General features: G+C 43.0%; 56 protein-coding genes and 1 rRNA gene (1 of these 57 running past the window's edge). 36 read left to right on the top strand and 21 right to left on the bottom strand.

The annotated features are described in order from the left end of the window. Both FTU72_RS08770 and FTU72_RS08765 read left to right on the top strand, forming a co-directional pair. A protein-coding gene (locus FTU72_RS08770; RefSeq protein ID WP_180052697.1) for a hypothetical protein crosses the window boundary here: on the top strand, window positions 1–68 show its 3' end. It extends 325 nt beyond the left edge of the window; the window shows 68 of its 393 coding nt (coding positions 326–393); its start codon lies off the left edge, out of view; its stop codon occupies window positions 66–68. Between the two features lie 194 nt (window positions 69–262). Further along, complete coding sequence (locus FTU72_RS08765; RefSeq protein WP_166134737.1) at window positions 263–856, top strand: threonine transporter RhtB; 594 nt, start codon at window positions 263–265, stop codon at window positions 854–856. Window positions 857–881: 25 nt separating this feature from the next. Here FTU72_RS08765 and FTU72_RS08760 read toward each other — a convergent pair whose 3' ends face one another. Then, complete coding sequence (locus FTU72_RS08760; protein WP_034704672.1) at window positions 882–1520, bottom strand: DedA family protein; 639 nt, start codon at window positions 1518–1520, stop codon at window positions 882–884. A gap of 493 nt (window positions 1521–2013) precedes the next feature. On the opposite strand from FTU72_RS08760, the gene guaA reads away from it, so the two are divergent. Further along, complete coding sequence (gene guaA / locus FTU72_RS08755) at window positions 2014–3582, top strand: glutamine-hydrolyzing GMP synthase (RefSeq protein ID WP_104426908.1); 1569 nt, start codon at window positions 2014–2016, stop codon at window positions 3580–3582. Between the two features lie 136 nt (window positions 3583–3718). Here guaA and FTU72_RS08750 read toward each other — a convergent pair whose 3' ends face one another. Next, window positions 3719–4786: a GGDEF domain-containing protein gene (locus tag FTU72_RS08750; protein WP_368856408.1), complete on the bottom strand. Its 1068-nt coding sequence runs from the start codon at window positions 4784–4786 to the stop codon at window positions 3719–3721. Window positions 4787–5100: 314 nt separating this feature from the next. Continuing rightward, window positions 5101–6453, bottom strand: coding sequence for a GGDEF domain-containing protein (locus tag FTU72_RS08745; RefSeq protein ID WP_166138987.1), 1353 nt, complete (start codon window positions 6451–6453; stop codon window positions 5101–5103). Between the two features lie 495 nt (window positions 6454–6948). Here FTU72_RS08745 and FTU72_RS08740 point away from each other — a divergent pair, with 495 nt between their 5' ends. The 3 genes from FTU72_RS08740 to FTU72_RS08730 all read left to right on the top strand — a co-directional run bounded on the left by FTU72_RS08740 (window position 6949) and on the right by FTU72_RS08730 (window position 9100). Then, complete coding sequence (locus FTU72_RS08740; RefSeq protein WP_179992755.1) at window positions 6949–7896, top strand: pirin family protein; 948 nt, start codon at window positions 6949–6951, stop codon at window positions 7894–7896. A gap of 34 nt (window positions 7897–7930) precedes the next feature. Further along, a complete protein-coding gene (locus FTU72_RS08735) occupies window positions 7931–8329 on the top strand; it encodes an OsmC family protein (RefSeq protein WP_159124123.1) in 399 nt (132 codons plus the stop codon). A 120-nt stretch (window positions 8330–8449) separates the two neighbouring features. Beyond that, on the top strand, window positions 8450–9100 hold the full coding sequence (locus tag FTU72_RS08730; protein WP_180052698.1) for a glutathione S-transferase: 651 nt from the start codon (window positions 8450–8452) through the stop codon (window positions 9098–9100). Between the two features lie 52 nt (window positions 9101–9152). Here the strand turns inward: FTU72_RS08730 and phoR are convergent, their stop codons facing one another. The 3 genes from phoR to FTU72_RS08715 form a co-directional block, all read right to left on the bottom strand. Next, on the bottom strand, window positions 9153–10511 hold the full coding sequence (gene phoR / locus FTU72_RS08725; protein WP_159124125.1) for a phosphate regulon sensor histidine kinase PhoR: 1359 nt from the start codon (window positions 10509–10511) through the stop codon (window positions 9153–9155). A 25-nt stretch (window positions 10512–10536) separates the two neighbouring features. After that, window positions 10537–11247, bottom strand: coding sequence for a phosphate regulon transcriptional regulator PhoB (gene phoB, locus FTU72_RS08720; RefSeq protein ID WP_159124126.1), 711 nt, complete (start codon window positions 11245–11247; stop codon window positions 10537–10539). A 221-nt stretch (window positions 11248–11468) separates the two neighbouring features. Beyond that, window positions 11469–12161, bottom strand: a complete 693-nt coding sequence (locus FTU72_RS08715; RefSeq protein ID WP_179992733.1) for a TetR/AcrR family transcriptional regulator — start codon at window positions 12159–12161, stop codon at window positions 11469–11471. Between the two features lie 219 nt (window positions 12162–12380). Here FTU72_RS08715 and FTU72_RS08710 point away from each other — a divergent pair, with 219 nt between their 5' ends. The 10 genes from FTU72_RS08710 (at window position 12381) to FTU72_RS08665 (ending at window position 21729) form a co-directional block, all read left to right on the top strand. Continuing rightward, window positions 12381–13229 (top strand): SDR family oxidoreductase, encoded by an 849-nt coding sequence (locus tag FTU72_RS08710; RefSeq protein WP_180052699.1) that lies wholly within the window; start codon window positions 12381–12383, stop codon window positions 13227–13229. A 185-nt stretch (window positions 13230–13414) separates the two neighbouring features. Continuing rightward, window positions 13415–14356: a TauD/TfdA family dioxygenase gene (locus tag FTU72_RS08705; RefSeq protein WP_180052700.1), complete on the top strand. Its 942-nt coding sequence runs from the start codon at window positions 13415–13417 to the stop codon at window positions 14354–14356. A gap of 118 nt (window positions 14357–14474) precedes the next feature. Continuing rightward, window positions 14475–15179, top strand: a complete 705-nt coding sequence (locus FTU72_RS08700) for a Crp/Fnr family transcriptional regulator (RefSeq protein ID WP_180052701.1) — start codon at window positions 14475–14477, stop codon at window positions 15177–15179. A 110-nt stretch (window positions 15180–15289) separates the two neighbouring features. Then, entirely contained in the window at window positions 15290–15505 is a 216-nt protein-coding gene (locus tag FTU72_RS08695; protein ID WP_159124130.1) for a molybdopterin-binding protein, read from the top strand. A gap of 13 nt (window positions 15506–15518) precedes the next feature. Continuing rightward, entirely contained in the window at window positions 15519–17000 is a 1482-nt protein-coding gene (locus FTU72_RS08690; protein ID WP_180052702.1) for a hypothetical protein, read from the top strand. 24 nt (window positions 17001–17024) lie between these two features. After that, the gene (locus FTU72_RS08685; RefSeq protein ID WP_180052703.1) at window positions 17025–18092 is read left to right on the top strand and encodes an ABC transporter substrate-binding protein; all 1068 of its coding nucleotides are present in this window, start codon (window positions 17025–17027) and stop codon (window positions 18090–18092) included. A gap of 27 nt (window positions 18093–18119) precedes the next feature. Continuing rightward, a complete protein-coding gene (locus FTU72_RS08680) occupies window positions 18120–18974 on the top strand; it encodes an ABC transporter permease (protein WP_180052715.1) in 855 nt (284 codons plus the stop codon). A 10-nt stretch (window positions 18975–18984) separates the two neighbouring features. Continuing rightward, window positions 18985–19746, top strand: coding sequence for an ABC transporter permease (locus FTU72_RS08675; protein WP_180052704.1), 762 nt, complete (start codon window positions 18985–18987; stop codon window positions 19744–19746). Window positions 19747–19764: 18 nt separating this feature from the next. Beyond that, window positions 19765–20577, top strand: coding sequence for an ABC transporter ATP-binding protein (locus tag FTU72_RS08670; protein ID WP_179992725.1), 813 nt, complete (start codon window positions 19765–19767; stop codon window positions 20575–20577). A gap of 336 nt (window positions 20578–20913) precedes the next feature. Then, window positions 20914–21729, top strand: a complete 816-nt coding sequence (locus FTU72_RS08665) for an ABC transporter ATP-binding protein (RefSeq protein ID WP_180052705.1) — start codon at window positions 20914–20916, stop codon at window positions 21727–21729. 149 nt (window positions 21730–21878) lie between these two features. On the opposite strand, the gene FTU72_RS08660 is transcribed toward FTU72_RS08665, so the two are convergent. The 3 genes from FTU72_RS08660 to FTU72_RS08650 all read right to left on the bottom strand — a co-directional run bounded on the left by FTU72_RS08660 (window position 21879) and on the right by FTU72_RS08650 (window position 26031). Then, complete coding sequence (locus FTU72_RS08660; RefSeq protein WP_180052706.1) at window positions 21879–23246, bottom strand: LLM class flavin-dependent oxidoreductase; 1368 nt, start codon at window positions 23244–23246, stop codon at window positions 21879–21881. Between the two features lie 162 nt (window positions 23247–23408). Beyond that, a complete protein-coding gene (locus tag FTU72_RS08655; RefSeq protein ID WP_180011608.1) occupies window positions 23409–24773 on the bottom strand; it encodes an MATE family efflux transporter in 1365 nt (454 codons plus the stop codon). A 103-nt stretch (window positions 24774–24876) separates the two neighbouring features. Further along, on the bottom strand, window positions 24877–26031 hold the full coding sequence (locus FTU72_RS08650) for a methionine aminotransferase (RefSeq protein WP_180052707.1): 1155 nt from the start codon (window positions 26029–26031) through the stop codon (window positions 24877–24879). Between the two features lie 273 nt (window positions 26032–26304). Here FTU72_RS08650 and FTU72_RS08645 point away from each other — a divergent pair, with 273 nt between their 5' ends. The 3 genes from FTU72_RS08645 to FTU72_RS08635 are packed head-to-tail and all read left to right on the top strand — an operon-like array spanning window position 26305 to window position 32163. Further along, window positions 26305–29103, top strand: coding sequence for a type VI secretion system Vgr family protein (locus FTU72_RS08645; protein WP_180052708.1), 2799 nt, complete (start codon window positions 26305–26307; stop codon window positions 29101–29103). A gap of 15 nt (window positions 29104–29118) precedes the next feature. Then, window positions 29119–31287, top strand: a complete 2169-nt coding sequence (locus FTU72_RS08640) for a LysM peptidoglycan-binding domain-containing protein (RefSeq protein WP_004895314.1) — start codon at window positions 29119–29121, stop codon at window positions 31285–31287. A gap of 9 nt (window positions 31288–31296) precedes the next feature. Next, the gene (locus tag FTU72_RS08635) at window positions 31297–32163 is read left to right on the top strand and encodes a hypothetical protein (RefSeq protein WP_180052709.1); all 867 of its coding nucleotides are present in this window, start codon (window positions 31297–31299) and stop codon (window positions 32161–32163) included. Window positions 32164–32205: 42 nt separating this feature from the next. On the opposite strand, the gene FTU72_RS08630 is transcribed toward FTU72_RS08635, so the two are convergent. After that, complete coding sequence (locus FTU72_RS08630; protein ID WP_166139347.1) at window positions 32206–33126, bottom strand: Dyp-type peroxidase; 921 nt, start codon at window positions 33124–33126, stop codon at window positions 32206–32208. A gap of 160 nt (window positions 33127–33286) precedes the next feature. On the opposite strand from FTU72_RS08630, the gene FTU72_RS08625 reads away from it, so the two are divergent. Continuing rightward, complete coding sequence (locus tag FTU72_RS08625) at window positions 33287–33907, top strand: LysE family transporter (RefSeq protein WP_125279444.1); 621 nt, start codon at window positions 33287–33289, stop codon at window positions 33905–33907. A 39-nt stretch (window positions 33908–33946) separates the two neighbouring features. On the opposite strand, the gene FTU72_RS08620 is transcribed toward FTU72_RS08625, so the two are convergent. Genes FTU72_RS08620 through FTU72_RS08605 form a run of 4 tightly spaced genes read right to left on the bottom strand, consistent with a single transcriptional unit; the run spans window position 33947 to window position 36486 of the window. Continuing rightward, on the bottom strand, window positions 33947–34417 hold the full coding sequence (locus FTU72_RS08620) for a DUF523 domain-containing protein (RefSeq protein ID WP_180031868.1): 471 nt from the start codon (window positions 34415–34417) through the stop codon (window positions 33947–33949). Window positions 34418–34420: 3 nt separating this feature from the next. Next, window positions 34421–35221: a zinc ABC transporter permease subunit ZnuB gene (gene znuB / locus FTU72_RS08615; protein ID WP_004780694.1), complete on the bottom strand. Its 801-nt coding sequence runs from the start codon at window positions 35219–35221 to the stop codon at window positions 34421–34423. Window positions 35222–35224: 3 nt separating this feature from the next. Next, the gene (gene znuC / locus FTU72_RS08610) at window positions 35225–36007 is read right to left on the bottom strand and encodes a zinc ABC transporter ATP-binding protein ZnuC (protein WP_179992715.1); all 783 of its coding nucleotides are present in this window, start codon (window positions 36005–36007) and stop codon (window positions 35225–35227) included. Further along, entirely contained in the window at window positions 35989–36486 is a 498-nt protein-coding gene (locus FTU72_RS08605) for a transcriptional repressor (protein WP_005233384.1), read from the bottom strand. Before FTU72_RS08605 ends, znuC begins: the two co-directional genes overlap by 19 nt. Before the next feature lie 145 nt (window positions 36487–36631). Here FTU72_RS08605 and FTU72_RS08600 point away from each other — a divergent pair, with 145 nt between their 5' ends. From FTU72_RS08600 to FTU72_RS08550, 11 genes are all read left to right on the top strand, one after another. Next, on the top strand, window positions 36632–37471 hold the full coding sequence (locus tag FTU72_RS08600) for a metal ABC transporter solute-binding protein, Zn/Mn family (protein ID WP_180011622.1): 840 nt from the start codon (window positions 36632–36634) through the stop codon (window positions 37469–37471). 170 nt (window positions 37472–37641) lie between these two features. Continuing rightward, window positions 37642–38040 carry an ATP synthase subunit I gene (locus FTU72_RS08595; RefSeq protein ID WP_166139355.1) on the top strand — a complete coding sequence of 133 codons (399 nt, stop codon included), beginning with the start codon at window positions 37642–37644 and terminating at the stop codon, window positions 38038–38040. Between the two features lie 104 nt (window positions 38041–38144). Then, window positions 38145–39020: a F0F1 ATP synthase subunit A gene (gene atpB, locus FTU72_RS08590; RefSeq protein ID WP_004780701.1), complete on the top strand. Its 876-nt coding sequence runs from the start codon at window positions 38145–38147 to the stop codon at window positions 39018–39020. A gap of 82 nt (window positions 39021–39102) precedes the next feature. Next, window positions 39103–39348, top strand: coding sequence for a F0F1 ATP synthase subunit C (atpE, locus tag FTU72_RS08585; protein WP_000424060.1), 246 nt, complete (start codon window positions 39103–39105; stop codon window positions 39346–39348). A gap of 39 nt (window positions 39349–39387) precedes the next feature. Beyond that, the gene (locus tag FTU72_RS08580; protein ID WP_004780703.1) at window positions 39388–39858 is read left to right on the top strand and encodes a F0F1 ATP synthase subunit B; all 471 of its coding nucleotides are present in this window, start codon (window positions 39388–39390) and stop codon (window positions 39856–39858) included. 12 nt (window positions 39859–39870) lie between these two features. Further along, a complete protein-coding gene (locus FTU72_RS08575) occupies window positions 39871–40407 on the top strand; it encodes a F0F1 ATP synthase subunit delta (RefSeq protein WP_179992714.1) in 537 nt (178 codons plus the stop codon). Between the two features lie 46 nt (window positions 40408–40453). Then, window positions 40454–41998 carry a F0F1 ATP synthase subunit alpha gene (atpA, locus tag FTU72_RS08570; RefSeq protein WP_180025424.1) on the top strand — a complete coding sequence of 515 codons (1545 nt, stop codon included), beginning with the start codon at window positions 40454–40456 and terminating at the stop codon, window positions 41996–41998. A gap of 87 nt (window positions 41999–42085) precedes the next feature. Further along, complete coding sequence (atpG, locus tag FTU72_RS08565; RefSeq protein WP_004780708.1) at window positions 42086–42955, top strand: F0F1 ATP synthase subunit gamma; 870 nt, start codon at window positions 42086–42088, stop codon at window positions 42953–42955. Window positions 42956–42985: 30 nt separating this feature from the next. Beyond that, window positions 42986–44380 carry a F0F1 ATP synthase subunit beta gene (gene atpD / locus FTU72_RS08560; protein ID WP_004780710.1) on the top strand — a complete coding sequence of 465 codons (1395 nt, stop codon included), beginning with the start codon at window positions 42986–42988 and terminating at the stop codon, window positions 44378–44380. 26 nt (window positions 44381–44406) lie between these two features. Then, window positions 44407–44826 (top strand): F0F1 ATP synthase subunit epsilon, encoded by a 420-nt coding sequence (locus FTU72_RS08555; protein WP_004780711.1) that lies wholly within the window; start codon window positions 44407–44409, stop codon window positions 44824–44826. Window positions 44827–45172: 346 nt separating this feature from the next. Beyond that, window positions 45173–46555: an NAD-dependent succinate-semialdehyde dehydrogenase gene (locus FTU72_RS08550; protein WP_180052710.1), complete on the top strand. Its 1383-nt coding sequence runs from the start codon at window positions 45173–45175 to the stop codon at window positions 46553–46555. 61 nt (window positions 46556–46616) lie between these two features. Here the strand turns inward: FTU72_RS08550 and FTU72_RS08545 are convergent, their stop codons facing one another. From FTU72_RS08545 to FTU72_RS08530, 4 genes are all read right to left on the bottom strand, one after another. Then, window positions 46617–47222, bottom strand: coding sequence for a hypothetical protein (locus FTU72_RS08545; protein ID WP_159124343.1), 606 nt, complete (start codon window positions 47220–47222; stop codon window positions 46617–46619). Between the two features lie 163 nt (window positions 47223–47385). Continuing rightward, window positions 47386–47769, bottom strand: coding sequence for an RcnB family protein (locus FTU72_RS08540; RefSeq protein ID WP_034171538.1), 384 nt, complete (start codon window positions 47767–47769; stop codon window positions 47386–47388). A gap of 208 nt (window positions 47770–47977) precedes the next feature. Next, window positions 47978–48523 (bottom strand): glutathione peroxidase, encoded by a 546-nt coding sequence (locus tag FTU72_RS08535; protein WP_159124341.1) that lies wholly within the window; start codon window positions 48521–48523, stop codon window positions 47978–47980. 174 nt (window positions 48524–48697) lie between these two features. Next, window positions 48698–49243 (bottom strand): glutathione peroxidase, encoded by a 546-nt coding sequence (locus FTU72_RS08530; RefSeq protein ID WP_180052711.1) that lies wholly within the window; start codon window positions 49241–49243, stop codon window positions 48698–48700. Between the two features lie 191 nt (window positions 49244–49434). Between FTU72_RS08530 and FTU72_RS08525 the strand changes: the two genes are divergently transcribed. After that, window positions 49435–50346: a DMT family transporter gene (locus tag FTU72_RS08525; protein ID WP_180052712.1), complete on the top strand. Its 912-nt coding sequence runs from the start codon at window positions 49435–49437 to the stop codon at window positions 50344–50346. 395 nt (window positions 50347–50741) lie between these two features. Here FTU72_RS08525 and FTU72_RS08520 read toward each other — a convergent pair whose 3' ends face one another. Genes FTU72_RS08520 through FTU72_RS08510 form a run of 3 tightly spaced genes read right to left on the bottom strand, consistent with a single transcriptional unit; the run spans window position 50742 to window position 53703 of the window. Continuing rightward, window positions 50742–51311, bottom strand: a complete 570-nt coding sequence (locus FTU72_RS08520) for an L-threonylcarbamoyladenylate synthase (protein ID WP_159124339.1) — start codon at window positions 51309–51311, stop codon at window positions 50742–50744. Window positions 51312–51351: 40 nt separating this feature from the next. Further along, window positions 51352–52491 (bottom strand): DNA-processing protein DprA, encoded by a 1140-nt coding sequence (dprA, locus tag FTU72_RS08515; RefSeq protein ID WP_180052713.1) that lies wholly within the window; start codon window positions 52489–52491, stop codon window positions 51352–51354. A gap of 57 nt (window positions 52492–52548) precedes the next feature. Then, window positions 52549–53703 (bottom strand): LysM peptidoglycan-binding domain-containing protein, encoded by a 1155-nt coding sequence (locus FTU72_RS08510; RefSeq protein WP_180034228.1) that lies wholly within the window; start codon window positions 53701–53703, stop codon window positions 52549–52551. A gap of 120 nt (window positions 53704–53823) precedes the next feature. On the opposite strand from FTU72_RS08510, the gene def reads away from it, so the two are divergent. The 4 genes from def to FTU72_RS08490 all read left to right on the top strand — a co-directional run. Beyond that, on the top strand, window positions 53824–54354 hold the full coding sequence (def, locus tag FTU72_RS08505; protein ID WP_004780730.1) for a peptide deformylase: 531 nt from the start codon (window positions 53824–53826) through the stop codon (window positions 54352–54354). A 92-nt stretch (window positions 54355–54446) separates the two neighbouring features. Beyond that, on the top strand, window positions 54447–54860 hold the full coding sequence (locus FTU72_RS08500; protein WP_180018519.1) for a DUF2946 family protein: 414 nt from the start codon (window positions 54447–54449) through the stop codon (window positions 54858–54860). Window positions 54861–54931: 71 nt separating this feature from the next. Beyond that, window positions 54932–56962, top strand: a complete 2031-nt coding sequence (locus FTU72_RS08495; RefSeq protein WP_180052714.1) for a TonB-dependent copper receptor — start codon at window positions 54932–54934, stop codon at window positions 56960–56962. 594 nt (window positions 56963–57556) lie between these two features. Beyond that, window positions 57557–57671 (top strand): 16S ribosomal RNA (locus FTU72_RS08490); the annotation flags it as partial.

Here is a 57671-nt window from a genome sequence, read left to right as displayed (position 1 = left end):
AAGCTATTGTACAAGCTGCAAAATTTAAAGCTTGCCCGATTATTGTCCGTCAAAACACCAATAAATAGCCCTCTAAACATCAAAAAAATGCTGACTTTAGGTCGGCATTTTTTCTATCTTAAAAGTGATTGGTCAAGTGACAGAGTTCACAGTATTTGCCAGAAAAAATGACCGATGCGCATAAAATTTTGAAAGATCTCGTCTTGTGATCAGAACACGAGATTGGTTAAGGTAATCACCTTGTCTGATATGTCTAACCACCATGATTGAAAACTGGCTCTTTGTTTTTGCAACAATAGCAGTGCTGATGATCCCTGGACCTGCCAATGCATTGGTGGCCAGTTCTGCCTATCAGCAGGGAACAGCCAAAACCAGTCTGTATATTCCCGTCATTCTGGTGGGGTATTTATATGCGATCAATGGGTGGGCTCTGCTGGTTCATCTGTTTTCACCAATCTGGCCGAGTTTTCAGGAACTGGTGCATGTGCTGAGTGCAATCGGTGTGGGCTGGATGACCTTCCATTTATTCAAGGCTCGGCAACTGGAACAATATAATCAGAGTCATCCTCAAATCCGTCCCTGGCAGATGTTTAAGGGAACCTTGAAAAATCCCAAAGCAGCGCTTCTGGCAACCGGAATCTTACCGCTCTCTACTTGGGAAAGTCCGAGTAACTTTGTTCTGATCTTTGCCATTTTTACTGGGATTGCCTTGCTGGTTGCATTGTTCTGGATGATCTTTGGACAAGCGATTCTGGCGGGAGAGTCGGCAAAAAGAAAAGCCGACCTGATTTATAAAGGGTCGGCTCTGTTTTTACTGCTTTGTCTGGTGCCCTTGTTGATCAATTGGCTGGAGTAAATGTTCACTCAACTGCTCTAGGCTTTCAGGCAATTTTATTTTTCTTGAGTTTCTGCTGAATAAAGCCAATTACACCTGGCATAACACTTAAAATAATGATGCCAAAAATCAGATGAGTGAAATTATCTTTGACGATTGGCATATTGCCGAATAGATAACCCAGGATCACAAACGAACTGATCCAGAGAAAGCCACCGATCATATTGTAAGTCAGGAAATATTTGTAATTCATACTTCCCGCACCGGCAACAAAAGGTGCAAAGGTACGTGCGAAAGGAATGAAACGGGCAAAAATAATGGTTTTACCGCCGTGTTTAACAAAGAACTGCTGGGTAGCAAGCAAGTGCTTTTTATTGATAAAACGTGATTCGATCTCAAATACACGTGGCCCAATATATTTACCAATATGATAATTCAGGGTATCGCCCAGCACTGCCGCAGTGAACAGTAGTGGAATCAGTACCCAAGGATCCATTGCACCCGTTGAAGCCGCCAGCGCACCTGAAGCAAATAGCAGACTGTCTCCCGGCAGGAACGGCATCACCACTAGTCCCGTTTCAACAAAAATAATCAGGAAAAGAATGCCATAAATCCAGATGCCGTAATTGGTAATGAATTCGAGCAGGTGATCATCAACGTGGAGGATAAAATCAAGCAGTTCCATAGGGAAAAAACAAGCGAAAAGGTGATCAAATCCTAACAGTCTGGGGCATGAAAGTCAGTACCGAAAAGGAAAATAATTGCCCGCTCATCCCTGATGGGTGAATTAAAAATTTATCTTACAAATTGGCGGTGAATTCCTGCAAAAACCGGCTTGGCATGAAAACGTCATTAAAATAAAAATTAAAAGGTGGCTCCCATGTTTAACCCTTAACGCCATCCAAGTGAAGACCGTAATAGAGGATAGAGGTAAGCGAAATAAACTTTCAATAGCCACTTAACTGGCCGATCTTAAAATGGTTGAAATCCAGATAGGGTGATAAATACGCTGAATTCTGTGGAGAGAAGGGAAGACTCTTCTGTTGAATCGAAAGCGTTATTCCATCTAAAAAAATAAACTGCTTAATTATTATGCTGATGGGAATAGTGTGCTTAAGCCTAATAAAAATGCTAGAATACGGCGCTTATCTTTCGTTTGCCTTTCATAGTTGTTTGTCATGACTACCAATACTCAAATTACTGAAGATCGTATCCTGATTCTGGATTTCGGTTCTCAATATAGTCAGCTCATCGCACGTCGTGTCCGTGAAGCTGGTGTATATTCTGAAATGTATGCCTATGACATGTCTGAAGAAGACATTCGCGCATTTAATCCAAACGGTATCATCTTGTCTGGTGGACCTGAAAGTGTTCACCTGGAAGGCAGCCCGCGTGCGCCGCAAGTGGTATTTGAGTTAGGTGTACCTGTACTGGGTATCTGTTATGGCTTGCAAACCATGTGTGAACAGCTTGGCGGTAAAGTTGAGCCAGGTACTGTACATGAGTTCGGTTATGCAGAAGTGGATATCGTGGTACGTGACCAGCTGATTGGTCAGTTGCAAGACCGTGAGAACCAGCTGCATGTCTGGATGAGTCATGGTGACAAGGTTGCACGTATTCCAGAAGGCTTCCAGGTGACTGCAAGCACACCAAGCTGCCCGATTGCCATGGTGTCTGATGAAACCCGCCGTTTCTATGGGATCCAGTTCCACCCTGAAGTGACACATACTTCGAAAGGTGCAGAATTACTGTCTAACTTCGTACACCAGATTTGTGGGTGTCGTGGTCTGTGGACACCAGAACATATTATTGACCTGCGTGTAGAACAGCTTCGTGCACAGATTGGCAATGAAAAAGTATTGTTAGGTCTTTCAGGTGGTGTCGATTCATCGGTTGTAGCGGCACTTCTACACAAGGCAATTGGCGATCAGTTGACTTGTGTATTTGTAGACAACGGTCTGCTTCGTTTGAACGAAGGCGATCAAGTGATGCAGATGTTTGCAGACAACATGGGGATCCGCGTGATCCGTGCTGATGCTGAAGATCGTTTCCTTTCTGCATTGGCTGGAGAAGTTGATCCAGAGAAAAAACGTAAAATCATCGGTCGTGAATTCATCGAAGTCTTCGCTGAAGAAGCACGCAAGCTCGATGGCGTAACCTTCCTTGCACAAGGTACGATTTATCCAGACGTGATTGAATCTGCTGCTAGCAAACAAGGTAAGGCACATGTCATCAAGTCGCATCACAACGTAGGTGGCTTGCCAGAAGATTTGGCATTTGACCTGGTTGAACCATTGCGTGACCTGTTTAAAGATGAAGTACGTAAATTAGGTACGACTCTAGGCTTGCCACACAGCATGATCTACCGTCATCCGTTCCCAGGTCCAGGCCTTGGTGTTCGTATCTTAGGTGAAGTGAAAAAAGAATATGCTGATATTCTTCGCCTTGCTGATGACATCTTCATGCAAGAACTTCGCGCAAGCGGCTGGTACGACAAAACTGCTCAAGCTTTTGCCGTATTCCAACCAGTGAAATCTGTGGGTGTGGTCGGTGATGGCCGTCGTTATGCATGGGTAATTGCACTTCGTGCAGTTGAAACCATCGACTTTATGACAGCGCGTTTTGCACATCTTCCATATGACCTGGTAGACCGTATTTCTACACGTATCATGAACGAAATTGCTGAAGTTTCTCGTGTGGTATATGACGTTTCATCTAAGCCACCAGCAACAATTGAATGGGAGTAATTTAGGGATTTCAAGAAGCAACGCTTCTTGCCTAAATTATGCCAAGAGCTGTGCTCGCGGCAGTGTCTGACGGTTCAGATATATCCTTATAAAAAGAGCGCTTCGGCGCTCTTTTTTATTATCTTTCAAATGACATTTAAACCGGTTTAACCTGCCAGTTTTGAAGTTCTCCAAGCAAGCCCTGATCCAGTTCAGGGTCATAACATTCCACTCTGTTCCGACCATTGGCTTTAGCCTGATACAGGGCAATATCAGCCTGTTTAATCAGCGCCATTAAATCCGTTTCACTGCTTTCCAGAATGGCCGCACCAATTAAAACGGTGAAATCAAGACGATGCCCATGTTCCAGATTGACCACAATATTTTCGATTTTGTGTCTTAAACGCTCGGCAATTTTGAGTGCATCATCTAGTGAAGTTTCAGGAAGGCATGCGATAAATTCTTCACCCCCATACCGTGCCAGCACATCATGGCGCCGCATTTCATTACGTGTGGTCTTCGCAATCAACTGCAATACCTGATCTCCAACATCATGCCCATAACGGTCATTGATCTGCTTAAAATGATCGACATCAAAGACCAGCAAACTGATTGGAGCAGGCTGTTTAAGATTCTTTCGGATCAGCTGTTGCACCAGATATTTAAAACAGCGTCTATTATTCAGGCCTGGCAGCGAGTCAGTATGGGCGAGATTTTCAAAGGTCTGACGGTGATATTCATTCAGGGTGTGTTGCAGGAATACCAAACGGGATTTTAGTGTAGAGTTCCAGCTGATATATAAACTGAAAGTCAAAACCGGCATATAGATCAGGGAAAACAAGAACATCTGGTACAGGTTAGCTTGGGTATTGAAATACACACCGATATAAATCACCAGTGTAATCAGACCGGAATTAATCAGGCTAGGCCAGAAGCGGATCTGTACACATAAATTGGCCAGGACAATAAAGACCAGCGAAGCATATTGATAAATGAGCGTATGCGGACTTTCAGACTGGTTTAGATTAAAAAACCAGATTGCACTTGCTCCGATAATCGAGGTCGGCAACAGCAGGTCAAATACAGGCAAATTCCGGTAAAAATGATACATCCAGATGGTTATCAGCACGATCACCAAGGTATAGCCTAGTTTGGTCAGAATGAGCAAATTCATAATGTCATTCAGTACCAGAATATCGGCAAGGGTGTAGGAGGCATATGCCACCTGTGCAAATAGGTTTACCTACAACAAATATTTTAGAGTGAGCTGTTTCTGATGCCTAAAGTAGGCAGGTTTTAAAGACCCAGGAATACGAACAAGAGGATCGTGAAGGGCATCCTGAAGCAGGAGGCGAGCTTCTTCTTCATATTTATCTGGCATATCGCCTTCCCACATTAAATCCAAAGAAATGAATAAGATGAATATTTATATTTGTATGAAAATATTCTATTCTTTTAGGAATTATTTGAAAAGCATCACAAACAAATTTAGGCCTAATTCTTAAATTCTTGTCTAATAATCTTGATTTTGCTATCAGGTTACAAAGCAGACCAAGACTGTTTCGCTTTATGATGAGCGCCAGACTGCTCCTGTTTATTCAAAGGTTTAAATACATTCCAGGGATTTGGAGATAGGGGTTTAGTCGGTTGCAGCATATTAGGATGATAGACCCGAATCCGGTTTCTTCCCGCTTTCTTAGCTTCATAAAGCGCAATATCTGCATGCTTAATCAGGTCTTCAAGCTCCTGTTGCGGAGATTCAAGTTCAGCAATACCGATAGAAATCGTGAACTGGATTTTCTGGTCAGAATTGATGTGCATCACCTGCTTTTGAATCGAACAGCGAATCCGTTCTGCAATCATCAGGCAGTCCTGTAGCTGGGTATCTTCCAGCAAGGCAATAAATTCTTCTCCACCAAAACGTGCCAGTACATCGCTAGAGCGCATTTCTTTACGGGTAATTTCAGCAATCAGTTGTAGCACCCGGTCACCCACATCATGGCCATAATTGTCATTGATTCTCTTGAAATAATCGACATCAAACATCAAAAGACAGGTGCTGGCAGGCTTTGGCCATTGATGGATTGAACGTTCCGCCATATCCACAAAATGACGACGATTAAATAACTGCGTCAGATCATCAGTATGAGCAAGATTTTTTAAGGTTTGATAGTTCCATTCATCCAGCAAAGTGCGTAAAAAAGAGCGCCGTATGTTGATGATATTATTCCAGTTGATATAAATACTAAACGCCCAGAGAGGCGTGAAAACAACGGCGAAAATAAAGGCCTGCGATAGACTCATGAGATGGGTTACCCCAATCATGATAAACAGGGCGATAAAAATAGAACAATACAGCGCACCCTTAAACTCGGTCTGTACACAGAGATTGGTAATTAAAACAAAGATCGCAGAGGCATAGATATAAGTTGACACATGCGGGCTACTCGACAGCAGGAGCAGGCTAATCCAGGTCGCTGCAGCCACAGTCGTGCCCACAGGCAAAATCATGTCCAGAACCCGGATATTCTTTTGATGCTTAAACAGGTAATAGCAGCAAAACATGACAGCAATGACCAGTGATACCCGGATCAGGCCAGACAGGAAAAACATGTCAGGAATAATAAAAATATCGGCAAAGAAATACAGCAAAAAGGCGATCTGCGCCATGTAATTAATCTGGCGAAGATTTTGATGACGATGCACATAAAGATAGTTATAAAAGTACTGCTGGAATTGCGCAGGAATAGGTGCAGCGCGATGTACAAGCGCATCTTCAATTAACTGGCGATTTTGCAGATCACATTCGGCCAACTTTAATGATCTATCTGTGGTCGAGTTTTGAAAAGACATATTCGCCGTTGAATATATATTTTCATTCGAGGATGACATGTCCTGATCCAATCTTATTTTTATTGGGTCCTATTATGGACCAAATGAATAAAAAAAAATCTCCCTAGAATCAGGGGGTAGTACGAATTTTAAAAAGAAAACGTAACAAAATTTTTGTTTTGTAAATATGAAGCTATACGGATCACATTTTTATAGATTGCTGATTTTAATCATTTATATCAATAAAAATAGGCGTTTCACGTGAAACATGAGCATGATGAATAAGTTGATTTAAACGAGATAATGCTGGTTACTTGAATGATTATATGATTCATCACCAAGACCTTGATTACAGTCTTTGGAAGACTGAAGCCTTTAAGTATTTGAACTGTTCTGATGAGTAGCACATTTTATACGTATCGAAATATTTCCAAAGATAGATTTTGCGGGTAGACGCGGTACATTGTTCTATGAGGTAGACATCTTGTGATGATCAGGGAAAGATGTCTTGATTCAGCATACAGCCAGAATGAACTTGCCGAGGTCAGCTCAACCATGTCGAATAATAATGATATTGAACTGTCAAATTCAGATGATTGTGAAAAGTATATCAATCAGTTCATACAGGAAGTTCCTTTACGGCGTGCAGAAATCGGGCAGGGAACTGTCATTAAACGCGCCTTGCCGAGTCGGCATAAACGCATGATTGGCGCCTGGTGTTTTCTGGATCATGCCGGTCCTACTCAGTTTCCTCAGGGAGATGGTCTGGATATCGGACCGCATCCGCATATTGGCCTGCAAACTTTTACCTGGATGATTGAAGGCACCATGATGCACAGCGACAGTCTGGGTAACCGGCAATTGATCCGGCCGAAACAGGTCAATCTGATGACTTCAGGCTATGGCATTTCGCATACAGAGGTTTCACCGGAAACTGAAACCAAAATGCATGCAGCACAGCTCTGGATCGCCCTACCTGATGACAAGATCAATATGGCTCCCGCGTTTGATCATTATCCGCAATTACCCGTGATCGAAGAACAAGGCATTCAATGTACGGTCCTGGTCGGGGAATTCCTAAATACACAATCCCCGGTTAAAGTGCATACCGAACTTTTGGGGGTGGATCTATTTGCTGCTGAAAGTACCCGTGCCCATTTGAGTTTAGATCCAAGATTTGAATATGGCTTTATGGCCCTTGAGGGTCTGGCAAGTATTAATGGGCATGAACTGACTGAAGATAATATGGTGATTCTTGAGCCGGGATTACAGTATGTAGATGTCGAAATTCATGCGGGTGGGCGAATCTTGCTGATTGGTGGAGAGCCATTTGAAAGCCCTATTTTATTGTGGTGGAATCTGGTTGGTCGTGATGTGGAAGAACTGAAGCTGGCCCGTGAACAGTGGATGATGGGGCACCCGCGTTTTGGCACCATTCCAAGCTATGATGGGCCGCGTATGGAAGCACCAGCATTTCCGGAACATATGCGTGCTTCTCGATAAATCTTTCATATAACTATAAGAACAAAGGATCAGTATGGCCCGTATCGCACTTGCCAAAATACAGAGCTTAACCATACCGTGGCAGGGAGAAATCAGTCATGGTCAGCATCATTATCTAACCGATAAACCGGAATCCTTCGGTGGGCAGGATGCAGGTCCTGCACCTTATGATCTGCTTTTAGGCAGTCTGATCTCTTGCACCATGATTACTTTGCGCATGTATGCCAAACATAAGGACATTGAACTGGGCGACTTTCAGGTTGAAGCAGAATTCTTTGCCAATAAAGAAGGACAGGAATGGATTGAACGACGCTTAAGTTTCGATATTACTCATGATTCGGCTTTGCAGCAGAAAATTCTGGAGATTTGTGCCAAAACCCCAGTGACCAAAACCCTGTTACGCAGTTTGGAGATTCGGACCAGCCTGATTTAAGCTAAAAGAGGGTACGCAATATCCGGTAGGGAAAATGTAAGTAGACTGATAAACTCTTTAGTTAGAGCCAGACTTTTTGTTATGCTCACGCAGTAATAACAATAAAATCATGAGTCTAATATGCGTGTTTTACATCATCTCGAACAATCAAGATCATTTCGAATCATGTGGGCCTTGGAAGAGCTGGAACTTGATTATGAGATCAAGTATTACAAACGCCTGCCTAACTATTCTGCTCCGCCTGCTTTGAAACAGGTTCATCCTCTGGGTAAAGCCCCGATTCTGGAAGATCAGAATCTGGTACTGGCTGAGTCTGCCGCCATTCTGGAGTATCTCCAAGAAACCTATGATTCGACCCATCAGTTTCAGCCGATCAGTGCCGAGAACAAGGCGCAATACCGCTACTGGATGCATTATGCAGAAGGGTCTTTGATGCCTTTGCTGGTCATGCAACTGGTGATGACCAAAGTTCCTGAGCAAGTGCCATTTCTGGTTCGTCCCGTGGCTAAAACAATTTGTGAAGGGGTAAAAAAGCAGTTTGTACAAAGCCGTCTAAAAGACCATATCCAGTTTCTGGAAGATCATTTAAGCCAGCATGAATATTTTGCCGGTCGTTTCAGTTTTGCGGATATCCAGATGAGCTTCCCACTTGAAGCCATGCAAAGCCGTACCGGTAAAAGCTATCCGGCGATTCAAGCCTATCTGGAACGGATCTCGTATCGTGCGGCTTATTTCCGGGCCTTATCCAAGGAGCAGGCATTAAAGTCTTAAAGCCTTCGCTAAAAAAGAAAAGGTGCGATTTGCACCTTTTTTTATTTTTGAATCAGTCTGGGAAACTGAGACGTTCTTTAGGGAAAATCACCTTAAAGGTGGATCCCTGATTTTCACGGGAATCAATTTCGAGCTGGGCCTGATGTTGCATCAGTACATGCTTCACAATTGCCAGACCCAGGCCTGTGCCACCAGTACGGCGGCTACGGTCAGAATCTACCCGGTAGAAACGTTCTGTCAGACGTGGCAAGTGTTTAGGATCAATCCCAATCCCGGTATCTTCTACGACAAAATAGGCCGATTCACCATCATCATGCCAGCCCATGGTGACCGTTCCACCTTTAGGCGTGTACTTGATAGCATTGGTAATCAGGTTACTGAAGGCACTGGCAATTTCCATATCTGAGCCGATCAGGTCACAGTGACTGTCAATATCCAGATTTAGGGTATGGCCATAATCCACGTTATAGGCTTGCGCATCATCAAACAGCTGGTTCATCAGATTCGGCATATCAATAATCTGGTTCTTGGCAATATTCTTGTCATTTTCCAGACGGGATAGCAGCAACAGGTCATTCACTAGTGCATTCATGCGACGAGTCTGGGACTGCATCTGGTCAAAGGCGCGTTTCCAGCGCGGGCTAATATCTTCCTGATCGGTAAAGGTTTCGATATAACCGCTGAGCACAGTCAAAGGGGTACGCAGTTCATGCGAAATATTATCGACAAAGTCCTTACGCATCTGTTCCAGATTATGCATGCGGGTCACATCATAGGCGACCAGTAGGCGACTTTCACCACCAAAGCGGGTCATTTTGATTTGTACATAATGATCTTCAAATATCGAAGATTTCATCTTCAGGCCATCAGGCGCATCATCAATATGATGATAGTAATCAATGAAATTTGGCTGACGTAACAAACTCAGGATATTGCGGCCGCGATCTTCCTGACCAATCCCCAGTAAACGTTCTGCCGCCGGGTTCCACCATTCAATCTGCTGGTTTTCATCAATCAGTACCACAGCCTCTTGTAGGGCGACTAGCGAGGATTGAGCACGGTCAATCAGCTCGACCATTTCAGCCTGAACGACACGTTCCTGACGCTGGGCCCGATAGACATTGAACAGTAAAGCCCCCCAGATCCCGTTAATATTTGGCGGTACATCATAGGGACGGTTCGAGATCCATTCATTGACCAGGTAGAGTGAACGCAACTGTGTGCCAAAGAAGGCAACAAAGGCCAGAACGATACAGATCCAGAAATAACCGATGCCTAGACCAATACAACTGGCAATCACCAGGAAGAGAAGAAGGAGACGTAAATCTTGCTTGGCAAAATCCCATAGGCTGCTGTAACGGAGTCTTTTGTGCTCGTGTGACAGTTCGGGAACAGGATAGGGCTCATACATAAAACAAGATTTACCTAAAAAACAATTAACCCAGTGCAACATCGGCACGGGTCGAGAAACGGTAACCGGTGCCACGCACAGTTTGTACATAACGGTCAGCGCCATAAGGTTCAAGTACCTTACGCAGGCGACGGATATGCACATCAATGGTCCGGTCTTCAATATAGACGTTGCCACCCCAGACCTGATCCAGCAATTGCGCACGGGTATAAGCACGTTCCGGATGGGTCATGAAAAATGCCAAGAGACGATATTCAGTCGGTCCCATATCCAGAATAGTACTGCCAAAATTCACGCGCTGACTGACTGGGTCTAATACCAGTCCGTTAGCATCAATGGATTTTTCACCGCTGAGGGCATTAGAGCGACGCAAAACAGCTTTAATACGTGAAACCAGCTCACGGGTCGAAAATGGTTTAGTCATATAGTCATCGGCACCGGCATCCAGTCCCTGAACTTTATGATCTTCTTCACCACGCGCGGTCAACATGATGACTGGAATTTCGGACAGATTTTCATCACGTTTCAGACGACGGCACAGATCGACACCACTGACGCCACCTGGCATCATCCAGTCCAGCAAAATCAATGCTGGACGCTGGTCCACAATCATTTGATGAGCCTGCTTGGCATCTTCTGCCTGTAAACATTGAAAGCCTGCCATATCCAGAGCAGTATGGATCATTTCACGAATCGGCAGTTCATCATCAACAATTAGAATGTAGTCATCTTTCACAGCGCAATACCCTATTTCATGCAAACGGTGGACCGTTTTATATTTATGACAGGCTTATTACAAAGATTAATTATGACAGTATCATTGCAGAATAGGTAGTTCCGTGGTCTTCTGCAAAGATTTGTCACAATTTAAGCTGTTATTTTATAAGAGGGTCTTAATTCAAAATCTTGTAGATCACTGAGAGCTAGATCTACGTAGACCTTATCCTGATTTAAAAATTATCTAACCGGATCCGCCGGTTTTTCTGTACCCAAAGTATCTAGTAAAGCAAAGAACACCAGACTACAGGAAGACAGAATTTCTTCCAGTGACTGTTTAAAGCCGCTCATGACCCAGCGAATGGCAATCTGGGTAACATAACCATTGAGTCCGGTCGAGACCAGGGAAATCTCTCTTTCAGAACGATTAAGGTTCGGCATCATCAGCATGACAAAGGCCTGAATCATACGGTCGAAACGGCCCATGGTTTCATGAATCGTGGCCTGATTATGCAGTTCCTGAACCAGCATCGCATCGATATAAATAATTCGTGCCATACCCGGATTGTCACGTAAGGTCGTCAGCAAGGCAGTCAGACCGGCTTCGATCATTTTCTTTGGATCAGAAGAAGCCTGCATCATGGCTTGCATGACATTCTGCTGTAACTGGTCAATCAGCTTGAGGAAAATAGTCTGGAACAGATGTTCGCTTTTCTTAAAGGATTCATAAAAATAACGTTCAGTCAGTTTGGCTTCGTTACAGATATCCTTCACTGTGACTGAAAAGAAACCATGACGACCATACGCCTCGATCCCGGCCTCAATCAGCTTTTCACGACGCGCCTGCTGACGCTCAGCCATGGAAAGCCCTTTAAACTGGCGTTCCTTACTTTTACTTGCTAGTTTTTGTCCTGAATTTACTGCATCCGTCATAAAGACCATAGACTCATGTGCTTGAGATTTTAAGTATCTTATCAATAAATCCGGCTTTGACCTATGCTGAAATTCAAACCTGAAAATTGGCCCGTAGAGACATGCTGGAATTATTGACAATATGGATTGTCAAAACTATATTGAAACGGTGTGCTGTATCCCTATGTGACAGAAAAACAGGCTGTCATGGAAGGGCAGTGTTTTAATCAAGGAAATTCAATGAAAAATTTTAATAATAAAGTCGCGGCCATTACTGGCGCAGGTTCAGGTATCGGCCAGCAACTTGCGGTGCTTTTAGCAAAGCAGGGCTGTCATTTAGCTTTAAGCGATGTGAATGAACAGGGTCTGGCTAAAACCGTTGAGCTGTTGAAAGGTACTGATGTTCGTGTCACAACCAAAAAGGTCAATGTGGCTAATCTGGAAGAAATGCATGCTTGGGCCGCTGAGGTCGAGAAAGATCATGGCAGCGTGAATATGATTTTTAACAATGCTGGTGTGGCACTCGGTTCTACCGTAGAAGGCGCCAGCTATGAAGAGCTGGAATGGATCGTCGGCATTAACTTCTGGGGCGTGGTCTATGGCACCAAAGAGTTCCTGCCTTTAATCAAGAAAACCGGTGATGGTCATGTCATCAATATTTCCAGCCTGTTCGGTTTAACTGCCCAGCCGACCCAGTCTGCTTATAATGCCACTAAATTTGCCGTGCGTGGTTTTACCGAATCCTTGCGTCAGGAACTGGATATGGAAAACTGCGGGGTAAGCGCACTCTGTGTACACCCAGGCGGAATCCGTACCAATATCGCCATTGCAGCGAAAATGAATGACAGTATCCGTAGTCTGGGAATGCACCCGGAAAAATCTGCACAGAATTTCAATAAGCTGCTGCGTTGTCCACCGGAAGAAGCAGCGCGTCAAATTCTGGACGCGGTGCAAAAAGACAAACGCCGTCTGCTGATTGGGAATGATGCCAAAGCAATTGATTTAATCCAGCGCCTCATGCCAACTGGCTATCAGAAGGTCACGGCTTTAGCTACCCGCCTCGGCAAGCAGAAGAAAAAGTCAGCTTAAAACGATCTGATCAAAGCCCGCGTAAGCGGGTTTTTTTATGCCCGAAAACTTAAGCAGCTAAAGTATTTTATAAATCAAAAATGGTGCATAAGAATGTCAATAAATTGACAGCGTTAGATAAGCCGATTCGGCATGATGATTTCACAGACCGAAGGTCGACATAATTATAGATAGAGGAAATGATCATGGCTTATGAATACAAACACATCCAGGTACAACCAATTGGTGGCCGTATCGGCGCTGAAATCCAGGGCATAAAACTGTCAGCGGATTTGGCTGATGAAGTGGTAAATGAAATCAACCAGGCATTATTGCAGCATAAAGCGATCTTCTTTAAAGATCAGCAACATCTGGATGATGTCGCCCAAGAAGCCTTTGCAGCACGTTTAGGCACGCCGTTAAATCACCCGACTGTGCCGGTAAAAGATGGCTCTGCACATATTCTGGAAATTGATTCACGTGGTGCACGTGCAGACAGCTGGCATACGGACATCAGCTTTATTGATGCTTATCCAAAAGCTTCTATTCTTCGTAGCGTGGTTGCACCCGCAGTGGGTGGTAATACCGTATGGGCAAATACAACCGCTGCCTACAATGATTTACCTGAAGAATTAAAAACACTGGCAGATAGCTTGCGTGCGATTCACAGCAACAACTTTGACTATGCTGCAAAAGTCAGTGTTCCAAAAGAAGCTTTGGAAAAATATAAAAATTATTTCAATTCAACTGAATATGAAACTGAACATCCATTGGTACGCGTTCATCCTGAAACAGGTGAAAAAACCTTGTTATTGGGTCATTTCTTTAAGAGCTTGGTCGGTTATAGCTCAAGTGAATCACGCCGTTTATTCGACCTGTTCCAAAGTTATGTAGAGAAGCTGGAAAATATTGTGAGCTGGCGCTGGAGTGCAGGTGATGTGGCGATCTGGGATAACCGTGCAACGCAACACCGAGCGATTAATGACTATGGTGACCAGCACCGTGTAGTTCGCCGTGTGACTTTAGAGGGTGATGTGCCAGTCGGTGTGGATGGCCGTCCAAGCCGTGAACTGCGTAAAGACGTCAAGCAGGACATCAGCAACTTCCGCTATAACAGCGAAGACGGTATTTATGAAAAAGTTTCATAAGTAATTCTTATTCAATTGGAAACTTTGCATATAAATAGCTAAAGAATCAAGAATAAATGATTCGCCAGTCATTAATGATCCATCTAATATTTAAATAAAATATAGGGTGGATCATTTTATGAGAATTCATACTGCAAAAAATAATGTGGATTATGACATATTAAAAAATATATTTAAAAATATCTCTGAGGATAAGCTGGATTATATTTTAAAATATTCAACGATTCGAAAATATCAAAAAGGCGATTTGATATTAAATAAAGAAAATTGCCATACTGCTTTATATATATTGCTTGATGGGATTATCCAGATTGGATATTTAAGCCCATCAGGTCGTTTTCATGCCTTTAATTATTTCTCGGAAAAGCATCTGATTAACCTGCTTCCTTGCCTCAATACACAAGTGATTGATTATGATTATTATGCTTTTAATCAGGTCAAGGTCCTGCAAATTCCACAGCATATATTTATAGAAGAAATAAATGATAACAATTACTTAAAGCAGGATGCTTTAAATATTCTCAGCCATCGGATGCAATATCTGATCCAGCAGGTCAAATTCCTGCAAGTCGCTAATTTACATCAAAAAGTATGCAAGGTTTTGCATGACCTTTCGATTCAGTATGGTCGATCTCATCCTCTGGGAACTGAAATTAAACTCAAGATCTCCCAGCATGATTTAGCAGATTTACTCTCTGCTTCACGCCAAACCATTAATAAAGAAATAAAGAATCTGGCCAGTCAAAATATTCTAGATTGGCAATATGAAAATATCGTGATTAAAAACAAAGAATATTTAAATTATCAGATCAACTGGATTTAAAATAATATTTTTGGATTTTATAAAATAATATATCAAAATCTATTTATATTATTTTTCTGCATATTAAAAATCATGCATATTAATTCCAACCAAAACAACAGGAATTAATAATGACAATTCAATCTATTAATGTGCGTAACCAGTTAAAAGGTACTATTCAGGAAATTGTAAAAGGTGATGTGGTTTCTGAAGTCGATGTGGTGACTGCTTCAGGTATTTTCACTTCGGTAATTACGACACGTTCTGTAGAAGAGCTGGATTTGCAGATAGGAAGTCAGGTGATTGTACTGATCAAATCGACTGATGTTTCACTGGCAAAACTGTAGGTGTGTCGATTGTATGAAGCAATATTTTAAACAAGGGGCAACGGTACTGACTCTGCTAAGCGCGAGTATTGGCTTAACGCATGCAGATGCGGAGGTAGGTCAGTTACAACAACAGGTCAGTCAACTCGAGCAGTCATTAAAACAATTAAAAACCCAGTTAGCGCAGATTCAGAATCAGAACGAAGCCGTTACAGAAGCCACTACTGCTGATGAGATTGAGCTGGCTACAGAAGCTGAATCTGATGATGACCAAAGCTTTGTGACACGTGCCGAGTTGCAAGGTCTGCAAAGCGATCTGGAAAACTATAAATATCAGGTACAACGTGACCGCGATACCAAAACGGCATTATCAACACGTCAACTGCTGATTAATGGAGTCGTGCAGGCCAAAGCTTCTTATATCGATGAAGCACAGCGCACTCCACCTACGGGTACCAATACCGGGATGGCAGTTCAAGACCGCCACTCTTCGTTTGATTTAGGTGCAGTCCAAATTGGTTTTATTGGCAATCTGTATAAAGACTATGAAGAAGGCAAAAACCTGGATTTCAATCTGCGTTTTGGTACTTCTCCACAGACAGGAACCAATAACAGTTATCTGAACTTATTGGATGCGCAACTGACTTATCACGTATTGCCAACCTTAAGTGCCGACACGGGGCGCTTGAGCGTTACTTTAGGTCAGCAACTGTTACCATTTGGCCAGGAAGTTCAGGCCACTGAAGACCTAAAACCTACCATTAACAATGCCTTGTTCAGTTTGCCGGGCCTAGGTTATGGACTGGCACTGCGTGAAGTCGGTCTGATTGTGCGTGGGGATGCCTTACCAACCGTGGACTATGGATATAACTATCGCTCGCCAATGATTAGCTATGCCTTTGGCTTGGTGAATGGTAATGGAGCCAATAAATCGGATGACAATGATGACAAAAACTTTATTGGACGTTTGCGTTATACCTTGCCTGCGGAATATAACTCATGGCTGCGTGAACTGAGTTTTGGTCTGTCCTGGTATCAAGGCAAGAGCAATCTATTTGAAATTGATGGAACTAGTGCGGCCTTTGCTGGTAAAGGCGATGTGCTGCGTAAAGGCTTCGATATTTACTATAACCATCATCCATTCGGTGTGACCTATGAATATGTGCAAGGTGAAGATGACACCTACATTTCACAAACCGCACAGACCTATAAGCGTGAAAGTGAGTCGCATACAGGCACCTTGTTCTGGAACTTCGGTGAGCAGTTTGTCAAAGGCTTCCGTAATCAGGGCCGTTATGACGACTGGTGGCCAAAGTCTTACCAGGCCTTCTATCGCTACGACACCATTGATCGTGACAAAAATTTAGCCGATCAAACGGTTGATATTCACAGTCTGGGCCTGAATGCATTCTTTGCGGAAACCACCAAGTTTCAGATCAACCTGAACCATGTCAACAACGACATTACAAACAAGAGCTATAACGAACTGGTCGCACAATTCCAGTACGGATTCTAATTTTATATTTTGAGGAATTTTCACATGTTTAAATGGTCAAAAGTATTCTTTGCCGGCCTTCTCTCTACAACAACACTGCTGCCAGCGATTCAGACCTCTGCCGCAGAGGCGAAACCCAGCGTGATCCGTTTTGCTTCGCCGATGGTCGGTACAGGTAATCGCCCTGTAGGTTATGGTAATTACTATGCGACTGCACAGACCTTGGGTTTATTTGAAAAAGAATTCCAGAAAGATGGCATCAAAGTACAATGGAATAACTTTAAAGGAGCGGGTCCTGCGATTAATGAATCTTATGCGAATGGTCTGGTCGATATTACCTGGATTGGTGATTTGCCTGGACTGATTGGCAAAGCCAGTCGTCTGGACACTAAACTGGTCGCCATGGCTGGCTCACAGGATAATACTTATCTGGTGGTAGCACCGGGTTCTCCGGCTAAATCGATTGCTGATTTAAAAGGGAAACGAATAGGCTTCTTTAAAGGAACCAATCTGCATTTATCGATTATTAATGTGGTCAAAAAATACGGATTCAGTGAGAAAGACTTCCGTTTTGTCAACATGGATGGCCCAGTGGCGTATTCCGCTTTAGCCAGTGGTGATATTGATGCAATCTGGAGCAGTAGCTATATTTTTCCTGTAGTCGATCGCGGTATTGCCAAGATTATTTATAGTACCAAAAATGAACCTGATCTCTATAAAACCTCAGGCTATGTACTGGTGAATTCCAAGTTTGAGCAAAAATATCCTGAAGTGGTTCAGCGTGTAGTGAATGTGCTGGTCAAACAAGCGGCTTGGGAAAGCAAGCCCGCTAATAAAGATGCCCTGTTTAAACTCTGGGCAAAATCTGGAATATCGTATAGCAACATCAATAAAGCCCATATTGGGGTAGATCTGAAACGTCATAGTGCCCCGATTTTTGATGCCTATAACGTGTCACTCATTAAGCAGAAGCTTAAAGCGGGTCAAGATTTGAAACTGATTCGCGGTAATGTCGATGTGGATAAATGGATTGAGCCGAAGTATGTCAATAATGCTCTAAAAACACTGAATTTACAGAATTATTGGAAACCTCTCAATGCCAATGGGCAATAACCATCATGCCATTGAGGAGGAAGAGTGATGTTACAGGAAATCGAGCTTGAAACAGCCAAGATACCGACACAGGACAGTGCTGCATCCAGATTGAACCGAAAAAGTATTCTGAATTTTTTTAAACAGAATCAGGTGTTCATATGGGGAATCGGAGCAATTTTCCCCATCGCGTTGCTCTATCTGTGGCATGTGTCGGTAGAACGGAACTGGGTGAATCCTTTATTGCTGCCTGCACCTGAACTGGTCTGGGTGGCCCTGAAAGATCTGTATCAAACTGGCGAACTGTGGAGCAATTTGAGTGTCAGTCTGAGCCGAATTGGCTATGGGTTCAGTGCCGGCATTGTACTGGCACTGGTCTTAGGTCTGACCATGGGACTATTGCGTCGAGCAGAAGCCTATATCTGGCCTACGTTTAAAGCCATTAATCTGGTACCCGTGATCGGCTGGATTCCACTGTTAATTTTACTGGTCGGGATTGATGAAGCCCTCAAGATTATTCTGATTGCTAAAGCCGCGCTGGTACCGATGACCATCAATGTATTTAAAGGCGTGCGCAATATTCCACAGCAATTGACCGAAGTCGCGGAAGTTTATCAGTTGAGCACCTGGTCCAGATTTAAAAATGTGGTTCTGCCAGGTGCCTTTATCAGTTTTATCGGTGGTCTGCGTTTATCTCTGGCAAGTTCATGGGGCGCTCTGGTTGCAGTAGAACTGCTGGCCTCAAGTGAAGGGATCGGCTATGTGATGGTCTATGGCCGTCAGATTTTCCAGCTCGATGTGGTGATGGCAACTGTAGTGGTGATTGGACTGGTGGGATTTGGCTTTGACGTCATTATCCGCCTCATACAAAAACAGTTCCGTGGTTGGGATCAGGCTAGATAGGGAAAATGTCATGAAAAAAATAGATTATCGCGGCTGGGTCATTCCTTCGGTTCTGTGGGTTGCCTGGTTGATCGTGACCGCAAAACAATGGGTTGATCCTGCTTTGCTGGCACCGCCAGCTGCTGTATGGCAAGCCTTTGTAGAAAGCTGGCAGGCAGGCGAGGTGATAGAAAATATTATCGCCAGTCTACTGCGCAATACGGCAGGGTTTATTGCCGGTGGAGTGATGGGTGCAGTGCTGGGTTTGGCCCTGGGTCTAAACGTCTGGCTGGATCGAATCTTTTCTCCAACATTGAACGCCATTAAGCATGTGGCTGTATTTGCCTGGATTCCACTGATGATTATGTGGTTTGGACACGGTGAAGTTTCAAAAGTGATTTTTATTGCTTTGGTGGTGTTCTATCCGGTGTTCTTTAATACCTATGACGGGGTCAAGAATGTGCCGGTCAAAATTAAGGAAGTGGCGCAGATCTTCCAGCTCAGTCCGGTACGTACTTTTTTTAAAGTGATTTTACCCGCAGCAGCCCCAAGTATTTTTGCCGGTTTGAATATTGCGCTGGTGTTTTCATGGGTGGCGACTGTGGGCGCGGAGTATTTTTTTGTGTCCTCGGTTGGCGTGGTCAATCCAATCATGGACGGACAGAACCTGTTCCAGATGGAAGTGGTGCTATATGGCATGGCCATTATTGCGATTGTCGGGCTGTTATTTTCCAAGGCAGCACAATTCTTTGAAAACTATAACTTACGCTGGCGTCAGGCGGCCAATAAATAAAAGATGTGAGATAACAACATGAATCAACAGGTGAATATTAAGGGTCATGTCGAGATCCAGAAACTCGACAAGTTCTTCCCTAAAGATGGGGAAGAGTTGCAGGTATTAGATCAGATTAATTTGAATATCCAGCCAGGCGAGTTCATTAGTATTGTCGGTAATAGTGGCTGTGGTAAATCAACCTTATTGCGGCTTTTGGTGGGCCTTGATGCCGAGTTTCAAGGCAGTATTTTGATTGATGGCAAACCGATTCAGGGCACCAGTCTGGACCGCGGTATTGTGTTTCAGGATCACCGTTTGTTCCCTTGGCTGAGTGTCGAGCAGAATGTAGCTTTAGCGCTGGAAAAATCAGGCCTGAGCAAAGCCGAAAAGCAGGAACTGATTGATTATCATCTGGAACTGGTGCAATTGAGCCAGTTTAAAACTGCCTATCCAAGTCAGCTGTCTGGGGGGATGAGCCAGCGTGTGGCAATTGCGCGTAGTCTGGTGAATCGTCCACAAATTTTATTACTGGATGAACCTTTTGGTGCCTTGGATGCCTTGACTCGGGCCAACTTGCAACAGGAATTACAGCGGATCTGGCAGTCGGAAAAGATCACCTCTATTCTGGTCACCCATGATGTAGAAGAGGCGGTATTGTTAGGTGATCGCGTAGTGGTAATGCAACCCCATCCGGGACGAATCAAACGTATTGTGAAAGTGGATCTGGAACGTCCGCGTAAACGTGAAGACTACCGTCTGGCGGCCATTAAAAATGACATCTTGCTTGACTTCCAGGATCAGGTCGAGCTTGTGCCGCATGAACTGGAACAGTATAAATTGTCCTGGTAAGCAGAGCCATTTGAATACCCGCATTCGCGGGTTTTTTATTGCCCTAAGCATTGTTGCGATTTGGTTGTTCGGAATATTTTAAATAACGTTTTCTAGAAGAAAAAAATTTTAAGTTATTGAAATATATAATTTTATATCTAACTATTAAAATCTATATATGCTTTTGATAACCAAATAAAAAATCAAGATAACTCCTTACCCTAAACTCTTTTATAGTCAAAAGAGTCCTATTTTCAGCAGATCTAAAAGAGACAGAAATTTATCCAAGTTCATAAACAGGATAGATCCAGTCTAGAACAATCATTAAATATGTATTGCAGCAAAAGGTGAGGAAAAATGACGGAGCACTCTCAATGTAGAATCACGATTCAAAATTTATATAAAAGTTATAGCACCGCACCAGATCAGCAGACCCAAGTCCTCGAAGATATTAATCTGGATATTCATGCAGGTGATTTTGTCAGTGTGATAGGGCATGCTGGCTGCGGTAAATCCACATTGTTACGCTTACTGAAGGGCTTAGAGCAGCATCAACAGGGACAGATTCTGATTCAGGGAAAACAGCCAGCTGAACATCTTCCAAATCTCAGTATTGTCTATCAGGATCATCGACTGTTTAACTGGCTCAGTGTGACGGAAAATATCCGCATGGCCTTACATCAAATCCCTTTAAGCAAAGAAGAGGAAAACCGAAGAATTCAGGAACAGCTGGAATTGCTGCAACTGAAACCATTTAAGGATGCTTATCCATCGCACTTGTCTGCTGGCATGAATCTGAAAGTGGCCATTGCCAAAAGCCTGGTTACTCAACCGGATATATTATTATTAGATGATCCTTTTGCTGGACTGGACGCGCTGATGCGTCATCATCTGCATGAAGAATTACAGCGAATCTGGAAAGCCAAAAAAATTACCGTGATTTTAGCGACCCAAGATATTGCTGAAGCTTTATTACTGAGCACTTCAGTTGTGGTAATGCAGGCTAATCCTGGACGAATCGAACAGGTTTTAAAGGTGTCTTTATCTTATCCACGCAAGCGCCAGAATACGCGTTTACAGCAGTTGAAAAAAGAAATTCTAAAAGTATTAAATTTCTCAATCGTGAAGGATCAACAGCTGCTACTTACAAGCTCTGGTCAGTTTTGCTGGTAGGCTAGGGTCTTCATTCATTTTAAATTAAACAGAAATCAACAGCGACACAACCTCGCCCATAGTTGTCATTTCCACTAGCACCAATTACCCCAGTGCTTAACTTAAAGAAATAAAAAATGCCCTATCGGGCATTTTTTATAATGGATGGTTTAAGAGGCAACCGCAGTATTTTGTTGCGTAATCACATACTGATTTTCTGGCCGTTTCAGTCCTAAGTTTTCACGCAGAGTTGTACCTTCATATTCAGTCCGGAATAGACCACGACGTTGTAGTTCTGGCACGATGAAATCTACAAAGTCATCCAGACCGGCAGGTGTCGTTGGTGGCAAGACATTAAAACCATCAGCCGCTTCATTTTCGAACCATTCCTGTAGCTGGTCGACTACCTGTTCAGGTGTCCCGATCAGCGTCCAGTGACCACGAGCAGAGGCAATATATTCATATAGCTGGCGAATACTAAAGCGATGCTTCGCAGCAATCTCAAACATCATTTGCTGACGGCTAGACTTGATCTCAATATCTTCTAGAGGAAATGGGGCATCCAAATCATAGTTTGAAAGATTAATATCCCCTGCCAGACCAGACAGTAAGCCCAAACCGACATCTGGATGAATCAGACGATTCAGTAATTCATATTTTTCTTTGGCTTCCTGTTCAGTTTTAGCTACAAAGACAGAGACCCCCGGCATTACTTTTAAATCATCCGGATGACGACCGTATTTAGCCAGACGGCCTTTAACATCACGGTAGAAGGCTTGTGCATCAGACAGGCTTTGCTGGGCAGTAAAAATCACTTCGGCATATTTGGCGGCCAGCTCACGTCCATCTTCAGATTGGCCCGCCTGAACAATCACTGGATAGCCTTGTGGTGGACGAGGGACATTGAGTGCACCCTGGACATTAAAATATTTGCCGCTATGCAGGGGTTCGTGCTGTTTAGATGTATCAAAGAAATGACCATTTTCTTTGTCATAGAGGAATGCATCATCTTCCCAGGAGTCCCAGAGCTTCTGTACAACTTCAATAAATTCATCCGCGCGCTCATAACGGACTTTGGCATCCGGATGGGCACTAAAACCAAAGTTCCGCGCGGTTTCAGCAGAAATGGTGGTGACAACATTCCATGCGGTACGACCCTTACTGATATGGTCTAAAGAGGCATATTTTCGTGCCAACAGATATGGTTCTTCATAGGTGGTAGAAGCAGTGGCAATAAAACCAATATTTTGGGTGACGGCTGAAATCGCTGCGAATAAGGTGACGGGTTCAAAGCCCACAACTTTATCGCTATAACCGACCTTCTTATTATGTTTGGAAGCGCCATGACTCCAGTTGACTGCCAGACCATCTGCAAGGAAATAGGCATCAAACAGGCCGCGTTCAGCAGTTTTTGCTAATTCAATCGCATAATCAATGCTTAAATGATCCTGAGGACGAGATTCAGGATGGCGCCAACCTGCCGCATGTTGCGAAGTCATTGGAATAAAAGCACCCAGTTTAATTTGTCGTTTAGCCATGAGAAGACCTTGTGTTTTTATACAATACACTGCTTATAACAAGGATCTTCATGCCTGAAAAATATAATAAAAATGAATCCATATAAAAAATATGGATTAAGCAGGAAATACGCTCTTTAGAGGTGGTTTACTAAGGTTTATCCAGTAGTTCAGGCCGGAAGATTAAACCAGTGCCTCGATGGTCTTTTTCTTCCAGATAAACTGGTAATACAAGCCTTGCATAATACAAAGACAGACAAAGGCAAGGGCATAGCCATACCAGATCCCTTGTAAACCCCACCAGCGGCTGAACATATAGGCAGCTGGTACTTCAATTCCAATAATGGCAATGATATTGATCAACATAGGGATTGTTACTGTGCCACTGGCCCGCATGATCGAAGCAAAAATTGCACTAGCACCAAAGAACAAAATCGACCATAGGACAATGAAGAGAAGTTGCTGACCCAATACCACGACCTGCGGATCAGTGATAAATAGTGCCATCAGATATTTAGAAAACAGATAAGCCAGAATCACCAGACTACCTGTGAACAAGATATTCATACTTAAGGCAGTTCGGGTCACTTTATTGAGCAAATCATTTTTACCAGCACCAATGGCCTGTGCCCCAAAGACGGAAGCCGCAATGGCAATAGAAAGGGCAGGGAACTGAATATAATTCAGCACCTGATTCACGGCACCATAGGCCGCCGTCGCTTCTGCACCATAACGGTTGACCAGACCTACAATGACCAGACCAGCGACTGAAGTTGTGACCATTTGAACCCCGGTTGGAATACCTAAGCGCAGGATAATCTTGCTGAGCTGGGGCTGATGACGGATATCTTTGATCAACGCCCAGTCTGGTCTTAGAGGATGACGCTTATAATTTAAATAGAGAATGAGAAATAACAGAACAGCCAAGTTGCCCAGAATGGTTGCAATTGCTGGAGAGATGACCCCCATCTTAGGAAAACCAAAATAACCCGCGATCAGGACCGGTGTCACTACCAAGCCCACACCAATCGTTAGGGCAGAGGCAAACAGTGGCGTAGTACTGTCTCCAACCCCGCGTAAAATTGAAGTATAAATAATATAAATAAAAATCAGAGGACTACCGGCCAGCATCCATTGCACATAAGGCAAAGACAGGTGCATCACATCCGGATCTGTACCCAAGAGTTGCAGGATATTTTCAGCAAAAAATACACCCAATAGGGCAATCAGGCTGCCACCAATCAGTGTCATAAACAGGGTAGAGCCAACTACACAGCGCACTTTTTCCAGGTTTCTGGCACCCCAAGCTTGTCCTACCAGAACCGTAGAACCTGCAGAGAGACCAATCACAAAAGCCATCAGACAGAACAGAATCGGGAAAAATACTGCCACAGCGGCAATTGCTTGCACGCCGAGCATTTGCCCGACAAAAAAAGTATTAATCGTACCGGACAGGCTTTGCAGGATGTTGGTAACGACCAGCGGTAACAGGAAAATAAAAAATGTTTTCCATAAATTCTGCTGGTGAACCAATGCTTGCTGTGCCATATGACATCCTGTTCTTGATTTTTCATATATTTATCAGGACTAAATTATCCTTGATCCGCATCAAGAACGCCTTAGCTTTTCAGTAACCAATAAGTCTATTTTTTTAAACTTTGGAAAGAATCTGTGCCGCTTCTATCAAGGTTTCATCTTTTTTGGCGAAGCAGAAGCGTAATAAGTGTAAATCTTTAGGCGGCTCCTGATAAAACGCTGATACCGGAATCGCTACAATGCCATGCTGTTCAGCCAGATAGTGACACATCGACAGTGCATCCAGATCAGGACGAATTTCACTGTAATCCAGATTCTGGAAATAGGTACCTTGAGACGGCGTCCAGTGAAAACGGGAATCTGTAAGTGCATGATTAAACAGGTCCCGTTTGGTCTGATAAAAACCGGACAGCTCATGGATATGTTCAGAATGTAGCTGCATATATTCAGTCAAAGCCACCTGAATTGGCGTTACACCACAGAAGCTGACAAACTGGTAAATCTGTCTGAACATCTGCATTAAGGCTGGCGGTGCAACACAGAAACCAGTTTTCCAGCCGGTCACATGAAAGGTTTTACCAAAAGAACCAATCACAAAACTGCGTTCACGGAGTTCCGGAAATGATGCTGCAGAATGATGACGAACTTCATCAAATACCAGATGTTCATAAACTTCATCAGACAGAACTACAATATTGCGATCACGAATCAGTTCAATCAGCTGTTGCCAGTCTTGCTCTGTCCATACCGTTCCGGTGGGATTATGCGGTGTATTCACTACAATCATGCGGGTACGGTCATTGATTGCATCTTTGACCTGATTCCAGTCCACAGAAAAACCAGGATATTCCAGAGCGATATGTACCGGTTTGGCACCGACCAGCTTCACGCTTGGCGCATAGCTGTCATAACTGGGATCAAAAATAATGACTTCTTCACCTGTTCGTACCGTTGCCTGAATTGCACAGAAGATTGCAATCGTTGCGCCAGGAGTAATGGTGATTTCATCTACCGGGTCTAGAATGAGCTGGTCACGATGCTGATAAAGATCAGCGACCAGCCCACGTAATACTGGTAAACCATCACCCGGTGCATATTGATTAAAACCATTTTCAGCCGCCCGACTGAGGGCTTCAATCAATTGCGGTGGAGCAGGAAAATCTGGAAAACCTTGTGACAGGTTAATTGCTCCGAGTTTTTGTGCCAAGGCCGACATGGTACTAAAAATAGTAACGCCCAGATTGGGAAGTTTAGAATGTAACTCAAGCATGTCCTTGGCCTCTGGCTTATCCTGTAATCGAGGATGATGTAGGAGATATAAAGTATTCGGCTTTCAGTGTAGCAGTAAGTGAATCGGCAAATAATCAGAAAAATTGAAAAGGTTGAAACAGAATACATCTTCTATTTCATAAGCATAGAGGATATAAGGTCAGGTTAAGGCTATTTGTGGTTAATTCATGTGAAATAAATACCAAGATGGATTGTTCTAAGCTTATTCCCTAAAATCAGTGCGGTAAAAATAACCTCAAATAATAATTATAAAATGCTACAGAGTATTTATACGGTGCTTGAAGGCTTGGGTCTAAGCTCACAGAAGCGTGCACTTCATCTCCGATTTTCCAATGAAATTTTAAATTCTCAGGTTCTGATTCAGCGTATTGAAGGCAGGCACTGGATCAATGAGGGGCTACATGCTGAATTACTTTGTCTATCCACTCATCCCTATATTCCCTTAAAACAGTTTATTGGCTGTCAGGTTGCTGTTGATCAGGTCACTGATCAAGGTGAGCTTTTCCGGACTACAGGTATCATTACCGCAGCTAAACAGGGGCATAGCGATGGTGCTTTAAGTGTCTATCAGCTGACTCTCGAAGATGCGACTTCACTTTGGCATAAACGCCGTAATAGTCGTGTGTTTTTGAATAAAAGTGTCAAAGAAATCAGTGAAATTTTGTTTGCTGAATGGCAAAAGCGAAGTGGCTTATTTGCGCAAAGTTTAAGTTTGGATCTTTCCGGACTAAATCGTGAATATGATGTACGGCCATTGGTCATACAGTCCAATGAAAGTGATTATGACTTTCTGACCCGCCTATGGCGTAGTGAGGGTATTAACTGGCTGATTGATGAAAAGGAATTAATCATTTCAATATCAGCTCGAACCATTCAGCCACAAGTCCTGCGTCTTGTTGATGAGCAGCAATATTTTCAAGCCTTAAAGCGCCGTTCCATCCGCTTCCATCGCAGTCATGCAACTGAGCAATTCGATACTATCACCAGCCTAATTGCTGAGCGCCAATTAGTGCCAAACAATGTTGGATTGCAACGCTGGCAAGCTATAGATCTGGAGCAGGAGCAAAACCAGCGATTGGTGAATATTCAGCAGAGTAGTGTTCAGGATCATACTAGTTTAAATCTGGAAGATGTCTGGAACATCAGCCCAGCTTGGACCAGTGACCTAAATAGAGAAGATCAGGCTACATCATCCAGTCCAGCTCAACTGGATCAACTTAGTCAGCAACTTAGTCACTATCATGCCATGCAGTCCAAATATTTTAAGGCCAGCAGTAGTGTTCGTGATGCCCAAGTGGGTTACTGGTTTGAACTGCATGATCATCCCGAAATTGATCAACATCCGTGCAATGAGCGTGAATTTTTAATTTTGGGCAAACACTTCTATAACCAGAATAATTTACCAAAAGACATTTTGCTAAAGGTGGATCAGCTCATGCTGTCCAGTCGCTGGAAAGTTCTGGATGACGAGAGACAAGGCAATGAGCTGTATTTAATTCGTCGAGATATTCTGGTGATACCTGAATATCATCCACTACAACATCGGCCCGTGGCCTATCCACAACGGGCGAAAGTGGTAGGGCCTGAAGGTGAGACTATTTATGTCGATGAATGGGGACGCGTGAAGGTTCGCTTTTTATTTACCCGTAGTGAAGATCATCAGCATGATGGTGGTGCTGGCGCCAATGATAATGACACTGATTCGGCCTGGGTAGATGTGCTAACGCCATGGGCAGGTGAAGGTTATGGCGCCCGATTCCATCCACGTATCGGGGAAATTGTAGTGATTGATTTCTTCGAAGGAGATATTGATCGTCCCTTCATTGTTGGACGTATTCATGAAGCTGAACGTTATCAAACTATGTTTGATAAGAAGGGGCAGTTGCCATTCACTAAAAAACTAAGTGGTATCCGTTCTCAGGAAGTAGATAGCGAGGGTTTTAACCAGCTTCGCTTCGATGATACAACTGGACAGATTAGTGCACAGCTGCAAAGTAGTCATGGAGCCAGTCAGCTAAATTTAGGAAATCTAAGTCATCCAAAAGAAGATGAGGCTAGCGACGGGCGTGGTGAGGGCTTTGAGTTAAGAACAGATCAATGGGGAGCACTTAGAGCGGGAGCTGGCTTGCTTCTCTCTACCTATAAACAAGAAAATGCCAATGCCAATCACTTAAATGCCAGTCCTGCGAAAAGCCAGCTTGAATCTAGTTTGAATCATAGTAAAGCCTTAAGTGAGATTGCCAAAAATCAGCAAACAGATCCCTTAGAAGGGTTAGATCATCTGAAAAAATTTCTGGATCAGATTGAACAGCAAGATCAAAGCAAGGCTGAAACCTTTAAACAGGCTTTAATGCTGCTGTGTGCACCGAATTCAATTGCACTCTCAACTAATGAAGATCTGTATCTTTCAGCTGATCAGCAGATTAACCACAGTGCTGCGGATAATATTAATTTTTCCACACAGAAATCTTTGATTGCTCACTCTCAGGAGAAGATCAGTTTATTTGCAGCCCAACAAGGATTAAAAGCCATTGCGGCAAAGGGGAAGGTCGAACTCCAGGCACAAGATGACGCAATAGAAACAATTGCTCGTCAAAAAATAAAAATTATTTCGACTGAAGAACGAATTGAAATTATAAGCCCTAAAGAAATTGTGCTTACTGCTGGTGGTTCTCAGTTAAAGATTAATGGACAAGGTGTATTTGGAGTAACAGGTGGGAAGTTTGAGTGTAAGGCTGGGAAGCATAGTTTTATGGGGGGAGCAAACGTAACGTATGAAGTACCTCAGCTTCCCAACAAGCCTTTATATAGCAACAGACTGGATGTATATGATTTATTTTGGCAATCTGACTTCAGTACATTAACTTATAAAGCTTTTATTCCAGAGACAAATTCATATATATCAGGTCAGCTTGATGAGCATGGTCGTACTAAAAAAATGACTACAGCAGATCCTTCTAAGATTGAAGTTTTAGTAGGCCTTAATGATGATTGGGAATTAAATGTTCAGGGTTATGATGTAGAAGATTTAATAGAACATAATAATAACTAGGATATAAAAACAAAAATGGTGAATAAGTCTTTAGCAACCATACAAATTTTAGATTTATTGGGTAACCCAATTTCTAAAGTTCAATATGAAGTTAAAAATAGTAAAACAGGCCAACATGTAGTGCGTGGCTTTACCAACTCTAAAGGATGCCTATACGAGATTCAAAGAGATAAAGGAACAGTTTTAGATATTTACGTCAAAAGCCTTTTTGGCATAGGTATGAAAAAAGTTCAGACATTCACAATGTCGAAAGATCGTATGCTTGTCACGGTAATTAGCCCTAAAATTCTATTGGATTTAAAAACAGTTGATAATAATGGAAGTCAGGGAAGTTATAAGCGTAAAACACATACTATTGAAAAGGGTGAAACTTTATCATCTATTGCGCAGAAATATCAGACCACAGTTCGAGCACTTGAAAAGCTGAATAGAATAAAAGATGCTAATAGAATTAGTATAGGCCAAGTAATTAAGCTACCAGTTAATACACCTGCAACAGGGAATAATATTAGTACGAATAAAAAAACGAGTACTCAACCAATAGAAAAAAGTAAAACAGAAGATAAAAAAGTTGCTACTACGGCAGATACAGGCATTGCTACTACATTTGAAGAATACCAAAGGAAAGCGTTAGAACAACTTAATGAATGGTATGAGGAAGGGAAAAAAGCACTTTCAGAATCGGTAAAAATTGATATTACAGAAGACCGTAGCCAAGAGAGTGGAACACCTAAAACCAATACCAAAAATTTGTGTGAAAATAATCCTCAGTGTATATCAAAAGGTCAAAGTGAATTAATTAGAGAAGTTAATATCAGATTAGCTGGATTTGGAGGTGCATTACCTACAGATGAGTTTACTCCTTTAACTGCGAAATGTATTAAACAGTTTCAAAGAGATTATATGGGGGTGCCAGAAACTGGAAAAATATGTGGCAGTGTTTTAGTTGCTTTAGATAAGTTTTATTATGAATACCCGATTGCTAATTTTATGGCTAAAGCCAGTTGCCCTTGTGGAGAATGTTCAGGCTATGGTATGAATAGAAGAAATACAAAGTCAGGCTTTAATACTGCCAATGAATATCCAGGATTACATAGGTCATTAATATGGATATTAAAATCTTTAAATTTCTATTTAAAAAATGAATTTAAACCTAAAGGCCTTGAAGTGGCTTATATTGAATCTGGTTATAGATGTATAGGTGATAATAAGAAAAAAGGCAGAACCACAGTAAACCATATGGGTTTAGCGCTAGATATACACATCAAAAAAAATGGGAAAAGAACTAAGGCTATAGAAGATGTAGAGTTTATTAGAAAAGAAATTATGACTGTAAAAATGGGAGCAAGTGAAGAAAGGGCTTCTGATAAAATATATTTAGAGCCAACAAAATTTAAGAGTGGAGCAAATGGAGCAACTACTTGGGTTCATTTTGATGTAACAAGATTCTCGAGTATTTACTTTAATGATGAATACTTTAAAAAAGAGATTAAAGATCTAAATGGTAAGCCGATAGTTGAGATTGCTAAATCACTAAATATAAATTCTATTTTTAATTGTGCAGGAATAATTGTAAATACTTCTACTATTTCTAAAATAACAGACCAAACTATTGATGATCTTGTAAAAGAGTTAGGGGACGCAATTGCTAGTGGTGAAGGTAGCTATGAAGCTTGGAATGCGGGAGCTCCTGAAGGGAAAAGGGTCAAATATGGGAAAATGAATGACTTGCCAGGTACAATTACTGGGAAAACTATTGATGAGCTTTTAGAGGCTGCGAAAAAATATAAATGGGATGATAATAGAAGAAGATTTGCAACGGGGAAATATCAAACGATTCCTTCTACTCTAGCGGCAGCTAAAGCAAGACTAAATTTGACTGGTAATGAGTTGTATGATCATGATATGCAAGAAAGAGTCTTTAAGGAACATTTATTAAGAGGTCGTTCATCTATCTATAACCTGATTATTAATGGAAATAAAACTGTAGAACAGGCTATGGTTGATGCTTCTAAAGAGTGGGCTTCAATTGCTTTACCAAAGGGAAAAAAGAATAAATATGGGGTTATTTCTGATGGTAATATTGGTTACCATGAATCTAGAACAAATAAAGCAAATAAACATTCTACTGAGAAAGTTAAAGTTATATTTGAGAAAATACATACTTATCATTCAAATAAATAGGTTTTAAAAATGCAGTTCAAATTAATTTTATTATTTCTTTCTATTTTAGGATTTTCGAGTTGTACATACCCCAAAGAAAATATATTGATAACTTCAGATAATGTCTCAAAATGTTATTTTGAAGGTGGAAATATTGATTTTTGTTCGAAAGATAAGCTTGAGGTTTATAATAAGCATATTAAAGATTTACCTAATTTTTCAAATGATAAAGTGTTATTAATCTTAAATCATAATAGAGATTTAGGTGTAGGTGAAAGTAGAGTTGTTAAGCTGATAGTTATATTAGACCCGTTAGGGAAAAAAGTAATTCCTGTTCCTCAGATGGTAGGTAATTTTGTTGATGGTAAGTTAAGGGAGATTTATAATGAACCTGCTATTATAAAATACAATAAGAAGGGTAATAAAATTTGTTTATCAGGAACTACCTATTTTTTAAAAAATAATAATATTAATATTGAAGATGAATGTTATAATTTTGAAAAAGGTCGTATAAGTAAAATAGAGGATTTGAATTTAAATAATAAAGAATTTTCTAAATTGCCCTATTCATCCGATATTCATTTTAAATGTATAAATAATATTAAATTAAATAAGTGTAATGGGTTAAGATTGATATCTTCGCAAACAATGTTGAATAAGTATAACTTTATTAATCCTCAAGATGGAATGAGTGTGCTCTTGAAAGGAGAAAAAGATTTCTTTTTAATAGTATCTCCGTTTTTTGATGAAGAAGGGGCCAATTTAAGGATTATGAAAGTTAAAGATTTTAACTTAATTTCAGAAATATATATATATGCAGGAAAGAATGTAGAGATTGATAATAATTTGAATATAAAATATTTTGAAGGAAATAATAAAAAAGAATTCTCATTCTAAGAATAATTGATTTAAAAAGCCGACTTTCATCGGCTTTTCACTTTACCCTTCCAAAACCTCTTCCAGCAATTCCTCACTCGGCGCAAAGTAATACGCACCATCCATTGGAGTCACGAAGTGTAGCAAGCGGTCATGGATCCCATCGCCTGATGTACCAAACATACGCACTAACATGGTATCAATGATTTTCAGGTCTTTGGTATAAGCAATGAAGAATAGACCTTGGTCACCACGACCATCTCCATAAGGCAGAGAGTGACGTAGAATTTCCATTTCCTCGCCTTCCTCATCTTCAACGACAGTACGAGCGATATGCGCATTGGCAGGTTTTACCTCATCCTCGAGCTCAATCGATTCAAGTTTGGTACGACCCATCACTTGTTCTTGAGCATCGACTTTGAGTTTTTTCCATTTATCCAGGTTATGCGCATAACGCTGTGCAAAAATGAATGAACCATCCTGGAAAATGCCCGTATCTTCACCCAGTAAAGCCACTTCAGCTCGATCATCCGGGAATTGCGGATTTTCAGTCCCATCAATGAAACCGGTAATATCACGGCCATCAAAGTAACGGAAGCAAACACGCTCATCTAGTACTTCAACCTGATCGCGAATACCTTCAAAGAAAGACTGACTCAAGGCGAAACAGATATCGGCACGCGCACTGGCAATATGGATCAGCACATCTGCCGGTACCACAGGCATATTAAATGAACCTTGAATTGGCTCTAATTGTTTAAAACCAGCAGGTGCCTGTTCATACAATTTTGACCAGAGTTCAGGACCAAAAGCGACAGCCGTTTTAATTTGCGCATTCGGATGTTGGGTAATCAGGCGATCGCGTGTCGTAAATAGCTGTTTTAATCGTTCCTTAAAATCTTCGATACTGAGATTTTTCAGACGTAAAACAATAAAGCGAGCATGATCTGAAGGTAATGGCAAAATTACAGATTGGGCTGTCATTCATGGCTCCTGTAATAAATTTTCTGTATCCAATCCTGCTATTGTGCCTGAAGCGCTATAGAGTGAATAGTATGCAGTCTGATGTTTAAGCAATTTTTTTGGCTGAAAATATTGGAAAAGTCATATAATTAGATCCTGAATTTGAATGAGTTAAATCTCTATGTCCTATCAAGTCTGGTTTGCTTATATGTTAGCCTGTTGGGTGATCAGTATTTCCCCAGGTGCGGGTGCTATTGCTTCAATGTCGAGCGGACTGAATTATGGCTTTCGACATGGATACTGGAATGCGCTCGGCCTGCAACTCGCCCTATTGGTTCAAATTGCCATTGTGGCTGCCGGGGCAGGGGTATTGTTTGCGACTACACCTTGGGCATTTCTTGCAGTGAAATGGTTTGGGGTTGCCTATTTATTGTATCTGGCCTTTTTGCAGTGGAAAGCACCAGCGCAGTCGATTGAAATTAAACATGAACTCGCACGAAAATCAGCTGGGAAACTCGTCATTCACGGTTTTCTGGTCAATATGAGTAATCCCAAGGCAATTGTATTTTTGCTGGCAGTATTACCGCAATTTCTGGACTTATCTAAACCGCAATGGATTCAGTATGTGATTATGGCCGCGACTATGGTAACGATTGATCTGATTGTGATGGCAGGTTATACCGGTCTGGCTGCCAAGGTTCTGCGTCTTCTGAAATCGCCAAAACAGCAGAAAGTCATGAATCGAACTTTTGCCAGCTTGTTCGCTGGAGCTGCGTTTTTATTGAGTTTGGTGCATCAGTAGGGAAACCTCTCCTTAAAGGAGAGGAAATTTAACGATCTCTTAAAGAATCATCTGTAAAAATTCATCTTCAGTCATGACCTCCATACCATGCTGTTTAAGTAATGCTGCTGTGACCCCATCACCTTGAATTTTATTTCCAGTAAATGAACCATCATAAATCAGCTTGCTGCTACAAGAAGGGCTATGGGCTTTGAGGATGGCATGTGTCGCTTGAAATCTTTGGGCAAGATCTAAAGCGGCATAGGCGCCTTTGATAAAGGCATCGGAAACATCTGTACCATTTATATCTATAACATGAGCTTGGTACAGCAGCACATCTAGACCATCGCCAGATTGAATCTCTGCTGCAGGTCGGGGTATAGGCAAACCACCACTGACTTCAGGGCAAATCGTGACATATTGATCCGGCAATAAATAATCGACCAACTCTTTTACCAGACAGTCGCGACCATCATAACGGACCTTGTGTCCGAGCAAGCAGGCACTGATCAGATAAAATTTGCCTGCCATGCCTTAAGCCAGTTTTTTAAACTTCTGTAGGATAAAAATAGCGGCAAACAGCACTGACATGGTCAGCACAATGGTCAGACCTGTTGACGTATTCAGACCTGCACTTGACCAGAGTCCGACTGTCACACCAATTTGTGCAATCACAAAAGCCCAGATCACCATTTGACGAGGAGAATTTGCCAGTAGGCGAGCCGTCAAAGCTGGAATCACCAGCAATGCACCCATCAAGAGTGAACCGACCGCACGTAATGCCAATACAGTAAACAATGCCAATAACAGCATAAAGATCAGACGTTGCAGTTTTGCATTCACCCCTTCACTGATCGCCATATCAGGATCAATTGCAATTTGGATTTGTGCCTGCCAGCTTTTATATAGAACGGCCAATGCCAAGATAATCACGACGGCAAAAGTAGGAAGATCTGTCCATGAAATGGTGAGTAGATCACCAAACAAATAGCTAAGCAGTTCCGGTCTTAAATTCGGTAAATGCTGAATGAATAACAGCCCTGAACAGAGCAGGGTGGCGGAGCAGAGTGCAAGCAGCGCATCATTTGGCAAGCGTGGGTCATACAGTACCCAAAGTACAGCGACCAATAAGACTGCAATAAAGCTGACACCCATCCAGAGTGGCAGGCTCATCGCACCAGCAATTGCAACACCGAGCAAAGTACCATGTGCCATGGTATCTGCAAAGAAAGACATACGGCGCCACAGCATCAGACAGCCGAGTGGTGCGGTCAGGAACACCAAGAGTGTTCCCATAATCCATGCAGGTAATAGGAGAGATAACCAATCCATCATGGCTTAAGCTTCCGGCTCGGGGTGAATGTGGGGACGTGAATCGTGCTGACAAGGTGTCGCGGAGTCACCATGGGCACAGTGATCATGATGATGCTGGTAGAATACCCGGTTAGTACCGAAGATGGCCTGATATTCTGGATGCTGCTGCACACTTTCTGGCAGGCCGCTACAACAGATATGCTTATTCAGACAAACCACGCGATGCGTGCCTTGCATCACCCATTGCAGGTCATGCGAGACCATTAAAATGGCACAGCCATATTTTTCCGGCAGGCTACGCACATATTCATACAGTTCAGCCTCAGACTGAATATCTAGACCCTGCATCGGTTCATCCAGTACCAGAATATCCGGCTGACGTAATAAGGCGCGAGCCAACAACACACGTTGACGTTCACCGCCGGAAAGCTGTTGTACTTTAGAATTTTCCAGTTTGGCAATGCCGGTATCACGGATGATTTCTGCCGTAATATCCGCAGGGCATTTTTCTAGAGCTAACAGGTCTTTGACACGTAGTGGCAGACTATGTGAAGGATTGAATTTCTGTGGCACATAAGAGAATTTTAGCTTGCGCGCCGTTTTGATTTCACCGGATTTCGGTTTGACGATCCCAAGCATGACCTTTATTAAGGTCGACTTACCGGCACCGTTCGGACCAATCAGCGTAACAATCTCTTTCTCCTGCAAAGAGAAATCAATGGCCTTTAAAATGTCACGATCATCAATATTGACCCAGATCTTGGAAAGCTGGATCAAGGGTGATGCATTCAAGCTTTGTTGCGACACTGCTGACAGATTCCTGAAATTTCGATAATGCTGTGGTGTGCACTAAAATCGTCTGAAGCCGCCAAGGCATCCAGTTGTTCTAATAAACCTTGTGCAGATGCTTCTTTGACTGCTTTACATTCAGTACAAATCAAGAATGCCGCCTGATGGCCTTCACGCGGATGGCAGCAGGGAATATAGGCATTAATAGAGGTCAGGCGGTGAATAAAGCCTTTTTCTAATAAAAAGTCGAGTGTACGGTACACCGTTGGTGGGGCAGCGGGACGGTCGCTGGCATTTTTCATTTGTGCCAGCAGGTCATACGCACCCATCGGGCCGCTTGCATTCAGAATCAGTTCCAGTACCTCTTTGCGTAAAGGAGTGAGGCGTGCGCCACTTGCCGCACAAAGACTCTCTGCTTCGGCCAGACGTTGCGCGACATTTGGATGGTCGTGTACGCCGTGCAATGCATTGTGGTGTTCGTGCGAACATGAACCCATAGTTCACCTCAGGTGCGAAACTGAAAATTAAAAGATTTCAAATCTTAACATGAAGCGCCCAGAGTTTCGATTGGGCATAGGTATTTTTGTAATTTTGTTATATTATAACACTATTAAATTTATCCTTATATAGCGATTTCTCTTCATGTTCCGTTTCCTTGCCCTGTGTAGCCTGGCTTTGTTCAGTACCATTAGCTGGTCGCAAAGTCTGGTGGTTTCAACGCAGCCGATTTATCTGATTGCCAAGACCATTACTCAAGGCGTGGAACAGCCGACTTTATTACTGGCCAATCAAAGCGGTCATGATGTCAGTCTGACCCCGGCACACCGTAAAACGATTCAGGATGCCGGCCTGGTGATCTGGTTAGGGCAGGCACATGAAGCGCCGTTGGCAAAAGTGTTGAACAATAACAATAAAAGTATCGCGATTTTAGATTCGGGTATTCTGACCACTTTACCAATGCGTAATCCACGTGGGCAAGCCTTAAAAGATACCGTCGATACCCATGTCTGGCTCGATCCCAACAATGCAGTACGTATCGGTTTCTTTATTGCAGCCTTACGTTCTCAGCAGCTGCCTGAGCATCGGGAGGCCTATTGGAAAAATGCGCGTGACTTTGCCCAAACCATGTTTTTGACTGCACAGCGTTATAGTTCTACAAGTAAAGCTCAACCTTATTGGTCCTATCATGATGCCTATCAATATCTGGAACGCCCATTGAATCTGAAGTTTATGGGAGCTTTAACCGATGACCCACATGTGTCACCAACCGTGGCGCAAATCAAATATCTGCAAGACACTCGTGTGCAGAGCAAAATGTGTCTGCTGGCAGAAGCGCATGCTGGTGAAAATCAGTACCGAAAACTGAAACCGATTGTATTCCAGAGTGTCGATGAAAGCATGAGTGGGGCAGGGGACTTTATCCAGGCCTGGCAGAAATTGGCCGAGCAAACCCGTAAATGTGTGTTAAATGCCCATCAATGATTTAAAAATAATCAAGTTTTGATTAGTTTGCCAGCATTTGATCTGTTGAAAAAAACACGACTAAGGTCGGGAAAAGATTGCATGTTCAGGGGTGTAACTCTATAATGCCTGCGATTAAAAATAATCATCAGCTAAACTTGTCAAGCATGCTTGCTGTGAGTGAATAAATAATGAGCCGAACTAGTCGCTTGATTGACCGACGATTAGCGAAAGCTTTAGTCCTCTTACAAGCATTAATGATTCCTGTTTCAGCCTTGATTGGCTGGGTCGTGAAAGACTCAACCGTAGCCTTGAGTGCCGCTTTGGGGGCGTTCGTCTGCTGGCTTGCGAGTTGTTATTTTTCATGGCAATCATTTCGAGCGGCAGGAGCCCGGGCATCTAAGCAGGTTCTTTCGAACATGTATAAAGGCTTGATGGGCAAGTTTGCAATTGTGATTGTTGGTTTCATTTTAATTTTAAGCAATGTCAAGCCGTTATCCCCGGTTGCGTTGTTTTGTGGTTTTATGCTCGTTCAAGCCATGTCGTGGGTCGCTCCTTTTTGGGTGTCACGTCTACAAAAACGAGTTTAAACACAACAAAAAATTGAAAAGTTTTTTTAGGAGCAGGCGAGATATCAAGCAGCACGCGATATTCGTTTGTTCTATAGTTTTTTGACATTGACCAGGTGTGATTTATGGCTGCTGAAGAACATGCCCTTACTTCGACCGAGTATATCAAGCATCACTTGACCAATATGACCTATGGCAAAATGCCAGACGGTACATGGAAATTGGCCGAGAACGGTGCTGAAGCTCAACAGATGGGGTTCACTGCTATTCACTTGGATTCAATGGGTTGGTCAATCGGCCTTGGTATCATTTTCTGCTTGTTATTCTGGCTCGTAGCGAAAGCTGCAAACTCTGGTGTTCCTACCAAGTTCCAGTCTGCAATCGAAATGATTATCGAGTTTGTTGACTCAAGTGTACGCGATACCTTCCATGGTAAATCGCGTTTGATCGCTCCACTAGCGCTAACCATCTTCGTGTGGATTTTCCTCATGAACTTGATGGACCTTATCCCGGTTGACTGGATTCCTTATGTCGCTCAACACGTGATTGGTGGCCTGTTTGGTATTGATCCACACCACGTATACTTCAAGATCGTTCCATCTACTGACCCTAACATTACCCTTGGTATGTCATTGTCTGTATTTGCACTTATCTTGTTCTACAGCATCCGTGAAAAAGGTGTTGGCGGCTTCGTTGGTGAACTAGCACTTAACCCATTTAACCCAAGTAACCCAGTTGCAAAAGCGATCCTTATTCCAGTGAACTTGATTCTGGAATTGGTAACCTTCCTTGCACGTCCAGTTTCATTGGCTCTACGACTATTCGGTAACATGTATGCGGGTGAGTTAATCTTCATTCTTATCGCGTTATTACCGTTCTGGATCCAGTGGGCGTTATCTGTGCCTTGGGCGATCTTCCACATTCTTGTTATTACGCTACAAGCATTCATTTTCATGATGCTGACTATCGTATACTTGAGCATGGCAAGCGAAAAGCATTAATGGTATTGCCTAACTGTCACGGGATGGTTGGGCACAATTTTTTAACTTAATTTGGTATAAACCTAACCTCTGAGGAATTATCATGGAACTCACTTTAGGTCTAGTTGCAATTGCATCTGCTATCTTGATCGCTTTCGGTGCTTTAGGTACTGCGATTGGTTTTGGTCTTCTAGGCGGCCGTTTCCTTGAAGCTGTAGCTCGTCAACCAGAATTGGCTCCACAACTTCAAACTCGTATGTTCTTAATCGCGGGTCTTCTTGATGCTGTGCCTATGATCGGTGTTGGTATTGGCTTGTTCTTCATCTTCGCTAATCCATTTGTAGGTTAATCAGCTTAATTCCGAAATTCACTATTTGAGGAATTTGCAATGAATATCAACCTCACATTGTTTGGCCAAGCGATTGCGTTTGCGATTTTCGTCGCATTCTGCATGAAGTTTGTATGGCCACCACTAATCAATGCGATTAGTGAACGTCAGCGTAAAATCGCTGATGGCTTAAATGCTGCTGAAAAAGCGAAGGCTGACCTTGCAGATGCGCAAGCACAAGTGAAAGCTGAACTGGACGCGGCAAAAGCACAAGCGGCTCAATTGATCGAACAAGCGAACCGTCGTGCAGCGCAATTGGTCGAAGAAGCTCGTACCCAAGCATCAGCTGAAGGTGAGCGTATTCGTCAACAAGCTAAAGAAGCTGTTGATACTGAAATCAATGCTGCTCGCGAAGAATTACGTCAACAAGTGGCTGCTCTTGCAGTTGCTGGTGCTGAGAAAATTCTTAGCCAGCAAGTTGACGCAGAAGCTCACAATGCCATGCTGACTCAGCTGGCTGCTAAACTTTAAGAGAGGCGGATTATGGCTGAACTCTTGACGTTGGCACGCCCTTACGCTAAAGCAGCATTTGCTTACGCTTCTGAGCAAGGTGCAACTGACAATTGGTCAACAGCACTTAACTTGCTCAGTGCTGCGGTGCAAGACGAAGCATTTTCAGCTTATCTAAATCGCCCTGAGTTGACACCTGCTGAGCAGGTGGCACTTTTTGCTAAAGTTTTAGGCGAAGACCAAACGCCTGCAGTGTCAAACTTTTTGACTATGCTTGCTGAAAACGCACGTTTGGCTTTGCTTCCTGAAATCGCTGCAGAATATGAACAGCTCAAATCACAGAATAACAATACTGTGGATGTTGTAATTGAATCAGCATTCCCGTTGACTTCTGTACAGGAACAACTTCTTACTCATGCGTTAGAGAAAAAATTCAATGCAGCAGTAAACGTTTCTGTAGAAGTTAACCCGGCATTAATCGCGGGTGTGGTTATTCGTGCAGGCGACCAAGTGATAGATGATTCTGCGCTTAATAAGCTTGAAAAAATGCGTACTCGTCTTCTAGCTTAATTGCATATAAGAAGACTGAACTTTAAAAAGATTGAGGTATAGCGCAATGCAACAACTGAATCCATCCGAGATCAGTGCGCTCATTAAACAGCGTATCGGCGATCTGGACACCAGCGCGACCGCTAAAAACGAAGGTACCATTGTTATGGTATCCGACGGTATTGTGCGCATTCACGGCCTTGCTGATGCAATGTACGGTGAAATGATCGAATTCGACGGCGGCTTATACGGTATGGCACTGAACCTAGAACAGGATTCAGTGGGCGTCGTTGTTTTAGGTAACTACTTAAACCTTCAAGAAGGTCAAAAAGCTCGTTGTACAGGTCGTGTATTAGAAGTTCCGGTTGGTCCTGAACTTCTTGGCCGTGTCGTAGACGCTTTGGGTAACCCGATTGATGGTAAAGGCCCTATTGATGCAAAACTGACTGATGCTGTTGAAAAAGTAGCACCAGGCGTAATTTGGCGTCAATCAGTGGATCAACCTGTACAAACTGGTTATAAATCAGTAGATACAATGATTCCAGTAGGCCGTGGTCAACGTGAGTTGATCATTGGTGACCGTCAGACTGGTAAAACAGCTATGGCGATCGACGCGATCATCGCTCAGAAAAACTCTGGCATTAAATGTATCTACGTTGCAGTTGGTCAAAAACAATCAACTATTGCAAACGTAGTACGTAAGCTGGAAGAAACTGGCGCTATGGCGTATACAACTGTTGTAGCAGCAGCTGCAGCCGATCCAGCAGCAATGCTGTTCTTGGCTCCATACTCTGGCTGTACAATGGGTGAATACTTCCGTGACCGCGGTGAAGACGCTCTGATCATCTATGATGACTTGTCTAAACAAGCTGTTGCTTACCGTCAAATTTCATTGCTTCTTCGTCGTCCACCAGGTCGTGAAGCTTATCCAGGTGACGTGTTCTATCTACATTCACGTTTACTTGAACGTGCTTCTCGTGTATCTGCTGACTACGTTGAGAAATTCACTAACGGTGAAGTTAAAGGCCAAACTGGTTCATTAACTGCATTGCCGATTATTGAAACTCAAGCAGGTGACGTATCTGCATTCGTACCAACCAACGTAATTTCGATTACTGACGGTCAGATCTTCCTTGAAACATCATTGTTCAACGCGGGTATCCGTCCTGCTGTGAACGCGGGTATCTCTGTATCTCGTGTTGGTGGTTCTGCGCAGACTAAAGTCATCAAGAAATTGTCTGGTGGTATCCGTACTGCACTTGCACAGTACCGTGAATTGGCAGCGTTTGCTCAGTTCGCTTCTGACCTTGACGAAGCAACTCGTAAACAGCTTGAACACGGTCAACGCGTAACTGAGCTTATGAAGCAAAAACAATATGCTCCATACTCAATCGCTGACCAAGCTGTATCAGTTTATGCATCTAACGAAGGCTACATGGCTGACGTAGAAGTGAAGAAAATCGTAGACTTTGACGCTGCGTTAATTGCTTACTTCCGTTCAGAACACGCTGCGTTAATGCAAAAAATTGACGAGACTGGTGCTTGGGATAAAGATATCGAAGCTGAATTCAAAGCTGGTATTGAAAAGTTCAAAGCGACTCAAACTTACTAATTTAGCAACTTGCTAATTAGTGTTGGTTTGGTTCACGGAATCAACCTTCGAGGGCTCGAAAGGGCCTTCGAATACTAGGTTAAGCGTATGGCAAATTTAAAAGAAATTCGCGCCAAAGTAGCTAGTATCAAAAGCACGCAGAAAATTACTCGCGCGATGCAGATGGTAGCAGCTTCTAAGATGCGTCGTGCGCAAGAGCGCATGGCTCAAGGCCGTCCGTATGCCGAAAATATGCACCGTGTAATTGCTCATTTGGTACAAGCGAATCCTGAATATAAACACCGTTATATGGTTGAACGTCCTGTTAAGCGCGTTGGCTATATCATTGTGTCTTCAGATCGTGGCCTTGCTGGTGGTTTGAACATTAACCTGTTCAAGAAAGTGGTAAAACACGTTCAACAGCAACAAGAGCAGTCAATTGAAGTTCAATTTGCTTTGATTGGTCAAAAAGCGGTTTCGTTTTTTAAAAACTACGGCGGTAAAGTGCTTGGTGCGACCACTCAAGTGGGCGACACTCCAAGTCTTGAACAGTTATCTGGTTCTGTACAGGTGATGTTAGACGCTTATGATAAAGGCGAATTAGATCGTATTTATCTGGTTTCTAACGGCTTTGTCAACGCCATGACTCAAAACCAAAAGATCGAACAGCTTGTTCCTTTGGCAGCTGCTGAAGAAGACAAGACGCTTAACCGTCAATACGGTTGGGATTACATCTACGAGCCTGAAGCTGAAGAGCTTTTAAATGGCTTGTTGGTTCGTTACATCGAGTCTGTGGTGTATCAAGGTGTGATCGAAAACATCGCGTGTGAGCAGTCTGCTCGTATGGTTGCAATGAAAGCTGCAACTGATAACGCGGGTGAATTGATCAAGAACCTGCAACTTATTTATAACAAGCTGCGTCAAGCCGCGATTACTCAGGAAATTTCTGAGATCGTTGGTGGTGCCGCTGCCGTTTAACATATATTAGTTTGAATTGAGGAGACAGCAATGAGTAGCGGTCGTATCATTCAGATCATCGGCGCGGTTATCGACGTCGAGTTTGAACGTAACAGCGTTCCTAAGATCTATGACGCTCTCCAAGTTGACGGTACTGAAACTACATTAGAAGTTCAGCAACAACTTGGTGATGGCGTAGTTCGTACTATTGCAATGGGTTCTACTGAAGGCCTTAAGCGTGGTTTGAACGTAACTAACACTAACGCTCCGATCTCTGTACCAGTAGGTACAGCGACTCTTGGCCGTATCATGGACGTTCTTGGTCGCCCGATCGACGAAGCTGGTCCTGTTGCGACTGAAGAGCGTTTACCAATTCACCGTCAAGCGCCTTCTTATGCAGAACAAGCGGCTTCTACTGACCTTCTAGAAACTGGTATTAAAGTCATCGACTTACTATGCCCGTTCGCGAAAGGTGGTAAAGTTGGTCTGTTCGGTGGTGCCGGTGTTGGTAAAACTGTAAACATGATGGAGTTGATCAACAACATCGCGAAAGCGCACTCAGGTTTATCTGTGTTTGCTGGTGTTGGTGAACGTACTCGTGAAGGTAATGACTTCTATCACGAAATGAAAGACTCTAACGTTCTTGACAAAGTAGCAATGGTCTACGGTCAGATGAACGAGCCACCAGGTAACCGTTTACGCGTAGCGTTGACTGGTTTGACTATGGCTGAGTACTTCCGTGATCAAAAAGACGAAAACGGTAAAGGCCGTGACGTACTATTGTTCGTCGACAACATCTATCGTTATACACTAGCGGGTACTGAAGTATCAGCACTTCTAGGCCGTATGCCATCTGCAGTAGGTTACCAACCGACTCTTGCAGAAGAGATGGGTGTTCTCCAAGAACGTATTACATCGACTAAGTCTGGTTCTATTACGTCAATCCAAGCGGTATACGTACCTGCCGATGACTTAACAGATCCATCGCCTGCAACTACGTTCGCTCACTTGGACGCAACTGTTGTATTGAGCCGTGACATCGCTTCTCAAGGTATTTACCCTGCGATTGATCCACTTGACTCTACTTCACGTCAGCTAGATCCACTTGTAGTTGGTACTGAGCATTACGAAATCGCTCGTTCAGTTCAAAACGTTCTTCAACGTTATAAAGAATTGAAAGACATTATCGCAATTCTTGGTATGGACGAATTGTCAGAAGAAGACAAACTTACTGTATACCGTGCACGTAAGATCCAACGTTTCTTCTCTCAACCGTTCCACGTAGCTGAAGTGTTTACTGGTGCTCCTGGTAAACTTGTACCGCTTAAAGAAACGATTCGTGGCTTTAAAGGTCTTCTAGCTGGTGAATACGATCACATCCCAGAACAAGCGTTCTACATGGTTGGTGGTATTGACGAAGTGATTGCTAAAGCTGAGAAACTTTAATTAGTTCCCTAATTTAGGAGATTCTCATGGCGACTATGCAATGTGACGTTGTAAGTGTTCAAGAGTCTTTGTACTCAGGCACTGTAACTATGCTAATTGCTAAAGGTGCTGGCGGTGAGTTAGGTATTATGCCTGGTCACGCTCCGCTGGTAACTTTGCTCCAACCTGGCGCGATCCGCGTTATTTTGGAAAACGGTACAGAAGAATTAATCTATGTATCTGGTGGTGTTCTAGAAGTTCAACCGCATGTTGTTACGGTTCTTGCTGATACAGCAGTCCGTGCAGAAAACTTGGATGAAGCGGCAATTATTGAAGCGCGTAAACACGCTGAACAATTGCTAGCAAATCAAAAGAGCGATTTGGACTCTGCTGCTGCTTTGGCTGCTCTTGCAGAAACTGCTGCTCAGCTGGAAACGATCCGCAAAATCAAAAACCGTGCAATGTAATTGCTGGTTTAAGATTAAAAAAACCACCCGAAAGGGTGGTTTTTTTATATAAAAACTATTTTGAAAAAAGTTACCAGATTTTAGCCTTATGAATAATTATTTTAAGAAAACTATATAGCTCTAATTTGTACCACTCGATATAACTTTTACCTGCGCTGCGTAATCTTTTGAACCAATCTGTAAGCAAAGTCATAGTCAGAAAAAAACAATGCTAAGTTGATATGGCGTCTTTAAGCTTTTCAGATTTATTCAATAAAAAGTTTCACGGTTCTACTACCTCTGTCACGACGCAAATCACGTTGTTATCCATTTATAAAAATTGAATTGGCCAAGCAGGGATCTAATTATGAGTTATCAATCCATTAACCCCTTTAACAACCAGAAATTAAAAGATTATCCGTCACACACTGATCAAGATATCCAAAATGCCTTGGATACCGCAGAAAAAATCCTGAAGTCGGATTGGACTCAACAAGTAGATACCCGGATTGAGGTACTTAGCAAACTGGCAAAAAATATGCGGGAACGCAAGTCAGAACTGGCTAAAATCATGACACTGGATATGGGTAAGCTGATCAAGCAGAGTGAAGGTGAGATCGAAAGCTGTGCCAAAATTGCTGAGTATTATGCAGATCATGCCAAAGAGTTTTTAGCGCCAGTTTCTTATGAAACGGAACTAGGAGAAGCATGGGTAGAGCATCATCCCTTAGGCATCATCATGGCAGTAGAACCCTGGAACTTTCCTTTTTATCAGTTGATGCGTGTCTTTGCCCCAAACTGCGCGATTGGTAACCCTGTGGTAGCCAAGCACGCCAGCATTGTTCCGCAATGTGCTGAAGCCTTTGAACAGTTGATTCTGGATGCAGGCGCGCCGAAAGGTGTGTGGACTAATCTGTTTATCAGTAGCGATCAGGTCGCAGATATTATCGCGGATCCGCGTGTACAAGGCGTTGCTCTCACAGGTTCAGAAGGCGCAGGGCGTGCAGTAGCAGGGCAAGCTGGGAAACATGTCACCAAATCGACACTAGAATTAGGCGGTAATGATGTATTTATTGTGCTGGATGATGCTGATCTGGAAAAAGCGATCAAAATCGGCTGTCAGGCACGCGTTAATAACACGGGGCAGGTTTGTACAGCAGCTAAACGTTTTATCCTGCATGAGAAAATTGCGGAACAATTTAAATCGGGCATGATCAAGGTCTTTGAAGGCTTAAAAATTGGTGATCCGTTGGATTCTGAAACTACACTTGGCCCACTGTCCTCAGCAGATGCGTTGGAAAAACTGACCAAGCAGGTTGATAAGGCAGTAGAGAATGGCGCGAAAGTCGTGACTGGTGGTAAGCCTTATGAGCATGAAGGTAATTTCTATCAGCCAACTATTCTGGAAAATATCAGCCGTGATAATCCGGCCTGGTATGAAGAATTCTTTGGTCCTGTGGCACAGATCTATGTCGCAAAAGATGAAGATGAAATTGTATCGATTGCCAATGATTCTAATTATGGTCTCGGAGGCGTGATTCATTCACAAAATATTGAGCGGGCGAAAAAGCTGGCTTCACGTGTAGAAACTGGCATGATCTGGATCAACTGGTATACCGATACTGCGCCAGAGCTGCCATTTGGCGGGATCAAAAATTCAGGTTATGGTCATGAACTTTCAATTGATGGTTTCAAAGAATTTGTGCAGAAACGTCTGGTTGTCGTAAAAAGCCCAAAAAATAATATTTAATTTCTAAAATAAAGAAGCCACTTAAACAGTGGCTTCTTTTTGAACGAGATATCAGCGTAAATCAAGTATTTTCTGTTTCAGCTTCTGATGAAGCATCTTTATCTGAGTTTTGAATCAGCATGCCTGCCAGTTTAAGCATTTCAGCTTGCACACTAACCATCTGGCTTTCAATTTTCTTTAAATCAACCTGACTGAAATCGACTTGGCCATTCAGTAAAGGAGAAGCCAGAACCTGTTGATTGGCACTCATAATATTGCTACGTACCTGATCAATTTCCTGACTTTTTAAATTCAGTTCACCTAAAGCCTGATTAAAGCCTGTCAACTGTTGTTGTAACTTGCCTGCTGTAGCTTGCAGTTGCTCGGTATCTTTAGTATCCACCGCAGTTTGCAGATCAGTTTGGGTTTGTTTTAACTGTTCAACATAACTCCCTGCCTTGAATTGCAGATCAGCTACATCACGCACCATATAAAACATATTGCCAGACTTCAGCTCTGTTTGCGCAGTCGTCGTGCGATCACTTTGCTGTACAGGTTCAAGATCAGTAGAAAGCGTACTTTGTTCTTGCTCGACCGGTGCTTCGGTCGCCTGTTCACAGCCCATTAATAAAATGCCTGAGCTAAATAGGGCAAAAGGAAGAAGAGCATTTACAAGAATCTTGGACATAAAATCGTGGTCTCGGAGCAGGTGGTTCTAATGCATGACTATAAGAATAAAATGTGGAGATAAAAAAGATTGTTGCAAAGTCATAACAAATATTTTGAATACAAAAGATTAAGACATTAAAAAAGAGTGCCGAAGCACTCTTTTTCACCGAGGAGGATAAAACTTATCCTGCAATAATTTTGATAATGTTATGGCTCATCACATTGGTCAGGATATAGTCACCATTTACTTTGATCCATTGCTGGTTTTTACCAGGTTTGCTGAGTTTTTTGTATTTGCTGTGATCTACCTTGTACATTTTGCTCTGGAACTGAGCTGGTACTTTTTGACCTACGCGCCAATCGCGTGAAGGATCTATTTTCTTATGTACCTGTTTATGCTGTTGAGCGTGTGCAGGAGATTTATGCTGTGCGTGATACTGTTGCTGAACATGCGTTTTTTGTGGCTGATGGTGTTGCGAGTGATGCTCTGGAGCTGCAGCAAAAGCTGAAGTCGCCACAAGTGTACTAGATAATGAAAATACGACTGCTTTTACTAAGTTTTTCATGTTTTGAACCTATCGTTATCTCTCTTGGGATAACTGCATTTTAGGCTTAACTCATTGATAAATATGGAATGAAGTGTTGTAGAAAAATAAAAATTAAGCGTAAATCATGGAGATTTTAGAGCTAAGTAAATCTGGTTGTAAGTATTTGATTTTTATTTAAATAATAAGTATCTATTATTGAAATAGATACTTACATTACTGTTACAAATTATTTGGCCAATTCTGCATTGATTGCATCTCGCAAGCGAGCATCATCTGCCGGAATATTTGGCGCAAAACGCGCGACCACTTCACCTTGCTTGTTGACCAGGAATTTTTCAAAGTTCCACAGCACTTCTGGTAATTCATTTGGCGTATTGCCAAAACTTTTCAGGCGCTCTGCAAAATCTTCGCCGCCTGTACGTTGCGGCTGAGCTTGGGTCAGATAATGGTAAAGAGGATGCTGATCTTCACCCACGACAGAGATCTTGGAGAATAGCGGGAAATCCACATTGTAGTTCAGACTGCAGAACTGCTGGATTTCCTCGTCTGTGCCCGGTTCCTGACCTTTAAAGTTATTCGCAGGAAAAGCCAGAATTTCCAGTCCTTCGGTTTTTTTCTCATTATAAAGTTTCTGCAGTCCTTCATATTGTGGGGTTAAACCACATTTCGATGCGACATTTACAATCAGCAGGACTTTGTCTTGATAATCGGACAGAGTCGTATTTTCTCCAGTGACGGTTTTTACCGGAATCTCATAAATGGACTGGCTCATATTATTTTGCTCGAATTGTTATGGAAATAGACTCATGTTTTATCGGGTCTGGGCGGTTTCAGCAAACATAAATTTTAGATAAGTTTGTGAAAAAAATATGAAATTCAATGTTTATGCCTATGAGCTAGGTCGGCTAAACTGGTCATCAGTTGCAACCGACCTATTTAAAAAGACTTATTTAGCAAGCTCAGCATTGATTGCATCCAGCAGGCGTGAATCATCTGCCGTCATATCCGGTGCAAAACGTGCAACGACTTCCCCCTGTTTGTTCACCAGGAATTTTTCAAAGTTCCAGAGGACTTCAGGCGGTTCATTTGGAGTCAGGCCATAGTCGACCAGATCTTTCCACCATGGACCTTCACCAATACGTTCTGGTGCAGCCTGAGTCAAAGTGTCATACAAAGGATGTTTGGCTTTACCCACGACCGGAATTTTGGCAAACAGCGGGAAATCCACCTGATAGTTCAGGGAACAGAAGTCCTGAATTTCCTTTTCACTTCCAGGTTCCTGTTCCAGAAAATCATTGGAAGGGAAACCTAAGATTTCCAGTCCTTCGGCTTTTTTATCATCATAGAGCTTTTGCAAGCCTTCGTATTGTGGAGTGAGGCCGCATTTTGATGCCACATTTACCAGCAGTAAGACTTTGCCTTGATACTGGTTCAGCGTCGTGTCCGTTCCTTGAATCGTTTTTACCGGAATGTCATACACAGAAGTGCTCATCGGATTTCCTTTTTATTAAATGAATGAGGGCTATTTGTTTTAACGGGTATTTAAATACAGTACAAGTCAGAATCAGTGAAATGCTTACTTGCCGGCTACAAATAGCATTAATTTTAGTTGAAAAATCAATTATGCTTAGGTACTTGCCAAGAGGGTATAGATTAACAATAGATAAAGACAGGGATGAAGTTATGACGCAGCAGCAAAAAACAATGTGGTGGGCCATGCTGCTTCCATTGACTGCGGTACTGATCTGGTCACTGAATATTGTCGTGACCCGCTATGTGACCGACTTTATCTCGCCGGTGAGCATCAGTTTTTATCGCTGGTTTTTTGCCTTTCTGATTCTAACCCCGTTTATTTTGCCGCGGGTGATTCGTGAGAGTGCCCTGATTGTGCCGCATCTGAAACAGCTGGCAGTGCTGAGTGCCTTTGGTCTGGTGCTGTATCAGGGACTGGCTTATACCGCTGCACATTACACCACCGCCACCAATATGGGCATTATTAATGCCTTTATTCCGATTTTTACCATTTTTGTGTCGATGCTGATTCTGCGCGATATTCCGAATCGCTACGCCATTATTGGCAGTCTGTTGTCTTTTGCCGGGCTGATCTATGTGATGGGGCAGGGCAATCCTTGGGGCCTGCTGCATGCCGGCGGCCAATGGGGCGATCTGCTGATGATTATCGCCGTGTTTTTCTATGCCTTTTATGGGGTTTTTCTGAAAAAATGGCAGCTGCAGATTCCGTTAATGCTGAGCCTGTATGTACAGATTCTGTTTGCGCTGCTGTATCACCTGCCGTTTGTGGCTTGGTTGGGTCTTGATGCCATCAATATGACCAATGCCGGCAGCGTTATCTACGCCAGTATTTTCCCTTCATTAATTGCCCCTTTGGTGTGGATGATGGCGATTCAGCGTCTGGGACCGACCCGCACCAGTATCTTTATGAACCTGATGCCGGTGTTTACCGCTTTAATTGCCTTTGTCTGGTTAAAAGAGGCCTGGACCATTTATCACAGTATTGGTGGGGCGATTATTCTGTTCGGAATTGTGCTGGCCCAGAAAAAAACTGTGGCGCCAGTGCTCCTGAAAGCCAAATAGTTGCCCAAAAAACGAACAAACAAACTTAATTTTTTGCTTGAATGATCTCGTGAATAAAGGCAAATAGACTTTAGTCGAGAAGAGTAGCTTTTAGCTTCTTTAAAAAGCACTTTAAAAAGAGCAAGATAATTTGAATTTTTTTCAAATAATGATTGATTAATCATAGGTTTAAGCTGTTTTTTAAGAGCTAAAATATATTTGTTTTTTTTAAACTGTTCGCCCATAATACGCTCCATCGCAGATCAGCGACTGTTGCTGAAATGCCCAGAGATTTCGATACCCTCTGGATGTGATAATACACATCCTTTTTTATGCTCAACCATCCCTATATGGTTGAGCTTTTTTTTGTCTTAAAACTTTAGTCGGCTTGAAAAGAAAAATGACTGAGCAAAGGCTCAGTCACGAATAATTTCACCTGTTACAGCATCAATAATCCGGCTTGGTTTCTGGCTCAGTCCCAGATCGCCATTCAGATAATTTAGGTCCTGATCAAAATAACGCATGGCATCTTGCAGGGAACGTGCAGGTTCTAAGCCGGCAGGATTGGCACTGGTCGAAACAATAAAACCGCCAAAGGCTTGACACAAGGCTACACAAAGAGGATGAGTAGTCACGCGCACTGCCACTTTAGGGTGTTTGCCTTTAATCCAGCCTGGAATATCGTCATTGGCAGGGAGTAGCCAGGTGGTTGCCCGGTCTGTAGGTCGATCATTACTCCAGGACTCAATTACTTTTTCACGCATTTCTTCACTTAGATCCTGAAGTAAATGTTCCACTTGTGAAATATGAGCTGCGAGTAAAATCACGCCTTTTTCAATCGGGCGCTGTTTTAAGGTTAAAATCTGGTGAAATGCCTGTTCATTATAGGGGTCGCAACCTAAACCCCAAACAGCCTCTGTAGGGTATGCCAAGACCTGTCCAGCTTTGAGACATTCAGCTGCTTCGGCAACAGAGGTGGTGATCATGTGTATACCTTATCAAAACAAGAAGTGTCTATTGTGAACCTTATTTATGTGGACGACAACGTAGATACATGCCGGCTTGCTGAGTACAAAAGCCAAGTAGCTCCAGTTCCATCAATTGACTGGTCAGAGAAGACACACCCAGTTGCAGATGATGACTGAGATGATCCAGATCCTGTCCGACCCAGTCTAACTGGTTATAAAGTCTGAGCAGATGAGGCGGTATGTGTGCAGGAAGTTCATCCGCCATGTCATGTTGTACTTCATTTTGTAAGGCTTGCCATTGGGTCGCCAAAGCCAGTTCTTCAATCACCTGTTGCGGGTGATCAATTAGAATCGCGCCTTCACGAATCAGCTGATGGCAACCCTTATGATATTCGCTATAAATATGTCCCGGAATGGCAAACACGGTTTTGCCTTGTTCGGCAGCCAGTTTGGCCGTAATTAGAGAGCCGCTTTTTAAGGTCGCTTCAGCCACAATGACTCCGAGACTTAAACCGCTGACAATCCGGTTACGCCGTGGAAAGTGATGCTGCAAGGGTGGAGTCTCTGGCAGAAACTCGGTAATGACCGCACCACCATGCGCAATAATCTCCTGGCGCAATTGTGCATGTTGAGAAGGGTAGGTCTGATCCAGTCCAGTCCCCATCACTGCAATGGTGCCCTGATATTTTAATCCTGCCCGATGTGCTGCTTCATCTATGCCTTGTGCTAATCCACTATTAATATAGAAACCCTGTTCACTCAAATAAAAGGAAAAATCATAAGCTACTTGCCGGCCGTGAGGACTCGGCTTTCGACTTCCTACAACCGCAATTTGAGCCTGAAGCAATGTATCCGGCTGACCTTGACCAAAAATAATTGGTGGTTTGTCTACATAGTGGCTGAGTTGCTGCGGATAGTGCAGATCATGATAGAGCAGGATGAAATCACTATCTCGTTGAACTTTTTCCAGACAGCGCTGAAATTTCTGTTGTGATTCTGGAAGCGAGAAGTCTTTCAAGCGTTGGATATGATTGGCATGAATGCCAAGCGCCTGCCAGGTGGGCACCTGATCAGGCTGTAGGGCTGTGGTCAGACTTGAATAATGCTGACTGATTTTATAGAAGCTCGAAAGAGAATGCTGAACCAGATACCATAACGTCAGTGTTTCCAGTTGCACGCGTGATAACGAGTTCAGCATATCGAGACCTATATGTGTGTCTTCTTATTCTTTCAGTTGTAAAGTTAGATCAATCTATTATTCATCTAACAATGGCGCTTGAATATTGGCACCCACCTTGATAGGTAACTCACTTTCCAGCACATAAGCATAGCTCAGTTGGTCAAAAGTTTTAAAGACCATCAGATTGCCAATGCGCTCACCTGGAAGCTGTACGCGCTCTTTGGTTTTCGGATCAGTCACCACTTCACCTTTCTGGTTTACGCTGAAGACATGACCAGTCTGAACCCCATGTGCTGTACCACGGTCAATCGTTACGACACTATGACGCGCAGCAGTACCAATTGAACCCAGTACACGCACAATCTGACCACCAGCAACCGTATTTTCTGCATTCACTGGATAGAACAGGGTAGGTAACATCGGATCGTATTCAGGCAATACACGGTCACCGCGACGCACTTCGGCATTATAGCTATCTGTCAATTCCAGCGTGGTGACATCACCTTCGCCACGTACTGCGATTCCGGAAGCAACCTGTTGCAACTCTAGAGCAGCCGTGTATTTCTTGCCATTGGCATCGGTAAAGACATAAGGGTCTGCTTCACGATATACCGCATAACGCTGGCCAACCACCAGACCATTCCCGCGTGCATAGACCTTCTGGCCTTTACCTGCCAATACGCGCTGGTCTGCAGTGCCGAGAATGTAAGGCGTACCCTGAACTGAATCTGCTGCCACAATGGTATAGCGTTCCAGCCATTGCTGGATATGCGCCAGTGGAATCACTGGAATCGTATTATTTAAAGATTCAACGCGAACCTGTGGTTGTAATGAAGTACTACCGATATAACGACTGATGATACCTTCACAGCCATCACCTTCGTCTTTACCAATAATTGGACGGCCCTGATAGTCACACATCAACAGGCGGTCACCCGGGAAAATCCAATGTGGATTTTTCACGTGCTTGTTACTGGCCCAGATTTCTGGCCAACGCACCGGATTTTTTAAGAAACGTTTTGAAATATCCCACAATGTATCGCCTTTTTTGACCACGTAGACATTGGGTGCACTGGCTTTTAAAGCAGGTGGATTGACGTTACGGGCAGGAGCTGCCTCGGCTGAATACATTGTCCCCATACTCACTCCGACACAAACTGCCAGTGCGAGCATTTGATTTTTTAACCCCAAGGCACTAAAAAATGGCATGCCCTTCAAAACTTTTTTCATTATCATAATTCCTAAAATTATGTGCGTAGTTGCGTTATAATAACGATCTTACACACATTTTTTTGATGAAGCATTCCCTTCATTTGGTTTTTTGATCAATGGCATAATTGAGGACGCAGTATGGCCTTATTACCTATTTTAAGTTTCCCGGATCCCCGTCTTCGTACCATTGCACAACCAGTCGAAGAAGTTACTGATGAAATTCGTCAGCTCGCTGCAGATATGTTTGAAACCATGTATGAAGCGCCAGGCATCGGACTCGCCGCGACCCAAGTTGATCGTCATATTCAGCTGATTGTGATGGACCTGTCTGAAAACAAAGATCAACCCATGGTGTTCATTAACCCCAAAATCACACCATTGACTGAAGAAACACAGCCTTATGAAGAGGGCTGTCTATCAGTTCCTCAAATATACGATAAAGTTGAGCGTCCGTCACGCGTAAAAATCGAGGCAATTGGTCTGGATGGTCAACCCTTTGAACAAGAGGCTGATGGACTTCTCGCTGTGTGCATCCAACATGAAATGGATCACTTAAATGGTAAACTTTTTGTGGATTATCTGTCGCCATTGAAACGTCAGCGTGCCCGTGAAAAAGTAGAAAAACTGGTTCGCCAGCGCAATAAAGAAAAAGTTGCAGTTAAACGCTAGGACTCTTTTCCCAAGCAATTTTTATGCTTCAACAAGCCCAATTTCGATTGGGCTTTGTTATACTTAGCCCAGACAAATTCAAGGGTTTGCCTATGGTCCTGCGGGGAGGTCTGCTACTTTCCTTTGTGGCGGTATTTCTACAGATTGCTGTGTTCTTACAGCCTTTGCTGCCGAAGCAATATCAGGTTGCTCCGGTCTGTGAAACCATCACGCGCGCCCTTTTAGTTTCCTCTCATGTTCATTCTGAACATTCTGCCCATCATCACCTTGATCAGCATCCTATTTCCTCAGACTCCATGGCGCATGAACACGATGCCAGTCATCAGTGTCAGTACTGTACTGTCTATGGCAACCTGGTTTTGCCGCCTAAGCTTGAAGTGAAAGAAGTCCTGGATCGAATTCAGGTCAGACTATTGGCTTTTGAACAAGCCTTTAAGCATGTCTGGTTTATCCTTCAGCGACTCTTTTTAATCCCGCAGGGACGGGCACCGCCACTGTTTGCATAAATCCACGTTGTTTTGCCTGGGTCTTGAATGACTCGGACCGTGTTTAATTTATGTATTCAGTGAGATTGAAAATGGCTCAGTCTAAATTCTTGTTACAGCCCCTTGCGGCTGCGATTTGTGTTGCCTGTTATTCATCAGTGGTTATGGCCAATGAAAGCATGCCTGTACAAACCATGGCGCCGATTGTGGTGACTTCAACTGCCGGTAATGATGCCAATGGTCTGATTGTTCGTGCTGATCCCAAACAGCCGATTCAGCCAGTGCCAGCAACCGATGGTGCAGATTATCTGCAAAGTATTGTAGGTTTTAGTTCGGTCAATAGCGCAGCTGGCACCAATGGCGATGTGACCTTTCGTGGCATGTTTGGTTCACGTATTAAAATCCTGACTGATGGCACTGAAAACCTCGGTGCCTGTCCAAGCCGGATGGATTCGCCCACTTCATATATTTCTCCAGAAAGTTATGACCGTATTTCAGTGATTAAAGGTCCTCAAACGGTTCAATATGCCAATACCGGTTCAGCAGCAACCGTCATTTTTGAGCGTCGCCCAGAACAGTTTGATCAGGATAAAAAATACCGTGGTCAGGCCAGTGTACTGATGGGATCTTTTGGTCGTCTGGACCAGAACATTGAAGCTGCTGGTGGTGATGAAAAGAAATATATCCGCCTGAATACCAGCCGCTCTGTTTCAGACAGTTATAAAGATGGTAATGGCACGACTGTTCCTTCCGATTGGGAGCGCTGGAATGCCGACATTGCATTAGGCTGGACACCGGATAGCGATACCTGGGTAGAGTTGACCGGGGGCAAGGCGGATGGTGAAGCTGTGTATGCCGGCCGTGCAATGGATGGCTCCAAGTTTGCCCGTGAAAGTCTGGGTTTGCGTGTTGAAAAGAGAAATGTCAGCGATGTGATCAAGAAAATTGAAGCACAGGTAAACTACAATTTTAATGACCATGTCATGGATAACTATAGTCTGCGCGAGTTCAGGCCTGGCGGTATGATGAGTATGCCTATGGCCACCAATGTAGCGCGTAAGACATTGAATGCGCGTATGGCCGTGACCAGTGAATGGGATAAATTACAGCTGATTACAGGTATCGACAGCCAGAATAATCAGCATAGCAAACGTAACGGAAATCTGATGACAGCGTATCAGAATAAGTCACGTATTAAAGATATGGAGTTCCAGTCGATCGGTGGTTTCGGTGAGCTCAGTTATGAGGTCAGTGATAATCATAAGTTGGTGAGTGGCCTGCGTCTGGATCAGGTCAAAGTAGAAGCAGTGGAGTCAAACCAGGAGCGTAAAAAAACTTTACCAAGCGCTTTTTTGCGTTTTGAGAATCAGCATCCAGACCATGATGATGGCAAGACTTATATGGGTATTGGCTATGTCGAACGTATGCCGGATTACTGGGAGCTGTTCAGTCCAAAATCAGGCAATGGTCATCCAAATACCTTTAAGAACATTGATACTGAAAAAACTTTACAGCTGGATATTGGCTACCAGCATGAACATGGTAATTTCAGTTCATGGGCATCGGCATATGCAGGTGTGATCAATGATTACATCCTCACGACTTACTTGCCAACAGGTAATATGGGAATGTTAGAAGCACATAGCCGAAATGTAGATGCAACAGTGGCAGGTGCAGAAGTCGGAATCGGATATCAGTTTACTGATGCGATTCAGGCTGATCTGAGTGCGATGTATGCTTGGGGTAAAAATACCAGTGACAATACGCCGTTGCCACAGATTTCACCTTTGGAAGCTCGGGTAAATTTACGTTATATCCAGGATAACTATACTTTGGGTGCCTACTGGCGCCTGGTCGATGGTCAGAACCGAATTAGTGAGCGTGAAGGCAATATTGTCGGCTATGATCTTAAGCAAAGTGCTGGTTTTGGTACTCTCTCTTTAAATGGTACATATCATGTAAATGACAACATGGATCTTTCTGTGGGTGTCGATAACGTACTGGACCGTACCTATGCCGAGCATTTGAACAAGATGGGCAGTTCCGGTTTTGGATTTGCTGCCAATGAGCAATTTAATAATATCGGACGGAATTACTGGGCAAGAATCAGTATGAAATTCTAATTTGAACTGAAAACAAACAAAAAGCAGGAGTTTTTTCCTGCTTTTTGTTTATGGTAGTAATTTAAATTCATGTTTATCAGTAAGTTAATATTGTTTTGTTTTGCATTAAATAATAACTCAAACTTTTATTAAAATAATTTTTATAAATAAAACAGTAACTTATGAATTTTATGGATTATAAAATAAACATGCGTTTGTAAAGTTTAAAAAATGGGGTTGCAAGCCCCCTGAAATACTGTAGAATGCACATCCATCGGCGGTGATGAAGATTAAAACTTCTGATAAAACAGTAACTTAGCGTGAAATGGTTAAGTTGGGTTTTAGAAAGAAAGTTTAAAAATAATTTTCATTACTGGTTGACTTTCTAGAGATAGAGAGTAATATAGCCGACCTAGCTTGCTACTGACGAAGTAGCAAGAAGATCATTAAGAGATTATGAAGAACAACTTGTGTGGATTTTTACTGGTTGATTGATCGAAATTATTTTCATTGATTGATTGGTTTAAATTACTCGAAGTTTATTTGAGCGAAATTTAAGTCAGAAAATTGATGAGCCAAGTTTAAGAGTTTTACTTATAAAACTCGAAATGATTTTAACTGAAGAGTTTGATCATGGCTCAGATTGAACGCTGGCGGCAGGCTTAACACATGCAAGTCGAGCGGGGATAGGGTGCTTGCACCTGATTCCTAGCGGCGGACGGGTGAGTAA

Origin of the sequence: Acinetobacter sp. YH12137, from assembly GCF_013418535.1 — a bacterium.
In the GTDB taxonomy this organism is placed as follows: Bacteria; Pseudomonadota; Gammaproteobacteria; order Pseudomonadales; family Moraxellaceae; genus Acinetobacter.
This window is presented reverse-complemented; position numbering and strand designations above follow the sequence as displayed.

What these genes read in the sequence shown, in the direction of transcription:
- FTU72_RS08765 (WP_166134737.1), top strand. Translation starts at nt 263, where the DNA reads ATGATTGAAAACTGGCTCTTTGTTTTTGCAACAATAGCAGTGCTGATG.
- FTU72_RS08760 (WP_034704672.1), bottom strand. Translation starts at nt 1,520, where the DNA reads ATGGAACTGCTTGATTTTATCCTCCACGTTGATGATCACCTGCTCGAA.
- guaA (WP_104426908.1), top strand. Translation starts at nt 2,014, where the DNA reads ATGACTACCAATACTCAAATTACTGAAGATCGTATCCTGATTCTGGAT.
- FTU72_RS08745 (WP_166138987.1), bottom strand. Translation starts at nt 6,453, where the DNA reads ATGTCATCCTCGAATGAAAATATATATTCAACGGCGAATATGTCTTTT.
- FTU72_RS08740 (WP_179992755.1), top strand. Translation starts at nt 6,949, where the DNA reads ATGTCGAATAATAATGATATTGAACTGTCAAATTCAGATGATTGTGAA.
- FTU72_RS08735 (WP_159124123.1), top strand. Translation starts at nt 7,931, where the DNA reads ATGGCCCGTATCGCACTTGCCAAAATACAGAGCTTAACCATACCGTGG.
- FTU72_RS08730 (WP_180052698.1), top strand. Translation starts at nt 8,450, where the DNA reads ATGCGTGTTTTACATCATCTCGAACAATCAAGATCATTTCGAATCATG.
- phoR (WP_159124125.1), bottom strand. Translation starts at nt 10,511, where the DNA reads ATGTATGAGCCCTATCCTGTTCCCGAACTGTCACACGAGCACAAAAGA.
- FTU72_RS08715 (WP_179992733.1), bottom strand. Translation starts at nt 12,161, where the DNA reads ATGACGGATGCAGTAAATTCAGGACAAAAACTAGCAAGTAAAAGTAAG.
- FTU72_RS08710 (WP_180052699.1), top strand. Translation starts at nt 12,381, where the DNA reads ATGAAAAATTTTAATAATAAAGTCGCGGCCATTACTGGCGCAGGTTCA.
- FTU72_RS08705 (WP_180052700.1), top strand. Translation starts at nt 13,415, where the DNA reads ATGGCTTATGAATACAAACACATCCAGGTACAACCAATTGGTGGCCGT.
- FTU72_RS08700 (WP_180052701.1), top strand. Translation starts at nt 14,475, where the DNA reads ATGAGAATTCATACTGCAAAAAATAATGTGGATTATGACATATTAAAA.
- FTU72_RS08695 (WP_159124130.1), top strand. Translation starts at nt 15,290, where the DNA reads ATGACAATTCAATCTATTAATGTGCGTAACCAGTTAAAAGGTACTATT.
- FTU72_RS08690 (WP_180052702.1), top strand. Translation starts at nt 15,519, where the DNA reads ATGAAGCAATATTTTAAACAAGGGGCAACGGTACTGACTCTGCTAAGC.
- FTU72_RS08685 (WP_180052703.1), top strand. Translation starts at nt 17,025, where the DNA reads ATGTTTAAATGGTCAAAAGTATTCTTTGCCGGCCTTCTCTCTACAACA.
- FTU72_RS08680 (WP_180052715.1), top strand. Translation starts at nt 18,120, where the DNA reads ATGTTACAGGAAATCGAGCTTGAAACAGCCAAGATACCGACACAGGAC.
- FTU72_RS08675 (WP_180052704.1), top strand. Translation starts at nt 18,985, where the DNA reads ATGAAAAAAATAGATTATCGCGGCTGGGTCATTCCTTCGGTTCTGTGG.
- FTU72_RS08670 (WP_179992725.1), top strand. Translation starts at nt 19,765, where the DNA reads ATGAATCAACAGGTGAATATTAAGGGTCATGTCGAGATCCAGAAACTC.
- FTU72_RS08665 (WP_180052705.1), top strand. Translation starts at nt 20,914, where the DNA reads ATGACGGAGCACTCTCAATGTAGAATCACGATTCAAAATTTATATAAA.
- FTU72_RS08660 (WP_180052706.1), bottom strand. Translation starts at nt 23,246, where the DNA reads ATGGCTAAACGACAAATTAAACTGGGTGCTTTTATTCCAATGACTTCG.
- FTU72_RS08655 (WP_180011608.1), bottom strand. Translation starts at nt 24,773, where the DNA reads ATGGCACAGCAAGCATTGGTTCACCAGCAGAATTTATGGAAAACATTT.
- FTU72_RS08650 (WP_180052707.1), bottom strand. Translation starts at nt 26,031, where the DNA reads ATGCTTGAGTTACATTCTAAACTTCCCAATCTGGGCGTTACTATTTTT.
- FTU72_RS08645 (WP_180052708.1), top strand. Translation starts at nt 26,305, where the DNA reads ATGCTACAGAGTATTTATACGGTGCTTGAAGGCTTGGGTCTAAGCTCA.
- FTU72_RS08640 (WP_004895314.1), top strand. Translation starts at nt 29,119, where the DNA reads ATGGTGAATAAGTCTTTAGCAACCATACAAATTTTAGATTTATTGGGT.
- FTU72_RS08635 (WP_180052709.1), top strand. Translation starts at nt 31,297, where the DNA reads ATGCAGTTCAAATTAATTTTATTATTTCTTTCTATTTTAGGATTTTCG.
- FTU72_RS08630 (WP_166139347.1), bottom strand. Translation starts at nt 33,126, where the DNA reads ATGACAGCCCAATCTGTAATTTTGCCATTACCTTCAGATCATGCTCGC.
- FTU72_RS08625 (WP_125279444.1), top strand. Translation starts at nt 33,287, where the DNA reads ATGTCCTATCAAGTCTGGTTTGCTTATATGTTAGCCTGTTGGGTGATC.
- FTU72_RS08620 (WP_180031868.1), bottom strand. Translation starts at nt 34,417, where the DNA reads ATGGCAGGCAAATTTTATCTGATCAGTGCCTGCTTGCTCGGACACAAG.
- znuB (WP_004780694.1), bottom strand. Translation starts at nt 35,221, where the DNA reads ATGATGGATTGGTTATCTCTCCTATTACCTGCATGGATTATGGGAACA.
- FTU72_RS08605 (WP_005233384.1), bottom strand. Translation starts at nt 36,486, where the DNA reads ATGGGTTCATGTTCGCACGAACACCACAATGCATTGCACGGCGTACAC.
- FTU72_RS08600 (WP_180011622.1), top strand. Translation starts at nt 36,632, where the DNA reads ATGTTCCGTTTCCTTGCCCTGTGTAGCCTGGCTTTGTTCAGTACCATT.
- FTU72_RS08595 (WP_166139355.1), top strand. Translation starts at nt 37,642, where the DNA reads ATGAGCCGAACTAGTCGCTTGATTGACCGACGATTAGCGAAAGCTTTA.
- atpB (WP_004780701.1), top strand. Translation starts at nt 38,145, where the DNA reads ATGGCTGCTGAAGAACATGCCCTTACTTCGACCGAGTATATCAAGCAT.
- atpE (WP_000424060.1), top strand. Translation starts at nt 39,103, where the DNA reads ATGGAACTCACTTTAGGTCTAGTTGCAATTGCATCTGCTATCTTGATC.
- FTU72_RS08580 (WP_004780703.1), top strand. Translation starts at nt 39,388, where the DNA reads ATGAATATCAACCTCACATTGTTTGGCCAAGCGATTGCGTTTGCGATT.
- FTU72_RS08575 (WP_179992714.1), top strand. Translation starts at nt 39,871, where the DNA reads ATGGCTGAACTCTTGACGTTGGCACGCCCTTACGCTAAAGCAGCATTT.
- atpA (WP_180025424.1), top strand. Translation starts at nt 40,454, where the DNA reads ATGCAACAACTGAATCCATCCGAGATCAGTGCGCTCATTAAACAGCGT.
- atpG (WP_004780708.1), top strand. Translation starts at nt 42,086, where the DNA reads ATGGCAAATTTAAAAGAAATTCGCGCCAAAGTAGCTAGTATCAAAAGC.
- atpD (WP_004780710.1), top strand. Translation starts at nt 42,986, where the DNA reads ATGAGTAGCGGTCGTATCATTCAGATCATCGGCGCGGTTATCGACGTC.
- FTU72_RS08555 (WP_004780711.1), top strand. Translation starts at nt 44,407, where the DNA reads ATGGCGACTATGCAATGTGACGTTGTAAGTGTTCAAGAGTCTTTGTAC.
- FTU72_RS08550 (WP_180052710.1), top strand. Translation starts at nt 45,173, where the DNA reads ATGAGTTATCAATCCATTAACCCCTTTAACAACCAGAAATTAAAAGAT.
- FTU72_RS08545 (WP_159124343.1), bottom strand. Translation starts at nt 47,222, where the DNA reads ATGTCCAAGATTCTTGTAAATGCTCTTCTTCCTTTTGCCCTATTTAGC.
- FTU72_RS08540 (WP_034171538.1), bottom strand. Translation starts at nt 47,769, where the DNA reads ATGAAAAACTTAGTAAAAGCAGTCGTATTTTCATTATCTAGTACACTT.
- FTU72_RS08535 (WP_159124341.1), bottom strand. Translation starts at nt 48,523, where the DNA reads ATGAGCCAGTCCATTTATGAGATTCCGGTAAAAACCGTCACTGGAGAA.
- FTU72_RS08530 (WP_180052711.1), bottom strand. Translation starts at nt 49,243, where the DNA reads ATGAGCACTTCTGTGTATGACATTCCGGTAAAAACGATTCAAGGAACG.
- FTU72_RS08525 (WP_180052712.1), top strand. Translation starts at nt 49,435, where the DNA reads ATGACGCAGCAGCAAAAAACAATGTGGTGGGCCATGCTGCTTCCATTG.
- FTU72_RS08520 (WP_159124339.1), bottom strand. Translation starts at nt 51,311, where the DNA reads ATGATCACCACCTCTGTTGCCGAAGCAGCTGAATGTCTCAAAGCTGGA.
- dprA (WP_180052713.1), bottom strand. Translation starts at nt 52,491, where the DNA reads ATGCTGAACTCGTTATCACGCGTGCAACTGGAAACACTGACGTTATGG.
- FTU72_RS08510 (WP_180034228.1), bottom strand. Translation starts at nt 53,703, where the DNA reads ATGAAAAAAGTTTTGAAGGGCATGCCATTTTTTAGTGCCTTGGGGTTA.
- def (WP_004780730.1), top strand. Translation starts at nt 53,824, where the DNA reads ATGGCCTTATTACCTATTTTAAGTTTCCCGGATCCCCGTCTTCGTACC.
- FTU72_RS08500 (WP_180018519.1), top strand. Translation starts at nt 54,447, where the DNA reads ATGGTCCTGCGGGGAGGTCTGCTACTTTCCTTTGTGGCGGTATTTCTA.
- FTU72_RS08495 (WP_180052714.1), top strand. Translation starts at nt 54,932, where the DNA reads ATGGCTCAGTCTAAATTCTTGTTACAGCCCCTTGCGGCTGCGATTTGT.